Source organism: Bacillus sp. 05T21 (genome assembly GCF_056396785.1).
Genome location: NZ_JBFTMD010000025.1, coordinates 1 through 57,671, shown reverse-complemented (window position 1 = coordinate 57,671; position 57,671 = coordinate 1). Strand labels below are relative to the sequence as shown.

General features: G+C 33.9%; 47 protein-coding genes, 17 pseudogenes and 2 riboswitches (1 of these 66 running past the window's edge). Of the genes and pseudogenes, 38 read left to right on the top strand and 26 right to left on the bottom strand.

Annotation, left to right across the window (positions count from 1 at the left end; genetic code table 11):
* Nucleotides 1-14 carry the beginning of a 6-phospho-beta-glucosidase BglA gene (gene bglA / locus AC1DKZ_RS26930; RefSeq protein WP_098636494.1) on the bottom strand. It extends 1,432 nt beyond the left edge of the window, so 14 of the gene's 1,446 nt are visible here — the first part of the coding sequence; it begins with the start codon at nucleotides 12-14; the stop codon falls past the left edge of the window.
* A gap of 13 nt (nucleotides 15-27) precedes the next feature.
* A pseudogene (locus AC1DKZ_RS26925) lies at nucleotides 28-1,668 on the bottom strand (glucose PTS transporter subunit IIA); the annotation flags it as partial.
* Between AC1DKZ_RS26925 and AC1DKZ_RS26920 the strand changes: the two are divergent.
* A pseudogene (locus tag AC1DKZ_RS26920) lies at nucleotides 1,665-1,892 on the top strand (TspO/MBR family protein); the annotation flags it as partial. The pseudogenes AC1DKZ_RS26925 and AC1DKZ_RS26920 overlap by 4 nt on opposite strands.
* 124 nt (nucleotides 1,893-2,016) lie before the next feature.
* Here AC1DKZ_RS26920 and AC1DKZ_RS26915 read toward each other — a convergent pair.
* On the bottom strand, nucleotides 2,017-2,373 hold the full coding sequence (locus AC1DKZ_RS26915; RefSeq protein ID WP_098636493.1) for a carboxymuconolactone decarboxylase family protein: 357 nt from the start codon (nucleotides 2,371-2,373) through the stop codon (nucleotides 2,017-2,019).
* A 218-nt stretch (nucleotides 2,374-2,591) separates the two neighbouring features.
* Between AC1DKZ_RS26915 and AC1DKZ_RS26910 the strand changes: the two genes are divergently transcribed.
* The 4 genes from AC1DKZ_RS26910 (at nucleotide 2,592) to AC1DKZ_RS26895 (ending at nucleotide 4,560) form a co-directional block, all read left to right on the top strand.
* A complete protein-coding gene (locus AC1DKZ_RS26910) occupies nucleotides 2,592-3,020 on the top strand; it encodes a ferritin-like domain-containing protein (RefSeq protein ID WP_431182942.1) in 429 nt (142 codons plus the stop codon).
* A 154-nt stretch (nucleotides 3,021-3,174) separates the two neighbouring features.
* Nucleotides 3,175-3,348 carry a hypothetical protein gene (locus tag AC1DKZ_RS26905; protein ID WP_001025956.1) on the top strand — a complete coding sequence of 58 codons (174 nt, stop codon included), beginning with the start codon at nucleotides 3,175-3,177 and terminating at the stop codon, nucleotides 3,346-3,348.
* Between the two features lie 137 nt (nucleotides 3,349-3,485).
* Nucleotides 3,486-3,773 carry a homing endonuclease associated repeat-containing protein gene (locus tag AC1DKZ_RS26900; RefSeq protein WP_234816612.1) on the top strand — a complete coding sequence of 96 codons (288 nt, stop codon included), beginning with the start codon at nucleotides 3,486-3,488 and terminating at the stop codon, nucleotides 3,771-3,773.
* A 448-nt stretch (nucleotides 3,774-4,221) separates the two neighbouring features.
* On the top strand, nucleotides 4,222-4,560 hold the full coding sequence (locus AC1DKZ_RS26895; protein WP_002187166.1) for a DUF378 domain-containing protein: 339 nt from the start codon (nucleotides 4,222-4,224) through the stop codon (nucleotides 4,558-4,560).
* A gap of 92 nt (nucleotides 4,561-4,652) precedes the next feature.
* On the opposite strand, the gene AC1DKZ_RS26890 is transcribed toward AC1DKZ_RS26895, so the two are convergent.
* Nucleotides 4,653-4,817, bottom strand: coding sequence for a DUF4021 family protein (locus AC1DKZ_RS26890; protein WP_001010590.1), 165 nt, complete (start codon nucleotides 4,815-4,817; stop codon nucleotides 4,653-4,655).
* A 339-nt stretch (nucleotides 4,818-5,156) separates the two neighbouring features.
* On the opposite strand from AC1DKZ_RS26890, the gene AC1DKZ_RS26885 reads away from it, so the two are divergent.
* Both AC1DKZ_RS26885 and splB read left to right on the top strand, forming a co-directional pair.
* On the top strand, nucleotides 5,157-5,420 hold the full coding sequence (locus AC1DKZ_RS26885) for a transcriptional regulator SplA (protein ID WP_002187168.1): 264 nt from the start codon (nucleotides 5,157-5,159) through the stop codon (nucleotides 5,418-5,420).
* Nucleotides 5,417-6,445 carry a spore photoproduct lyase gene (gene splB, locus AC1DKZ_RS26880; RefSeq protein ID WP_098636491.1) on the top strand — a complete coding sequence of 343 codons (1,029 nt, stop codon included), beginning with the start codon at nucleotides 5,417-5,419 and terminating at the stop codon, nucleotides 6,443-6,445. Before AC1DKZ_RS26885 ends, splB begins: the two co-directional genes overlap by 4 nt.
* Before the next feature lie 396 nt (nucleotides 6,446-6,841).
* On the opposite strand, the pseudogene AC1DKZ_RS26875 reads toward splB, so the two are convergent.
* Nucleotides 6,842-8,259, bottom strand: a pseudogene (locus tag AC1DKZ_RS26875) (IS4 family transposase).
* Nucleotides 8,260-8,620: 361 nt separating this feature from the next.
* On the opposite strand from AC1DKZ_RS26875, the gene AC1DKZ_RS26870 reads away from it, so the two are divergent.
* From AC1DKZ_RS26870 to AC1DKZ_RS26855, 4 genes are read left to right on the top strand one after another with little or no spacing between them, the layout of a single operon-like run.
* The gene (locus AC1DKZ_RS26870) at nucleotides 8,621-8,845 is read left to right on the top strand and encodes a hypothetical protein (protein WP_098636490.1); all 225 of its coding nucleotides are present in this window, start codon (nucleotides 8,621-8,623) and stop codon (nucleotides 8,843-8,845) included.
* A gap of 4 nt (nucleotides 8,846-8,849) precedes the next feature.
* A complete protein-coding gene (locus AC1DKZ_RS26865; RefSeq protein ID WP_098636489.1) occupies nucleotides 8,850-10,097 on the top strand; it encodes an efflux RND transporter periplasmic adaptor subunit in 1,248 nt (415 codons plus the stop codon).
* A gap of 4 nt (nucleotides 10,098-10,101) precedes the next feature.
* Nucleotides 10,102-10,824, top strand: coding sequence for an ABC transporter ATP-binding protein (locus AC1DKZ_RS26860; RefSeq protein ID WP_235713866.1), 723 nt, complete (start codon nucleotides 10,102-10,104; stop codon nucleotides 10,822-10,824).
* Nucleotides 10,790-11,944 (top strand): ABC transporter permease, encoded by a 1,155-nt coding sequence (locus AC1DKZ_RS26855; protein WP_476997428.1) that lies wholly within the window; start codon nucleotides 10,790-10,792, stop codon nucleotides 11,942-11,944. The genes AC1DKZ_RS26860 and AC1DKZ_RS26855 overlap by 35 nt, the downstream gene beginning before the upstream one ends.
* Before the next feature lie 610 nt (nucleotides 11,945-12,554).
* Here AC1DKZ_RS26855 and AC1DKZ_RS26850 read toward each other — a convergent pair.
* Nucleotides 12,555-12,854 carry a hypothetical protein gene (locus AC1DKZ_RS26850; RefSeq protein WP_088083934.1) on the bottom strand — a complete coding sequence of 100 codons (300 nt, stop codon included), beginning with the start codon at nucleotides 12,852-12,854 and terminating at the stop codon, nucleotides 12,555-12,557.
* 632 nt (nucleotides 12,855-13,486) lie between these two features.
* Between AC1DKZ_RS26850 and AC1DKZ_RS26845 the strand changes: the two genes are divergently transcribed.
* The 5 genes from AC1DKZ_RS26845 to AC1DKZ_RS26825 all read left to right on the top strand — a co-directional run bounded on the left by AC1DKZ_RS26845 (nucleotide 13,487) and on the right by AC1DKZ_RS26825 (nucleotide 16,774).
* Nucleotides 13,487-14,395 (top strand): acyl-ACP desaturase, encoded by a 909-nt coding sequence (locus AC1DKZ_RS26845; RefSeq protein ID WP_098636487.1) that lies wholly within the window; start codon nucleotides 13,487-13,489, stop codon nucleotides 14,393-14,395.
* A 217-nt stretch (nucleotides 14,396-14,612) separates the two neighbouring features.
* The gene (locus tag AC1DKZ_RS26840) at nucleotides 14,613-15,074 is read left to right on the top strand and encodes a CarD family transcriptional regulator (protein WP_002130368.1); all 462 of its coding nucleotides are present in this window, start codon (nucleotides 14,613-14,615) and stop codon (nucleotides 15,072-15,074) included.
* Between the two features lie 555 nt (nucleotides 15,075-15,629).
* On the top strand, nucleotides 15,630-15,794 hold the full coding sequence (locus AC1DKZ_RS26835; RefSeq protein WP_070169564.1) for a BC1881 family protein: 165 nt from the start codon (nucleotides 15,630-15,632) through the stop codon (nucleotides 15,792-15,794).
* 274 nt (nucleotides 15,795-16,068) lie between these two features.
* Nucleotides 16,069-16,302, top strand: a complete 234-nt coding sequence (locus AC1DKZ_RS26830) for a hypothetical protein (protein ID WP_098636486.1) — start codon at nucleotides 16,069-16,071, stop codon at nucleotides 16,300-16,302.
* A gap of 238 nt (nucleotides 16,303-16,540) precedes the next feature.
* The gene (locus tag AC1DKZ_RS26825; protein WP_098636485.1) at nucleotides 16,541-16,774 is read left to right on the top strand and encodes a YuzF family protein; all 234 of its coding nucleotides are present in this window, start codon (nucleotides 16,541-16,543) and stop codon (nucleotides 16,772-16,774) included.
* Between the two features lie 67 nt (nucleotides 16,775-16,841).
* On the opposite strand, the gene AC1DKZ_RS26820 is transcribed toward AC1DKZ_RS26825, so the two are convergent.
* The 4 genes from AC1DKZ_RS26820 to AC1DKZ_RS26805 form a co-directional block, all read right to left on the bottom strand.
* A complete protein-coding gene (locus AC1DKZ_RS26820) occupies nucleotides 16,842-17,117 on the bottom strand; it encodes a hypothetical protein (RefSeq protein WP_001087723.1) in 276 nt (91 codons plus the stop codon).
* Between the two features lie 140 nt (nucleotides 17,118-17,257).
* Complete coding sequence (locus tag AC1DKZ_RS26815) at nucleotides 17,258-17,965, bottom strand: IS6 family transposase (RefSeq protein WP_431182980.1); 708 nt, start codon at nucleotides 17,963-17,965, stop codon at nucleotides 17,258-17,260.
* A gap of 489 nt (nucleotides 17,966-18,454) precedes the next feature.
* Nucleotides 18,455-18,760, bottom strand: coding sequence for a DUF3784 domain-containing protein (locus AC1DKZ_RS26810; protein ID WP_165773210.1), 306 nt, complete (start codon nucleotides 18,758-18,760; stop codon nucleotides 18,455-18,457).
* A 1,954-nt stretch (nucleotides 18,761-20,714) separates the two neighbouring features.
* Nucleotides 20,715-20,930: a spore germination protein gene (locus AC1DKZ_RS26805; RefSeq protein WP_002204037.1), complete on the bottom strand. Its 216-nt coding sequence runs from the start codon at nucleotides 20,928-20,930 to the stop codon at nucleotides 20,715-20,717.
* Nucleotides 20,931-21,076: 146 nt separating this feature from the next.
* Between AC1DKZ_RS26805 and AC1DKZ_RS26800 the strand changes: the two are divergent.
* Nucleotides 21,077-21,172 (top strand): annotated as a pseudogene (locus AC1DKZ_RS26800) (DUF3983 domain-containing protein); the annotation flags it as partial.
* Nucleotides 21,173-21,236: 64 nt separating this feature from the next.
* On the opposite strand, the pseudogene AC1DKZ_RS26795 reads toward AC1DKZ_RS26800, so the two are convergent.
* Nucleotides 21,237-21,909: pseudogene (locus AC1DKZ_RS26795) on the bottom strand (IS6 family transposase).
* Nucleotides 21,910-22,163: 254 nt separating this feature from the next.
* Here AC1DKZ_RS26795 and AC1DKZ_RS26790 point away from each other — a divergent pair.
* The 4 genes and pseudogenes from AC1DKZ_RS26790 to AC1DKZ_RS26775 form a co-directional block, all read left to right on the top strand.
* Nucleotides 22,164-22,394 (top strand): annotated as a pseudogene (locus tag AC1DKZ_RS26790) (spore germination protein); the annotation flags it as partial.
* Between the two features lie 117 nt (nucleotides 22,395-22,511).
* Nucleotides 22,512-22,661: pseudogene (locus AC1DKZ_RS26785) on the top strand (spore gernimation protein GerLB); the annotation flags it as partial.
* A gap of 69 nt (nucleotides 22,662-22,730) precedes the next feature.
* Nucleotides 22,731-23,891, top strand: coding sequence for a Ger(x)C family spore germination protein (locus AC1DKZ_RS26780; RefSeq protein ID WP_133116735.1), 1,161 nt, complete (start codon nucleotides 22,731-22,733; stop codon nucleotides 23,889-23,891).
* A gap of 867 nt (nucleotides 23,892-24,758) precedes the next feature.
* Nucleotides 24,759-24,851, top strand: a pseudogene (locus AC1DKZ_RS26775) (hypothetical protein); the annotation flags it as partial.
* A 468-nt stretch (nucleotides 24,852-25,319) separates the two neighbouring features.
* On the opposite strand, the gene AC1DKZ_RS26770 reads toward AC1DKZ_RS26775, so the two are convergent.
* On the bottom strand, nucleotides 25,320-26,270 hold the full coding sequence (locus AC1DKZ_RS26770; protein WP_476997427.1) for a nucleoside hydrolase: 951 nt from the start codon (nucleotides 26,268-26,270) through the stop codon (nucleotides 25,320-25,322).
* 444 nt (nucleotides 26,271-26,714) lie between these two features.
* Between AC1DKZ_RS26770 and AC1DKZ_RS26765 the strand changes: the two genes are divergently transcribed.
* On the top strand, nucleotides 26,715-27,008 hold the full coding sequence (locus tag AC1DKZ_RS26765) for an ArsR/SmtB family transcription factor (RefSeq protein WP_098636687.1): 294 nt from the start codon (nucleotides 26,715-26,717) through the stop codon (nucleotides 27,006-27,008).
* Nucleotides 27,009-27,401: 393 nt separating this feature from the next.
* Here the strand turns inward: AC1DKZ_RS26765 and AC1DKZ_RS26760 are convergent, their stop codons facing one another.
* Genes AC1DKZ_RS26760 through AC1DKZ_RS26750 form a run of 3 tightly spaced genes read right to left on the bottom strand, consistent with a single transcriptional unit; the run spans nucleotide 27,402 to nucleotide 29,841 of the window.
* Nucleotides 27,402-27,827, bottom strand: coding sequence for a YvaD family protein (locus tag AC1DKZ_RS26760; protein WP_098636688.1), 426 nt, complete (start codon nucleotides 27,825-27,827; stop codon nucleotides 27,402-27,404).
* A 52-nt stretch (nucleotides 27,828-27,879) separates the two neighbouring features.
* Nucleotides 27,880-28,944 (bottom strand): acyltransferase family protein, encoded by a 1,065-nt coding sequence (locus AC1DKZ_RS26755; RefSeq protein ID WP_476997426.1) that lies wholly within the window; start codon nucleotides 28,942-28,944, stop codon nucleotides 27,880-27,882.
* 18 nt (nucleotides 28,945-28,962) lie between these two features.
* The gene (locus AC1DKZ_RS26750) at nucleotides 28,963-29,841 is read right to left on the bottom strand and encodes a class I SAM-dependent methyltransferase (protein ID WP_076539111.1); all 879 of its coding nucleotides are present in this window, start codon (nucleotides 29,839-29,841) and stop codon (nucleotides 28,963-28,965) included.
* Nucleotides 29,842-30,267: 426 nt separating this feature from the next.
* On the opposite strand from AC1DKZ_RS26750, the gene AC1DKZ_RS26745 reads away from it, so the two are divergent.
* The 8 genes and pseudogenes from AC1DKZ_RS26745 (at nucleotide 30,268) to xerS (ending at nucleotide 38,656) form a co-directional block, all read left to right on the top strand.
* Nucleotides 30,268-31,470, top strand: coding sequence for an MFS transporter (locus AC1DKZ_RS26745; RefSeq protein ID WP_098636690.1), 1,203 nt, complete (start codon nucleotides 30,268-30,270; stop codon nucleotides 31,468-31,470).
* A gap of 95 nt (nucleotides 31,471-31,565) precedes the next feature.
* On the top strand, nucleotides 31,566-32,777 hold the full coding sequence (locus tag AC1DKZ_RS26740) for an aminotransferase class I/II-fold pyridoxal phosphate-dependent enzyme (RefSeq protein ID WP_098636691.1): 1,212 nt from the start codon (nucleotides 31,566-31,568) through the stop codon (nucleotides 32,775-32,777).
* Nucleotides 32,778-33,163: 386 nt separating this feature from the next.
* Nucleotides 33,164-33,298: pseudogene (locus tag AC1DKZ_RS26735) on the top strand (ATP-binding protein); the annotation flags it as partial.
* A gap of 14 nt (nucleotides 33,299-33,312) precedes the next feature.
* Nucleotides 33,313-33,504: a hypothetical protein gene (locus tag AC1DKZ_RS26730; protein WP_098636692.1), complete on the top strand. Its 192-nt coding sequence runs from the start codon at nucleotides 33,313-33,315 to the stop codon at nucleotides 33,502-33,504.
* Complete coding sequence (locus tag AC1DKZ_RS26725) at nucleotides 33,501-33,782, top strand: hypothetical protein (protein WP_098636693.1); 282 nt, start codon at nucleotides 33,501-33,503, stop codon at nucleotides 33,780-33,782. Before AC1DKZ_RS26730 ends, AC1DKZ_RS26725 begins: the two co-directional genes overlap by 4 nt.
* Nucleotides 33,783-34,971: 1,189 nt before the next feature.
* Nucleotides 34,972-35,670, top strand: coding sequence for a DUF6944 family repetitive protein (locus tag AC1DKZ_RS26720; protein ID WP_476997425.1), 699 nt, complete (start codon nucleotides 34,972-34,974; stop codon nucleotides 35,668-35,670).
* Between the two features lie 665 nt (nucleotides 35,671-36,335).
* Nucleotides 36,336-36,488, top strand: coding sequence for a hypothetical protein (locus AC1DKZ_RS26715; protein WP_016090075.1), 153 nt, complete (start codon nucleotides 36,336-36,338; stop codon nucleotides 36,486-36,488).
* Nucleotides 36,489-37,579: 1,091 nt separating this feature from the next.
* Nucleotides 37,580-38,656 (top strand): tyrosine recombinase XerS, encoded by a 1,077-nt coding sequence (gene xerS / locus AC1DKZ_RS26710; RefSeq protein ID WP_098636697.1) that lies wholly within the window; start codon nucleotides 37,580-37,582, stop codon nucleotides 38,654-38,656.
* Nucleotides 38,657-38,834: 178 nt separating this feature from the next.
* Here the strand turns inward: xerS and AC1DKZ_RS26705 are convergent, their stop codons facing one another.
* Together AC1DKZ_RS26705 and mgtE are read right to left on the bottom strand one after the other, a co-directional pair.
* Complete coding sequence (locus AC1DKZ_RS26705) at nucleotides 38,835-39,929, bottom strand: phosphodiester glycosidase family protein (protein WP_000681820.1); 1,095 nt, start codon at nucleotides 39,927-39,929, stop codon at nucleotides 38,835-38,837.
* Nucleotides 39,930-40,089: 160 nt separating this feature from the next.
* Complete coding sequence (mgtE, locus tag AC1DKZ_RS26700; RefSeq protein ID WP_476997424.1) at nucleotides 40,090-41,418, bottom strand: magnesium transporter; 1,329 nt, start codon at nucleotides 41,416-41,418, stop codon at nucleotides 40,090-40,092.
* Nucleotides 41,419-41,695: 277 nt separating this feature from the next.
* Nucleotides 41,696-41,863, bottom strand: a riboswitch (M-box (ykoK) riboswitch).
* A gap of 519 nt (nucleotides 41,864-42,382) precedes the next feature.
* Nucleotides 42,383-42,559: riboswitch (M-box (ykoK) riboswitch) on the top strand.
* Nucleotides 42,560-42,747: 188 nt separating this feature from the next.
* On the opposite strand from mgtE, the gene AC1DKZ_RS26695 reads away from it, so the two are divergent.
* Complete coding sequence (locus tag AC1DKZ_RS26695; protein ID WP_476997423.1) at nucleotides 42,748-43,875, top strand: FtsW/RodA/SpoVE family cell cycle protein; 1,128 nt, start codon at nucleotides 42,748-42,750, stop codon at nucleotides 43,873-43,875.
* Between the two features lie 116 nt (nucleotides 43,876-43,991).
* Here AC1DKZ_RS26695 and AC1DKZ_RS26690 read toward each other — a convergent pair.
* The 3 genes and pseudogenes from AC1DKZ_RS26690 to AC1DKZ_RS26680 form a co-directional block, all read right to left on the bottom strand.
* A pseudogene (locus AC1DKZ_RS26690) lies at nucleotides 43,992-44,072 on the bottom strand (serine hydrolase); the annotation flags it as partial.
* A 155-nt stretch (nucleotides 44,073-44,227) separates the two neighbouring features.
* Nucleotides 44,228-45,215 (bottom strand): annotated as a pseudogene (locus tag AC1DKZ_RS26685) (choloylglycine hydrolase family protein).
* 107 nt (nucleotides 45,216-45,322) lie between these two features.
* Nucleotides 45,323-46,849, bottom strand: a complete 1,527-nt coding sequence (locus AC1DKZ_RS26680; protein ID WP_476997422.1) for an alpha/beta hydrolase — start codon at nucleotides 46,847-46,849, stop codon at nucleotides 45,323-45,325.
* A gap of 288 nt (nucleotides 46,850-47,137) precedes the next feature.
* Between AC1DKZ_RS26680 and AC1DKZ_RS26675 the strand changes: the two are divergent.
* The 4 genes and pseudogenes from AC1DKZ_RS26675 (at nucleotide 47,138) to AC1DKZ_RS26660 (ending at nucleotide 49,379) form a co-directional block, all read left to right on the top strand.
* A pseudogene (locus tag AC1DKZ_RS26675) lies at nucleotides 47,138-47,828 on the top strand (IS6 family transposase).
* Nucleotides 47,829-47,892: 64 nt separating this feature from the next.
* Nucleotides 47,893-47,994, top strand: a pseudogene (locus AC1DKZ_RS26670) (transposase); the annotation flags it as partial.
* A gap of 125 nt (nucleotides 47,995-48,119) precedes the next feature.
* The gene (locus tag AC1DKZ_RS26665; RefSeq protein ID WP_476997421.1) at nucleotides 48,120-48,809 is read left to right on the top strand and encodes an acetylglutamate kinase; all 690 of its coding nucleotides are present in this window, start codon (nucleotides 48,120-48,122) and stop codon (nucleotides 48,807-48,809) included.
* 72 nt (nucleotides 48,810-48,881) lie between these two features.
* Entirely contained in the window at nucleotides 48,882-49,379 is a 498-nt protein-coding gene (locus tag AC1DKZ_RS26660) for a hypothetical protein (RefSeq protein ID WP_476997420.1), read from the top strand.
* A 264-nt stretch (nucleotides 49,380-49,643) separates the two neighbouring features.
* Here AC1DKZ_RS26660 and AC1DKZ_RS26655 read toward each other — a convergent pair.
* Nucleotides 49,644-49,953: pseudogene (locus AC1DKZ_RS26655) on the bottom strand (Tn3 family transposase); the annotation flags it as partial.
* A 305-nt stretch (nucleotides 49,954-50,258) separates the two neighbouring features.
* Here AC1DKZ_RS26655 and AC1DKZ_RS26650 point away from each other — a divergent pair.
* Nucleotides 50,259-51,152 (top strand): cation diffusion facilitator family transporter, encoded by an 894-nt coding sequence (locus AC1DKZ_RS26650; protein WP_098765522.1) that lies wholly within the window; start codon nucleotides 50,259-50,261, stop codon nucleotides 51,150-51,152.
* A gap of 294 nt (nucleotides 51,153-51,446) precedes the next feature.
* A pseudogene (locus AC1DKZ_RS26645) lies at nucleotides 51,447-51,974 on the top strand (IS6 family transposase); the annotation flags it as partial.
* A 180-nt stretch (nucleotides 51,975-52,154) separates the two neighbouring features.
* Here AC1DKZ_RS26645 and AC1DKZ_RS26640 read toward each other — a convergent pair.
* Entirely contained in the window at nucleotides 52,155-52,433 is a 279-nt protein-coding gene (locus AC1DKZ_RS26640) for a hypothetical protein (protein WP_476997419.1), read from the bottom strand.
* 833 nt (nucleotides 52,434-53,266) lie between these two features.
* Here AC1DKZ_RS26640 and AC1DKZ_RS26635 point away from each other — a divergent pair.
* Nucleotides 53,267-54,991, top strand: a complete 1,725-nt coding sequence (locus AC1DKZ_RS26635; protein WP_476997418.1) for a peptidoglycan D,D-transpeptidase FtsI family protein — start codon at nucleotides 53,267-53,269, stop codon at nucleotides 54,989-54,991.
* A gap of 47 nt (nucleotides 54,992-55,038) precedes the next feature.
* On the opposite strand, the gene AC1DKZ_RS26630 is transcribed toward AC1DKZ_RS26635, so the two are convergent.
* From AC1DKZ_RS26630 to AC1DKZ_RS26615, 4 genes and pseudogenes are all read right to left on the bottom strand, one after another.
* Nucleotides 55,039-55,866, bottom strand: a complete 828-nt coding sequence (locus AC1DKZ_RS26630; protein WP_404512695.1) for an SH3 domain-containing protein — start codon at nucleotides 55,864-55,866, stop codon at nucleotides 55,039-55,041.
* Complete coding sequence (locus tag AC1DKZ_RS26625) at nucleotides 55,856-56,389, bottom strand: RNA polymerase sigma factor (RefSeq protein WP_476997417.1); 534 nt, start codon at nucleotides 56,387-56,389, stop codon at nucleotides 55,856-55,858. Before AC1DKZ_RS26625 ends, AC1DKZ_RS26630 begins: the two co-directional genes overlap by 11 nt.
* Nucleotides 56,390-56,678: 289 nt before the next feature.
* A pseudogene (locus tag AC1DKZ_RS26620) lies at nucleotides 56,679-57,248 on the bottom strand (IS6 family transposase); the annotation flags it as partial.
* A 286-nt stretch (nucleotides 57,249-57,534) separates the two neighbouring features.
* Nucleotides 57,535-57,671: pseudogene (locus AC1DKZ_RS26615) on the bottom strand (DUF1904 family protein); the annotation flags it as partial.

Below are 57,671 nucleotides of genomic sequence, written 5' to 3'. Positions count from 1 at the left end.
GGCATTGTTTTCATTATTTATTCCTCCTTATTTTACTACTGTAAATAATTTCTGATATAGTTTGGTTTCAGAAATATCTTCTACAATAATTTCTTTATAAGTATTCGAATTTGTTATGATAATAGGTGTAATTGTTTTTAACCCCTGTGTTTGAATTAATTCTTTATCAAATTCAATTAATAAATCCCCTTTTTTGATTTTTCTACCATCTTCTACATGTATAGTGAAAGGCTTTCCAGCTAATTTAACTGTATCTAAACCAATATGTACAAGCAATTCAATACCAGATTCTGAGCGTAACCCAATCGCATGTTTGGTAGGTGCAGTCATGACAACAGCTCCATCAAATGGGGCATATAATTTATGATCTGACGGATCTACAGCTAAACCTGTCCCCATAGCACCTGAGCTAAATACTTCATCAGGTACTTTTGAAAGTGGGATAACATTACCACTAAATGGAGCACCGATTGTTTCTTCATTATTCTGTTGGATATTTTTCTCGCATTTTTGTTTTGCTGTTAAGTTTTCACCTTCTATTTTTTCTGCTGTATCTTCACCGAATCCAAATATTTGAACTAAAATGATAGGTAAAATAATCGCAACCCCAGAACCTAATAAAATTCCCCAGATAGACATTGGGTAGTCAGCATTTCTACCATTTACAATCGTTAATGGACCTGGTAACCCCGCATAGGCAAAGTAGTATGGATTAAAAAAGCTAGCTGTAATTGCACCTATAGCGCCTGAAATACAGCCGAATATAAATGGCTTTTTAAATCTTAAATTCACGCCATAAATAGATGGTTCTGTAATACCAAAAAGTCCAGTAATACCTGCTGAAACTCCGACTTTGCGCACTTCTTGACTTTTCGCTTTTAAAACAACACCCAGTACGGCACCAACTTGTGCAACCACTGCAATTGTTTGATAGGCTTGGAATGAATCTCTACCATACAAATCAAAATTTGCTAACACCATAGGAGTAGTCCCCCAATGAATACCGAAAATAACTATTACTTGCCAGAACCCTCCTATAATAGCTCCAGCTAATGCGGGTACATTTTCCGCTAAGAAATTATAACCATTTGCAATTCCTGTTGCTCCCATTGTTGTAAGAGGTCCAATCAGAAACGATGTAAGCGGAACCATTATTACCATACATAAAAGCGGTACAAATAACAGCCTAATTGCCTCATTGATTCGCTTATTTAAAAATCTTTCAAGATAGGACAAAGTCCACACTAAAAATAGTGGTGGTAACACTGAAGATGTATACACTGTTTCAGTTAAGGAAATACCTAAAAAAGTAATACTATGTCCTTTTGCAATTTGCGCCGCCATTTCTGTCCATAAGGGACTTACTAATGCAGCACAACACGCAACTGCTATGTACATGTTTGTTTTAAAGTGCTTTGATGCTGTAATTGCGATAAAAATCGGTGAAAAAGTAAATGGTGCCCAAGAAATAAAGTTTAGAACTTGATAAGTTCCAGTTTCTACAAAGTTATCAGAGAGTAATTTTATTAATATTATTAAACCTTGTAAAATGCCAGCTGCGGCTAAAATATAAACAAATGGGGCAAAAACCGCTGACATGGTTGCGATTATACGGTTTAACACTGTTCTTTTTTCTTCTTTTGTTTCACTAGAAATATCGGTGTTTATTTCTTCTAAATTATATTTTAAATCAGGCTTTTAGCTTTTTTCAGTTCCACCAAAAAGATTTATTCTTAGCAACGATAGATTGTCTATTAGTGGCTGTTACTGCATTTCTTCTTATCATTTATTCATTCCGCTTATCTAAAGTAGCTGGATGGCTTCTAATCCCTTATCTGTTATGGACTACCTTTGCTACATACTTATCTTGGGCAATTTATAGTGTGAATTAAGGATAAAAACAAAAAACTTGAGTAAACTTCACACACGCTCAAGTTTTTTGTTTTTATTTATTGTGTAAAGATAGCAACACATGAACTCGAGAAATATATTCCTCAATTCATAATGATATTCCTATTACTGCTTTAACTCTTGGATACACTCTTGTACAAGAGTTACTGCCTGACTTATAGTACCACCACCACCAAATGCAGCTGTCACTCCCACCGCCTCAAAGATCTCCTGTTCTGAAGCTCCTTGATCTAGACATCCTTTAATGTGATAAATGATACAATATTCATCCTGAGAATAAAGACTAATACCTAAAGCAATTAACTGTTTTTGCTTTTTTGATAAGCTGCCCTCTTTAAAGCATTCCTCTGCAAAGGAATTAAATTGTTCGGCTAGTTTAGGCATCTTCTCAGTAAATAAACCCAAACCATACTTATAATAAAGAAGTGCAGATTTTGTAGAATTTCTACCTTCAAATTCCATATTTAATCCAGCTCCATTTCTCATATTTTTTAAACAAAAGTTAGTATGAGCCTAATGGGAATTGATTAAACAAAAATGATATTTATATCAAGGTGAGTGAAAGAGGAGCAAGGATTTAGAGATATGATATAACAGGAAATTAACTGATAGTATTGCACACACGATATGGATAATCCATCGACTTCTGTAAAAGGATAACGTAAAAAGGAAGTGATGATATGGAAAAACAGAGTGTAGTCAATACATTAAATGCCTTTCTAAAAGGGCAGTACATGGGTATTCATGCCTATGAGCATTATATAGAGAAGTTAAAAGATACAGAAATAAAAAAGGAATTTCAAAGAATACAACAAGATCACAAACAACATGCCTTAAAAGTAGCAGAAAGAATACAAAATCTTGGAGGAGTTCCGGTTGATAATGAAGGAATAGTTGGCTCTGTTCAAGGTTTGATAAGTCAATTTACAGTACCAGATACAACAGAAGGAATTGTAAGTAGCGCGTTAAAGGGCGAAGGTTATTATGGTGTTCAAATATCAGAAGAAATTGTACAAGGTGATTTAGATCCAGAAAGTCATATGTTAATACATGATATTTTAGATAAAGATAGGGAACATGTAAATGTATTAAAACAACTTATGCATTAACATTTTTAGTTATGCTGTATCATAATTAAAAGAAGATATTTAAAATAACTCCACATATTTTCACAAGACAGGAAAATACTAATACTTGTTTTAGTACTTTAATTCCAAAGTATTAAAGCAGGATTACTAACTGCGATACTAGGAGGACGTTACTATGAATATTCGTGAAGGATTAATTCCGACTACATTAGGTACAGCAGTTACAGCTGCGGGTTATGCCTTGAAGCAAACTCGTGGATCTAATAAGATGATTGCAAATACAGTATTTGGATTTGGTTTAGCTCACGTTGTTTTAGGTGTAATTGATCTTGTGGAACATCGTCGTTAGAAGAAAAGGCAAGCACATTTTGATGCTTGCCTTTTTAATATCGTCAGTATTTATTATTTTTTTGAAAGTAATCCATAAATTAAGAACGAATTAAATGATTAAATGTATTATATCGATAAGGTGGTTACAAGCTAAATATGTATACAAGACGGATTTTGCTATCTAGGTTAAAAGAATGGGCTCATTCCGATCAAAAGTTACCAACTGCCAAAGAAATATTAAAAGATCCCAATATGCCTGCTTTATCTACGTATGTAAGACATTTTGGAAATTGGAATGTGTCTTTAAGGCAAGGAGGATTTCAACCTAGAAAAAAGTTAAGTAAAGAAATAAAACAAAGCAGGCGGTTCAATAAACCGCCTGCTTTGCCCACTTGTTATGAAACGTTAGTCATTTATAGGAGCTTTTTAAAGGCTCAAGTGTAGTATGAACGTACTGTTGTATATTATGCGAAATAAAAGAAGCAAGTTGTTTAAGAAAAGGTTGGTTTATGTAACATCAAAAAGCCTTTGTAGAAACAAAATAATAAATTGTATATGTATTAGATATTTTGTGTATGAAACCATTGTTAATTTCTAATGATAAGATTGAATCCTAGCAACTAACAGGATAGCTAATATGATGCAGAAAGTACAAATAGGGTTAATTATTTTAGTACCTATAACCGAAATACCATGCAGTCTTATCACAGTATTAAATAATAAAAACATTAAAATGTTAGTCAAAGCTTATATTATGGTACTGGAATGTATTTATGTTGAATTATGAGCTATCACTTTAATTGGAAATCAAAGCTAACGATTCAAGCAGGAAGAATACAGATTATTCCTGTACATTGTTTTACAAGTTGAGACTGAAGGAGGTGTCATATGAATGAGAACTATACAGCGAATTTCCTTAGCTTTAGTTATTATTGGTGCTATTAATTGGGGTCTAATTGGTTTCTTTAAGTTTGATTTAGTAGGAACAATATTTGGTGGACAGAATGCCTTTTTAGCAAGAGTAATCTTTGCTCTTGTTGGACTAAGTGGGTTAATGTGCTTAACTCAGTTGTTTCAACCAATGAAGGATGCGAATCAAGAGATGAATCGTAAAGAATATGGAAAACCTAATTATAGTACTGAATTTGGTAAGGAAACAGATATAGTAGATTTAACAGAGAATTCGAGGGGTGCGTATAAGCACAAACAAAATACATGGGATAAAGAGTAATAAAAAACAAGGGAACTTTGATTTCCCTTGTTTTTTATTACAATTGAAATATGTATGGAAAATAAAAGTAATATTGAAATACTAAGTATTTTTCAAATTTCCTTTTTTTGATGTTCTTTGTCTTCAATATCAGTTTCTGGCATTCCATACAATCCATTCATGGCTTGTTCTACTGGTTGAAGTCCAATTTGTGTAGTATTTGATTTTAAGTTTTTAGAATTACTACTCTCTTCTTTTTTCGAATGTGGAAAATTCATTTTTATAACCTCCAAACATTAAAGTTTTAAAAAATTAAAAGCATATGAAAAGAGTATGGCAGATAAAAATATGTATTATCTTCCAATTGAATGAACAATTAATTTAGCTATTTAAGTAATAGCTAATAGATAGTATGTCATCTTTTCTATAAAATATGTAAGATGGGTGTTTTTGCCGATCCCTCGAAAAGGGGGATCGGCAAAACACCTTTATACAAATTTAGTTAAGTCCATCTATTTTTTCCATAATAAAGAAGACATAATTATACGCACTAAAGGCAAAATTTTAGTAATGAATAACATTGCTCAGTGGATTCTACAAAAAGAAAAGGTGATGGAATGAAATTGTCTAACGAAAGTAAAACTTATTATGCTGGAGATATTGTCTATGTTTTTTATCGAAACCCCCACACACAAGATGTAGCCAATATACAAGCAGCAGCAGTTGTAAATAACCCTGAGAGACCAAATGAATTAGCATTATTTCTTTACGAAACTTATTATCCACTAACAAATGAGATGGCTGTTTATTCTACTGAAGAAGAGGCAAACCAAGCCTATACTTACTATTGCGGGGATATTTCAGAGGGGATGTTAGAATGAATAACCCATTCATGCCTAAACTTGTATATTTTGAACCTAAAGCATTAGATTATCCATTAGGGAGGGAGCTTTTCGAGAAATTTTCAAAGATGGATGTTGAAATTCGGCATACTACTTCCCATAATCAAGTGAGAGATTTGCCAGGTGATAACGATTTCCAGAAGTATCGAGTAGCAAAATCTACTCTTGTCGTTGGGATTAGAAAAACACTGAAATTTGATACGTCAAAGCCTTCAGCAGAGTATGCTATTCCCTTTGCAACAGGTTGTATGGGCCATTGTCATTATTGCTATTTACAAACAACCATGGGAAGTAAGCCATATATCCGTACCTATGTAAATGTCGATGAAATTCTAGAAGCTGCTGATAAATATATGGAGGGTCGCGAGCCTGAATTAACACGGTTTGAAGCTTCCTGTACATCAGATATTGTAGGAATTGATCATTTAACTCATACACTTAAGCGAGCGATTGAACATTTTGGAGTCTCGGAATATGGGAAATTACGATTCGTGACGAAATTTCACCATGTGGATCACTTGCTTGATGCAAAACATAATGGAAAAACAAGATTTCGGTTTAGTGTAAACGCCGATTATGTTATTAAAAACTTTGAGCCTGGGACCTCTCCGTTGGCTAAACGAATTGAAGCAGCAGGAAAAATAGCTAGAGCAGGATATCCGCTAGGGTTCATCGTAGCTCCTATTTATCTACATGAAGGTTGGCAGGACGGGTATTATCATATGTTTGAACGCCTTGATGCTGAATTACCCCTCGATGTAAGGGATGATATTACATTTGAATTTATTCAACATCGTTTTACAAAGCCTGCTAAGAGGGTGATTGAAAAAAACTACCCTATGACCAAATTAGAATTAGATGAAGAGAGAAGAAGATATAAATGGGGGAAATATGGAATTGGAAAATATATTTATCAAAAAAAAGAAGAGGAGGATATAAAAAATCATCTTTATTCTTATATGAAAAAGTTTTTCCCAAATGCAAAATTGGAATATTTTACATAATAGACCTAGCCATACATGCCCGTCAACTTAAGAAAAATAAATGCCCCCAAAACGAAAAAATGAGCTGACTTCTCAGAGGAACTATCTGTAGAGAAAGAAAATTTCCGTTTAGGGGGTATATGAAAACCTTAGCTTGATGGCTCATAAAATCTTCTACTTATGTAGCGTATAACTAACTACGGTTTCAAAAATACTCAACCATCAAGCTCCATTTGAATATCAAATTCCGATGGCTGCATAGTCTTTTTTACAGTTTTCTACTTGACGGTGGTAAGACCACATCACTATCAAGCTAACCAAGTAACTTACTAGATATGAAACAATCCTTGGCTCAAAACTAGCAATTGATAGAAAAGTAGGCATACTAAAGAAGCCTATTAAAAGGTGATTTTTTCGCTAGACAGCTTGTCTATGCTTCACCGTCGTTTTATACACAATCCCTAGAATATCAAAGACGGTCATCTTCTTATACCGATGACATTTACGACCGGTCTTTTTGAGAAGTTGATAAAGACGATACAAAATTTTCAAAAGTTCTTCTGTGCCAATGGCTATCGCTTGAAATAGTAACGGAAAGTAATCTTTAATCATATAAATTGCTTTGTATTCACTCAGCTCCTGCTTTGTTTTTTCAAGCAGAAACTGTCGCATTTGAAACATCGTAGAAGAACTGAGGAGAATGCCGATTAGTTGTCCATATAAATGGCACTCTAGGCGTTCTCTTTTTATATTTTTACATTCATCAATTTCAAAAAATGACTTCCACGTTTTAAACAAAATTTCAATCTGCCACCGAAGTGAATACAGTGAGTGCACGTAGTTCGTTGGTACTCCTTCTAGAGATGTGTTCGTGATATATACATTTATACCCATTAAATGTTTACTTTTATCCTTCATGACAATGCCTTTTTTCTTTTCACGTATCGCTTGGTTTCTCAGGCGTGTTTGCGTTTAATCATCGGTTAAACGATGGATAATGACACGTGCTGGAAGTTTCTGATTTTGGCCAATGTACGCCTTGGGAATTTCTATCGTTTCACCGGGGATTAGACCCAACATCATTTGTGTCATATCAAGCTGGATGTATTCTGTTTGCTTTTTTAACGTGCCGTTGTTGAAGTATTCTGGCTCAGGGTTCTTGATATAAATGCGTGTATTCAGCTTCAACCGCGAGATATAGTAAGCCTCTTTATCATGAATGGTTTGTAAGTCTCCTAAATCGAAGTAACCAAGATCACGTAAACACAAATCGCCCGCCTCTACGGTTTCAAGGCAAACGGTACCGTATGTTTTATGATTATTCTTTCCTGGTCCAAGCTGCAAGTTAAGAAATTGACCACTAAGTAAATCATATTCCAATTGGATTTTCACGCCTGCCGTATTACTACTCCCACCTGAACCTTGATAGTTAGTGGCGAAATGATTAGGCAATTGAAACACTGTCGCATCTAAAATACGGATACGATTGAAAGTAGAGATCATGTGTGCAGAAAGCGAGTGATTTGAACAGAGTTTTTGTGTGAGAAGAGAAGTAAAGACTTCTCGAAGAAATGCGACAGCTGCTGGATAAAGCGTTGATTCAATCCTACTGAGCTCATCAGTACTCCAGTTGAAGCTTCTAACTGTGTAAGTGATGTGCTGGCTACTTCTTGACTGATCCATACGCAAAGGGCAATGAGTTCGTTCGCTTGATACTTACTAGATCGCTGTACAAAGCCAACTTGTTTGGCGATATCTTGTAGGACTACTGGAGATAAAAAGTATTGTAGCTCTTGTGCGAAAAGATTCAGTTCATTTGAAATAATAGGATTCATTAAAATACCATCCTTTCTCATAAACTTCTTATGATAAGCATAGCGATTTTTCATTTTGAGGGTATAATTTTAACTTGCTTGATGGGCATGTAGGTGTACCCCATTTAGAAAACTTTGCAACATAACCTATAACTATAATATACGAAATTAGCAAAGGCTTCCTCTATTTTATTGAGGAAGCCTTTGCTTGTCTAAACTATATAAACTTTTTCAGTGCCATCGTGTAGATAGCTCTTTGTTTTTTTGTTGCAAAAAAGAACATTCGTAAGAGGTTTTACATGTAAGGTTGAAATTTTAAGAAAAAGTTAAGGAACGAAAGTCATAATGGGCTTATCAACAAAATATACGAGGTGGAATAAAAATGGAACAAACTAAACAAAAGTTAATAAAAATTTTACTCATAGTAAATTTGGGGGTAAGTACGTGCGCAGCTATCGGGATAGGCTATATAGCTTACAAACAAAGTAAAAGTCCTGATTTTTCAGAAATGGGCTCAAGAGGGCGCGATAAGATGTTCCCGGGTAATGGTCAATTCCAGCCGGGTCAAGAACAATCGGGGCAAGCTCAACAATGGGAAGGAGAATAGAATTTTGAAAAAGTGGATTATCATTTCAACCATTATTGTTGTAATAGGAGGAGTAAGCGCTTGGTTCTTTTTGCATAAAACAGATAAAACGCAAGGTCAAGGTGTTATGGCTGCCTCTCAAAAAACAACAGTACAACAAGGGAAACTGGAGGTAGCAGTTAGTGGCTCGGGTTCGGTTACAGCAAATACGGATCAAGATGTAACAGCGAAAGATACAGTTCTTATTGTGGATAGTATAAGTGTAGCGGCTGGAGATACAGTAAAAAAAGGTGACACACTTGTAACATTTAAAAATGGTGCTGTCGTTACGGCTCCGTATGATGGGGAAATTCAATCAGTTAGTGCAAAAAAAGGTGGCAAAGCGTCACAAGGAACAATTCTTCTTCGTATGGAAGATGCAGATGGATATACATCACCTGTAACGAGAGGGAACAATAGTGTAAATTCGGATAAAGCAAGTGGTGGAAGTGGTTTGACAGCCGATAGTGTAAATGTGAAGGAAGGCGATGTTGTAGAGGAAGGCGCAACACTTGTAACCTTTACAGATGGAAGCATTTTGCAAGCTCCAGTAACTGGAACAATTACAAGCCTTTCTGTTGCAAGCGGTGATTCTGTACAGGCTGCGGATCCAATTGCACACATAACAAATTACAACGCTTTGCAAACAACGATTAGTGTTGATGAATTGGATGTACCGAAAGTAAAAGAAGGTCAAGCGGTAAAAATAACAGCAAGTGCATTCGGAGATGAAACATTCAGCGGAAAGGTAACAAATGTAGCGACAAAAGGAACAGCAGAAAAAGGCGTTTCTACATTTGACGTAACTGTACAAATTGAAGATCCGAAAAACATGAAAATTGGGATGTCAACAGAAGCAAGTATCTCAATAGAAAGTAAAGAAGGCGCATTATACGTCCCAGTAGAAGCGGTGCATACAAACGGAAATGAAAAATATGTACTAGTTCCTACATCTTCAGACGATGCGACACAGTCAACAAAAAAAGTGACAGTAGAAACTGGTATTTCAAATGATACGCATGTAGAAATTACAAAAGGGTTAGCAAAGGGAGATACGGTGCAAATACCGAGAGTTCAATCTAAAGGAAATTCTTCTCAAGGACCTATGATGATGCCTGGCGGAAACTCCCAAGATAGATTTGGTGGCGGCAATTTCCAAGGAAGACCTGGCGGTGAGTTTGGAGGAAGATCTACTGGCGGAGCTCCAGCTGGCGGCGGACAAGGAGGGCGTTAATGTTATGGTAGAGCCAATTATTCAAATAAAGAACATGAAGAAAGTCTACGAACTTGGCGGCGAAACAGTAATGGCTCTAAAAAGTGTTTACCTCGATATTCAAAAGGGTGATTTTATCTCTATCATAGGACCATCAGGCTCTGGAAAGTCAACATTTATGAACATGATTGGATGCTTAGATCGACCGGATTCAGGTGAATACTTGCTAGATAATGAAGAAATAGGGAAAATGAAAAGCTCCCAACTTGCGACGATTCGAAATGAAAAAATAGGTTTTATTTTTCAAAATTTCAACCTTATAGCGAAGCTTACAGCAGTTGAGAATGTCGAGCTGCCACTCATTTACCGGGGCATGAAAGCAGGAGAACGAAGAGAAACGGCATTAGAGGCATTAAAAAAAGTAGGATTGGCAGATAGAGCGAATCATTTACCTTCTCAATTGTCGGGTGGCCAGCAGCAACGTGTCGCAATAGCACGTGCGTTGGCTGGACATCCTCCTATTTTATTAGCAGATGAACCGACTGGAGCACTGGATAGTAAAACGAGTAAGGAAATATTGGGAATTATGAATTCATTAAATGAGCAAGGGCATACCATTATTCTTATTACGCATGATTTAGATGTTGCAAAGAAAGCAAGCCGTGTCGTTCGAATTCACGATGGACAGCTCTATGAGAATGGAGGTGAATGGTTTGCAAACATTCAAAATGGCACTGAAAAGCATTAGAGCACATAAAATTAGAGCATTCTTAACGATGCTTGGGATTATTATCGGTGTATCCTCTGTTATAGTTATGGTTGCGATAGGGCAAGGATCGACAAAAGAGGTACAAGATCAAATTGGCAACTTAGGTACAAATGTATTAACGGTAACGATTACAGATTCAGAAGCTACATTTAAAGAAAATGACGCAAAACAAATTCAGGATATTGATGGTATTAAAGACATTGCACCAACAGTATCAGGAAGAGTAACGGTGAAACATGAAAAAACGAATACACAAGTATCAATGATTGGAACAACTTCTTCTTACTTAGAAGTCCGCGATTTAAAACTGCAATCAGGACGCTTCATTGCAGACTTAGATCAAGGGAATCATTCAAAAATTGCAGTACTTGGTTCAAGCACAGCACAAACATTATTCGGTTTAGGAGACCCGGTCGGTAAATCAATAAAGGTAAACGGAACATCCTATAAAGTTGTTGGGGTTCTTGAATCAGTGGGAAGTTCATTAGGAACAAGTGGAGATAGTACGATTATTGTCCCTCTTAGCACCGGACAGCGCTTAGCTGCTACTACGAATGTTGGGACAACATATGTGAAGGTAGAAAATGAAGATATGATTAATTTCATATCGAGCCGCATTGAAAGAACGATGCATTCAATTGTAGGTGATACAGATAGTTATAGCGTATCAAGTCCAAAAGATTTAATGGAAACTGCATCATCTGTCAATGACACGATGACATTAATGCTAGGCGGAAGTGCAGCAATCTCTCTTATCGTAGGCGGGATTGGTATCATGAACATTATGCTTGTATCAGTTTCAGAACGCACAAAAGAAATTGGGATTAGAAAAGCAATTGGAGCAAAACGAAAAAACATACTGCTTCAATTCCTTATCGAAGCAGTTGTATTAAGTTCATTCGGTGGAATAATTGGAATAGGGATTGGGGTAATCAGTGCTCAAATATTTACTCTAGCCACAGGTACAACAATAGCATATTCCATACCAGTTATGCTGTTATCATTTGTTTTCTCTTTATTGGTTGGAGTTGTATTCGGTGTATTTCCAGCCAATAAAGCGTCTAAACTTGACCCAATTCAAGCACTACGATATGAATAGAACAAAACAAAGCTATCGTATCCTACGAACACTTTGCTTTGTTACTATGTAAGAAAACAGGGTTCTGGTGCAAAAAGTTTAAAGCTATCGCAAGTAATCTCCTAAACTTGGAGAAACAAAAGGTGCGCTCAATGAGTTCGCCTTTTGTTATCAAATTTGCTTAGCGTATATTTTCGTTAAAATGTGGGCGGTATGCCAGATTTAAAAGACTGAATTCAGTCTTTTTTTGTTTTAGGGGTATTAATTTTTTCTTAGCTTGATGGACATGTGGTGCTATCCCAATAATAAAAGAATATGAAGAAGCAAAGTAGCATTTCTGATAGGAGAAATGCTACTTTGCCCCCGGTTGTAGGAATCTTGGAGTTTTTGCACCAGAACAGTATTATGTATATCGAGAAAAAATAAAAGACAACTCTAATTAAGAGTTGTCTTTTTGTGTAATAAAATTTACAAAATCTGAAGATATACAAACGACTAGAATACGTTATGGTTATTATTATAACAAAGATGAAGAGTATTGAGAATAAAAAGAATGTTATAATGAGCTTTGAGCTTTTTGTTAACAAAGTTTCGAAAATAAACTTTTTATAAAGGTTTTCTTTGAATATGATTATTGTATTTCGAGGGTTTCCTTATAAACCTTAGCTATATATTTTACAAAATCAATGACGGGATAGTGTATGAGTGAACGGTGCTGCGTAAACTGAATCCCTTCTTCTTCCATTTTTAAAATAAGTTGTTCAATTTCCAACTCTTTTTGTTGTATCCTATTATAATTTTGGTACACAATATTTTTCCATTGATAGGAGGAACCGTGAAAATAACTTTCTCCTTTTACCCTGTGACTAAATATTATTTCTATTTTTTCTCTACGTTGTTTTTCCTTCATATGCGCTTCCGTTGACTGCATGTTTATCGCCTCTTCCCTTTGTGCTACGATCTAATCGTGTAAATAACCCCATCATAGTCAATGTACAGTGATCTTGTTGGGAATTTGTCGTTTAAGGCTATCTCATCAACTGTATATATTTTTCAAGCGCTTAATCTAACATCTTGGATCTTACATCTAAATAAGTTGTTAGTGTGTATAAAATACCATTACTCTTTTCAGTTTTTGCTACCAATAACAAAATTAGAAAGTAGTGAAAACGCAGGAAAGATTAATTGTTTATCAATCTTTATTATAAAACGATTCTTTATGGGCATGCACCTTTTTACAATCACCAAGATTTACAACATGACGAGTATCTTCATCCATGAATGTTATTCCCTATTTACTGAGGATCGTTTTTTTATCTAGGCTAAGCAACATATCGTATGCCTCAGAATCCCTTTATAAAAGAGGACAATATATGTAACGGTTCCCCTTTTGATATGAAAAAATCCTATAAAAATATAGCGCTCTTAAGGAGTTTTGTTACAAATTTATTATGTTGGACTTAAAAAAAGGAAAGTAATATTTATTTGTAGAAAATTTTTAAGGATAAAAATGAATGTAAAAATAGGATGACTATCTATGATAAGAAAAGGGGGCACTTATATATGCTAACCAATGATTTAGATTTCCGATTAGAACCACGTTTAAAAGAACTGTATGAACAACATAAAATAAGAGCGCAAAAGATAGACTGGGGTTATCATGAGTTTTTACCTTGGGATAAGGGGATGGACTTTAAAAGAGTTCCTTGGGATGAAAGCCAAGTTACTCTTCCTTCTGGTGTAATTACAGCTATTGAAACAGCTTTATTAACAGAAGTAAATTTACCATGGTTTACAACGTATTTATCTGCAACTTTTAAAGGATCCCTTTCTGTTATTACGGATTTTATTCATACTTGGACTTCAGAAGAAGATCAACATTCGAATTTGTTGGAGACATATTTACTACTCACTCGAAGTGTGAACCCTAAACGATTACATGAATTAAGAAGGTCAGTCGTTGAGGGGGGATTTGAACCTGATTTTCACACACCAATCGAAGCAATGACATATACGACCCTACAAGAACTTGCAACGATGGTGTTTTACAATAATGTAGCTAAGATTGCAAGTAAGCACGATCCAGATCTTGCTACATTATTACGCCGTCTTGCAAAAGATGAAACTCTTCATTATGCGTTTTATCGAGACGTCATTCGAACACATTTGGAATTGGAACCTAATTATTGCTATCATATTGCCAATGTGATTAGGAATTTTAAAATGCCAGGTGCTGTCATGCCTGATTTTGAAAATAGAATGACTGTAATTGCAAAAGAAGCTAACTATGGGCCGCTGCAATATTTTGATCAAGTACTTGATGTAGTAGTTGATTATTGGGGGTTAAAAGACTTACGACCCATTGCACCTCTAGCTGAAAAAGCAAGAATTGAGATTTTGGAGTACCACATAAGATTGAAAAAAATACGGGATCGATTTGGTCGTTTTCAAGGGAAAACTGATCTATGTTAATTAATCGACATTTTAGGATGTATATGGGCAAATTGACCGTCCCTTTATTGAGAATCTGACACACTCCCTATTGTTTTGGGGGTGTTTTTTACTTAATTTAATTTTTGTTAAAAAAGTGGTTGACGATAAAAATGATTTTATGATATTATAAAATATTTGATAAAAAATCACATATATGTTAAGGTTAAGAAGGTTACCATATATGGAGGTGGATTATATGTTTCAAATTGGCGATAACATTGTTTATCCAATGCACGGAGCAGGTATAATTGAAGCCATAGAAGAAAAAGAATTCTCAGGGAAAAAACAACAGTATTTTGTTATAAAAATGTCAATCAGTAATATGCAAGTCATGATTCCTATGGGGAAAATATTAAGTTCGAGTATACGCCCAGTTACTGATATACTTGCATTAAAACACATTATACACATTTTTCAGCATGGAGAATCAGATAAATTATTGCCGTGGAAACAAAGGTATAAAGTGAACACGGACAAAATAAAAACGGGTGAAATACAAGAAGGTGCTGAAGTTGTACGTGATTTAATGCGTATGAAGAAAGAAAAGGCACTGAATACAAGCGAAAAAAAAATGTTGGATAACGCACATGAATTTTTGATTAGTGAACTGGGTTTAATTAAAGGGATCACTGAAAATCAATTAAAAAGTTTCTGTTAAGGTTCATTATAGATAATGTATTACATCCCCCGAAAATATCCTGAATTTTTCGGGAATATGATTATTATTAAAAGTAAATCATTTCAAAGACATTCAACTTCTTCAACTCACTTTTAGAGTAGGAACCTCTTTTGTTATTACTTCAATCTAATCCATTTTTATTTTTACATTTCTTTTACGAAAGTTCGAAGTTTCATTAAATAACTCGATCAAATAGTCACTTGATTTTTGCAATCCTGATTCACACTGGCACGGACAAGGAGCCGTAAGGATGAAAGAGAGGTAGGGCTTTTATTGTTTTAGGTATATATATCTAAGTCATTATTTCTAGAAGAAAAAACAATCAATCTCATCTCTATCTTTAAGAGTTTTTACATTTACTGAGACAGTGAATAGTAATTGTTTATCTTCTTTTCATAAGAGAGATACGCGAGTTGGTACCATCTAAATATATGGTCAACGATACAAATTGATGGGATTTCTAGAACAAGAACCCATTTTTACAATTTATTTAACATAATAAGATTAAATGAAACAATAAGAAGGAGTGAAGATATGAAACGCATGCCAACGCAAGAATTAAGTAACGAGTTAAAGAAGCGGAAAGGGATTACTTCTATTAAGATTGAGTCTTATGAGAAAATTGAAGTTGGTGGAATTGTTGTAGATGGACCGGCTGTTATTTTAATTAATCAAGAATACCTAAAAATTGTTGAATGAAGAAAAGGATGATCCTTTACGAAAAGGGATGATCCTTTTTGTTTGTTACGACTAATAATAGGATATTCGTATATTCCATCTGATGTGATGAGGTAAAAGGAAGGAGAGGGTCGGGATTATCATAGTGGAAAGCTTAATATTGGTAGAATTTCTTTTTATTTTATATACATTAGTTGATAAAAAACAAACTAAGTATTTGAACCGATAGATTGTCTTCTTTTTAAGAGTAGGATTTATTTTATAGTGAAACGGATAATTTAAAGGAGGAATTTAGATGGATGCAAGGAAAGAACGCATAAAATACGAGAAGATGTCAAAGAATTATGATCGTATTTATTTAGTTTCGTTACTCCTATTAATTGTACTTGTTTGTAGTAGTGTGATTATCATAGGAGCTACAGGAGGAAAATATGGAGTGTTTTTATTGTTAGCAATTTTACTTAACGCACGTATTACGAAAGAATCTCAAAAAAAGTATGAGCAGTATGCTAACAAAGGGCGTATTTAAAATGACACATATCTTGAAAAGAACAACCTGAATGTACATGCAAAATATCCCTATATCATCACCTATTAACTAACAAAAGTAACCGTATATAAATAATTTTTTAGTAATCTAGGAATAGAAAACGTACCTTATTAAAATGTTATTTTTGTTCCCATAATGAATTATCCTTCTAGCATATTTAAAAGATTTATATCATATATTAAGAGAAAGAATGTAAGTTAGAAAGGAGTTTTATAGATTGAGTTATTTGGAGGGAAATGACTTGAGTGAACAAAATATGGTAAGTGTACCAAATCCCCACGTATATCAGACATTACAATCGATAATTGGTAAACATGTGGTTATTGAAACTGTAAGAGGCAATGTAAGAGGAAAGTTAAAGGATGTGAAACCAGATCATTTGCTAATTGAAGATACGGTACCGTATATTGTACGAGTTCAACAAATTGTATGGATTATGCCAAAACAATGATTAAATTACATCTAATTTGATTTATAACAGATTGGTTTCATAGAAGACCAAATAAAAACACAGGGTTTTATCTCTGTGTTTCTTCAAATTTTCTTTTTTGGATATATGCTTGAGCATGGATAATTTCTTTCTGAAGTTCTTTTAATTCTTCCGTAGATCCTGATTCAATCCTCATGTACGTAGTAACTAGGCTAATCATCATATCCATCTTCTCTACTATATTTTGAATGACCTGTTCAGATTGCTCTTTTTTAGGGTGTTGTATTGCTATTAATACATTTTCTATATAATTATTCTTTCTTTGCTGGATATCATAAATAAACTGTTTTGTGTTTGAGTTCATTTGTTATTCCTCCGTTTTGGATATACTTCTATTCTATCACACTTGAATGGAAAATATTGGATTATCCTAAACTTACACATGTCTCGCACATCTCCTCAAATATACAAACCAAGGTTCTGGTGCAAAGATTGTATTTATTCTTATGCAGCCATTCCGAATAGTTGATGAATAAACTTCACTTCATTTTGGACAGACTTGTCCCGTAAAATAAGTTGGCCTTTTTTAATGATATGCATCGCTTCTATTCCTGAAAGAATAGATTTAGCTGTACGAAAAGAGTTCAATCCTAGCATTGAACGAACTCTCTTTTTAATAAAACGATGATCTTGCTCTACAATGTTATTAAGGTATTTTACCTGCCTTATTTGGATGCCCACAGGCATCTTTTTCTCTGTCTTCAACTCTTCAATCGCTATAGGATAGGCCGGGTTTTTGTCCACTGTAATCACTCGGGGCTTTGAAACATGAAAAGACTGCAAAGCTTTCTTGAAAAAACGCTTTGCAGACCTAGGATCTCTTGTTTTGCTTAAATGAAAATCAATTGTATATCCTTTTGAATAAACAGCACGATATAGGTACATCCATTGACCTTTGACTTTCACATACGTCTCATCGACTCGCCAAGAATCATTGGTTGACTTAAGATGACGTCGTACTCGCTTATCTAATTCGGGACCATATTGATGAACCCATCGCATGATAGTTGTATGAGCCAGGGATAGCCCGCGTTCTTCCATCATTTCGACTAAATCACGAAAACTGAGGTTGTACCGTAGGTACCATCTCACGGTTAATAAAATAATATCCGGTTGATAATGTTTCCACTTGAATAGATTTTGCTTTTCCATACCAATCACATCCTTTTTAGAGTAATAGTATCAGTATGTCCAAGTCTGAAAGACTTTTTTTAGATATTTTGAAGTTTTTGCACCAGAACCGTTTAGGGAACGATGTGAATAGAAAATTATGCATGAAATTTATTGAATCGAATTATGACTTGTTGGTGCTAATTGAAAACTAAACAAAAGCGTTATTTAGTCATAAAAAAGAACACTGTTTAACAGTGTTCAATATGTAATACGAGCCTTATGAGGATGAATAGAACCGGTGGATTCAGTTCTTAATACAGTATATATCTTTTTAGGGAGAGAAATGCCAACAAATAAAAAGAGCACATAAATATAAGTGTGCTCTGAGAGATGAAAGGTAGATTCCTATGAATGGAGAGTCTCCATACAATAATATATGCTTGTCCAGTTAAAAGGTGAAAAGTTTTTTACAAAATAGTTATTTGAAGCGGTTGTATAAATAAAAAAAGAGCCATATAATAACTCCTTTTAAAAAGGTTTATTAATCATTTCTTTTCGAACTAAAACAAATAATGTACCTGCACAAATACTGATTGCATAGATTATGCCACTTATGGAACCGAAGAACTCTAGTCCAAAAGGAAGTAGAAAAGTAGCGATTCCTATTATGTAAGTAAATATACCGAATAACTTAGCTAGTTTATTTTTATCACCAATAAAAGTATTTTCTTGATATCCTGCAATAAGAAATAAGCGCTTTTTAATATGAATCTGATAACCAATTACTACAATGATTAAACTAACAAGCGTACTGATTGCAAATCCACTCATTATATCCACCTACCTTATTTTTAATTTACCATATTTAGGTTGGTTTTTGTAGGGTTAATATAGAGATTTGTGTTGCTATGCGGGGAATTTAAAGTCCAAAAAATAGAAATAGGAGAAATAAAAGTGAATAGTTTTTAATAAAATCCTTATTTGGCTTACTGATGAAACACCGCAGTGTTATGGATTTGACTGACTGGTGCTTAATTAATACAAAATCGTTATTTGAGAGAAGACAACAGCTGAAACATACATACGATTTAAAGTTGCAGCTATTGTTAAATGTTGGGGGCTCTATAAACTTATTATTTCTTATTTTTCTTTATACTAACAACGACTGCGACAATCATTAAGAGAATAAGAGGGAACCAAGCATATGACATGTATAATTCTCCTTTTAATATTTTTCTATATTTTACCACGTTTCAGCTTTTATGCGGGAGAACAAAAACTAGATTAAAACAAAAACGCTATTTGCGCGACACGTTTCCTTATAAGTTTGTAAACACGAAATAGGAGGGTTATCACTTTGATAACAATAACTGATTGACTGAAAGTAGGAATGAAAGCCGTCAGGTTGAGCTGAAACTACTTATCTGATACTCCTACATGCAAGGCGTGATAGTAGTCATAAATTGTATGAAGCTAGGTGAAGTCGGCTGAACAAAGCCTAAGTGAGAAATCATATGGTGATGGATAGGTCGGGATGCTACAAAATATCTATGGTGAGAATGTCCGACAAAGGACTGGCAAACTTGCGAATGTACGGGTCTAAACGTTTAATACATCAGAAATGTGTATGTCGTTAATGACGACGTTATCTATCGAAAAGTAAGATTAAATAGTATGAAATTCGGAACATCTAACAATGAGGATATAAAGGTAACAGGCTTACAGCAAGCACCTAAGGATATATGTATAGCTAGGTCAATGGGAACGTGATAAGCAAGAAACTGTCAACAACGCCTACTAGCGGACAGATGCATATAAGGTTCTAACGAACCGAAATTGCTCCATTCTTGTGAAGGTGGGGACACAGTACCGACGAAGCATGTAACGAATGTGGAGGGATAGTCCCTAGTCTTGTTCTTTGAAAGCTAAATCAATTAGATGTAACTCACAGGATCGAGTAAGATGATGTGACCTTTCGTAAGAAAGGGGAATTAATACGTTGGTGAGTACAACATTGTTTGTAATCTAGTTGCTTTAGTATAGAAGAATAAGATGGGACGCTGTATGCGATGAAAGTCGCACGTACAGTGTTAAGCGGGGGGAAAGCTGGAGATAACTTCAAAGTCTTACCTATCGCAACGGGTAGAAAGTGATTAAAATTTATATGAAAAGCGGAGCTGTAATTGATTGGGAATTTGAAAATGAAAATGATTTGAATGAAGCCTTGGAAAAGGTGGGAAACGCTGATTTTACATCAGGCGATAATGTGAAATGTTTGGGAATGATAATCCCGTTTTGTAATATCGACTTCTTAAGATTAGTAAACTAATAACTTTTAATAAAAATTTCATTTTGTAGAAAATCCTCGCGTAAAAAAGAGCAGTTAGTATAGGCTAACTGCTCGGCTCCAAAGGGGGAGCGGCGAAAGGGAAGGAATTCTTAAATGAGTTCTAGCTTATCGCCCATGTATAGTATGTGTTTAATATTAAGGAATATTCAGGTGTGTAACAAATAAAAAGAGCGCCTTCGAAAAGCGCTCTTCCTCGGAGTGTGTAGTGCATGATACTTCATGAAGGTTTTTAAGAAATAAAATGAATGAGCCCACAACTGAAAAGATGCGGCTATACAATAACATATGAAAATGCGTAGTAGGAGTGACAATGAAATCTAAAATAAAAGAGCAGCTAGCAAAAGCTAACTGCTCATCTCCAGGGGAATTGGAGACTAATGTATCTACAATATTGACGAAATATTGGATTTTATTCAGGAGAGAGTGGAGTGAATCATTTTAGTTTGATACAACTTGATCTTGATCTGCAACATCAGCATCAAATGTGTTTGTTGCACTAACACCGCTAAAGTTATTGGTAATAAAAGCATTATTTGATGAACCAGAACCATTGTAAGATTTTTGATTGTTTTTTGGAGAAACATTATAAAAATCACCTAAATTAAAAGAACCGTTACTGTTTTGAACGACAAGGTTTCCAAGAATCGATGGCAAAGTTTTCACCTACTTTACTTAGGAAGTATTTAAATTAGTATATGGTGAAGGTGTCTATAGGTTCTTTTGGATCTAAGAATTCGAAGTTATGGTTTGTGAAGAACCTTAATAAAATAATCCTTTGAATAGAAAGTGAGGTTAGGAGAATCGCTAATTTAAAGAAACGGAAAACAAGAAAGGCTATTGCTCGGCGCACAAAGGCTTTTGAAAAATATAGAGTTGAAAAGGCTTGGAGAAATATTTGTTTCTGGTGCAAATATCTGAAGAATAACACGGAGAATAGTAAATTCCCAACGGAATCGTATTTTATGCTATAAGTCCGAATAGTTGGTGGATGAACTCTTTTTGATTTTGGACAGACTGATTTTCTAAATCAAGCTGTCCTTTTTTATCATATGCATGGCATCAACGCCACTCAATATAGAGATTGCTGTTTTAAATGACTTGAACCCCAACATAGAACGCACACGTTTCTTAATAAAACGATGATCTTGTTCCACTATATTGTTGAGATATCTAACTTTCCTAATCTGTATGCCTTCAGGCATATGTTTCTCTTTTTTCAACGCTTGAATTGCTACAGGATAGGTAGGATTCTTATCTACTGTTATCACGCGAGGTTTAGCAATATACGAAAAAGTCAATGCTTTCTTGAAAAAGCGCTTGGCTGCTTGTTTATCTCTTGATTTACTTAGATAAAAATCAATGGTATTTCCTTCTGAATCAACAGCACGATATAAATACGTCCATTGACCTTTTACTTTAATATAGGTTTCATCGACTCTCCATGAATCATTTGTTGATTTAAGATGATGTCGTACTTTCTCTTCTAATTGAGGTCCATATTGATGAACCCATCGCATAATCGTTGTGTGAGCGATGGATAATCCTCTTTCTTCCATCATTTCCACCACCTTACTGTTAATAATATGAGTTCAGGCTGATAATGCTTCCATTTGAATAAACTTTCCCTTTCCATACCGATCACCCACCTTTTTAGAGTAATACTATCAGTATGTCCAAGTTTAGGAGATTACTTTCAATTATCTTGAAGTTTTCGCACCAGAACCTAGTTATCTTAAGGCTGTGTTAGACTTGCCAAGCGAGTTAAATAATTCATCTGTTAGAGCTATCTTTAAAGATAGCTCTTTTCTAGTATATATTTCCTTCTACTAGCGGAACCTAATTAAAACCTGTTGAGAGGGAAGCTAAGTGAGTGGAATTGTTAAATTTGGAATTAGGCTTCTGAAATCGATGGGACAAACAGTTGATCTTGTAATTGGAGAAGCGCGGTGAATGTAGGGATTGTGAATCCGCTCTTAGTATTATTGTTTTAGTTACTGCGATTGATTTTGGACTATATGGAATCATTTTAGATCTTATTGCACTTACGATTCATATAACAAATTTAAAAAGTGTTGGTATTCCTTATATAACTCTTATTGCTCCTGCATTTTTTTAGATTGAAAAGAAGAATTTATTCGTCTGTCAAAAACGATATTGACAGATAAATCAGATTAATATCGAATGAAATATTCTATAATAAATCTAGAGGAGCAAAAATAATTGAAATCATTTTAGCATGGAGATGAAAAACTTAGGAAATGGGAACTTGGTTTTGTTGCATCTTCAACTAATTTTGGTATAGGTGCGTTGTCTATGCCGCGAGATATCGCTATGCAAACTTTATTTTCAGACGGTGGGATTATTTTGATTTTGAGTGCATTGATATGAGCTTTATTGTGTTAACGCCTTTACTAGTTTTTATTATATATAAGATAAAATGAAGGAATGGTGGAAATGAAATGTCTTCTTAAAGTAATAACAATTACGTTTTTAGCTGGGGCTATCAGCGGTTGCTCTGAGTTAACTGAAATAGAAGAAAGAGGATTTGTTGTAGGTGCAGCTTACGATATTGTAAAGAAAAAGAAATCCAATCCAATTATGAAAGGGACGTATCAGATGGTACTTCCCAGTAAGTTAACGCAACAAGGTGGAAAAGGTGTAGGGAATAATTATATTGATGTGAGTGCAAAAGCAGATAGTGTGTTTGAACAAATACGAATAATCTCTAAAAAAATTAGTCGTACTTTATTCTTTCCACATATACAAGTAATCATTTTTTCTGAAGAATTACTCTCGAATCCAAATGTTTTACAAAATACGTTAGATGTATACATTCGAGATCATGAAATGAGAAGAAATATTCGTCTATTTGTTTCTGAGAAAAATGCAGAAGCAATCTTGAAACAAAATGCAAAACCAGAAAATTTACCGGCACAGTATATTGATATGCTAGCTGAACACCCTCCAAAAAATGCTCAGATGGTTGAGGCAGCAAGAATTGGTGACGTGCAGGAAAAGATAAATTCAAAACGAAGTTTTGTACTACCTGTCTTAGGGCTAACAAAACAAGGGATAGAAATGGAAGGGGCTGCGTTGTTTCGTGGGAAGGATAACAAGTGTGTTGGAATGTTAAACGGAGAACAAACATTGGGAATGAACTTTGTAATTGGTGAAAAATTAGGAGGTTATTTTACCATACGTAAAAAGAATCAGCTTATTACATATGAAATTCATAAGCTACACCGAAAAATAAAGGTATTTACTGAAAATACTACAAAACCGAAGTTTGATGTTCATTTATTTCTCGAAGGTACTTTGGCGGAGTTGCATTTTAGTGATCATAAACAAGTTATGAATGAAAAACGCTTAACGAAGGACATTTCAAAAGAGATGGAGCAAAGGATTCAAAAATCAATAAAGCTTGTTCAAAAAAAACATAAGGTGGATGTATTAGCGTTAGGAGAAGTATATAAGCGGCATAATTATAAAGAATGGAAGAAAATAAGTAAGAATTGGGATCAAGGTGAAAATTATTTTAGTAATGCTGAAATTAATGTTCATGTTCATCCAGTAATTGAACATTCAGGCTCAGCTTTACCGAAGAGAGTGAAATAAGGTGATTTGAGTCGTTACCAGATTAGACATACGTTGTACGATATTAATGGTGGTTCTGTTAGGTGTTATATATTTTATTTTTATTACTCTGGTTGCTTGATTTACATTGCCTTTATCTCCTACATAAATAATATGTGAATTTGTAAACAATGAACAAGCCTTCACATTATTTACTCAAATTCCACATTCAGCTTTTGCTAATATTTCTTTTTAACTAAAGGTTTACTGAATGACTTGTATTTGCTCTTTAGGAATAGGTATTATTAGAATCGCGCATTATTAGTCAACGAAAAGAAAATATAAAAATAAAAGCAAGTTTTTTAATAAAATAGTATCGATACTAATTAGGTTATTTGCATTATACTTGGTGCAAAATATGAAGGATATAACAGTTAGGGGAAATGCAAGGAAAACCAATGTATATTTGAAGTGAAAGAGCCGATCCTTATATTTGTGAGTCGGCTTTTTCTGTTTAATAGATACCAAATAAGAGCGCAATATTTTAAAGGTCATTTTGTGATATAACTAAGTTGAATTGTGAACTACTCGCCACTAAGCAAAGCTTGAAGTGGGAGCTTCTCAGTTCCACGATGAAAGTAACCTTCCGTCTCCCTGAGCGTTACTTCGGGGTGTAGATGTCCAACGCTTGGACGCTCTCTTGGTACGGTTGATATTTTAAGCAGGAACCAAATGGCTTGGTTTTGGCACTCTATTTTCTTCCTGCAACCTTACATATCAAGTTATCAAAGAACTTCATATAGCTAGTTTATCAAAAGTTTTTGGCTATGCGAAACCGAAATTCATCTCCCACCTACCGTTGAGCTATCGCCCTTCACACGCTTGAGGAAGGAGGTAAATTCGTTAAAGATGAAAGTTGCATTAGTAACAGGTGCTAGTAGGAGAATAGGGCGTAGCATTGCCATACATTTGGCGCAGGCGGGTGCGTTAGTCATAGTAAACTAAAGTAAAGTTGTTAAACAAAGATGTATATTGACATCAAATTTTAGCTGTATAAAGATTAAGCCAGTTATGTTGTGCAATGCTGTATGAAGAAGGTAGGGCGGAATTTCAAACATTAACGAGTAAATTTAATAATCTCATCAACAGCCTTGATATAACCACCTGCCTCACGGAATGATTGACTGATTTTTTTGCATTCTCTTTGTAAGTTGAATCCTGCAACACCTCATTAACGGCATGCTTTAAATCCTCGGCCGATTATAGGCTATAATCAATTTTTTGAAAAAGACATAATCTTATTTGGATTAAACTTTATATAACCTTAGCTTGATGGGCGTGGGGTACAGCTAACATTTTTGAAATTTTGTACGATAAGCGAATTTTAACCCGAAAAGTCGAATTCCTGTACGTTAAGTGAAGTGACTTTTCATTCACATAATCCGTATTATTTGAAGTTAATAAAGTATGTTACACTCTCTTCTTTAAGAACGTTTCCATAATATCCTTCTTAAATCTTTCATAATCAAACTGAAAAGCTACATTATGCGTTTTATAGCCTGGATTAGTAGCAAAACGAAAGTCTGCAATGCTTTGACCAAATCCCTCTCCTTGATCAGGAATAACTTTAATGGGTACTCTTGAAAGGCTAACAGCCCCTTGATTCAGCAAATACCACACTGTTACAAAATCATGCATAGGGCTTCCGCTTATACCAGGATTAGACTTGGAGTAGAAATTATAATAATAGTCTAACATAGGTTTGATGATGAGTCCTGCAAGATCCTGTGTATTCCGATGAAATGCATCGATTTGCTGAACCATTTCGGGTGTAACAATCGCATGTTGAGTTACATTTAACGGAATAATTGTTAAGTTCTTCGCATGCTGCAGAATTAAGTTTGCTGCATAAGGGTCAGCGTAAAAGTTAGCTTCAGCAACGGCAGTCACGTTACCTGGATAGAAAAAAGCTCCGCCCATGCAAATGCATTCTCTTACGTTTCGCATTGTTTCTAAATTCAATACAAAGGTCGTAGCTAGCGAAGAGAGTCTTCCCAAATTGATAATTGTAAGGTCGTCTAAATTTGAATGTATAATTTGATAAATATCATTTAAAGGATAAACTGGATAAGAAATTTCAGGGGGAATGATAGGTCCTAATCCGACTTTTCCATGTACCTCAGGGAAATACTGAAGCAATATACCCGTCAACGGTACAGAAGCACCAAGGAATACAGGTATCTCTTTTTTTCCCGCAATGTACTTCAAATAGTTAATATTTCTTATTACATTTTCTCTTGATACATTTCCATAATCGGCTACAATCCCTACAAGTTGAATATCTTTACGAAAAAAAGTGTACAGCATAGCAAACGCATCATCAATTCCCAAATCTGTAAACAGGAGAACCTTTTTTTGCATATGTCTTCCTCCAAAAATTATAGAATCCTACTTTCACTAAGGATGTAGTGATTAGACTACGCATGTACATATATATTTTATGTATTCCTAAAGAGTAGATTCTATTCATATGTAGTTAAACTAAAGGGGGTAGCATACATTTCCATCAACCTAAAGAATCAAAATCCCTCCATAATAAAATGTGTATTTCGAAAATAAGACGTTTTGAAAAAATATATTTTTGTAATGAATCTGTAGTAAAATATTTACATTCCAGATTTATAATAGGGGTAGGTGATACATTTCATTTTAACAACTGTTACATTCTAATAAATAAAATTAAGCATCTCAAGCAATGAATCGTGTAGAACACAAACATGACGACGATGCATACTAGACCTTATAGAAATCTTGATGCACTTCACAATCAAACAGAACAAAATACAATAATAAAGGAGAGAAACAATGACTTCCATTACATTTGATTCAAAAAAACGGATTATTACGGAAGAAGATGTTGAGATTTTAAAAATAATGGCACATCCCATTCGGCTTCAGATTGTGCAAGAATTAAGCAGCCAAAAGTCTTTCAACGTTTCTCAATTAACTGAGATTTTGGACATACCACAATCCTCTGTTTCGCAGCACTTATCCAAAATGAAAGGGAAAATATTAAGATCTGAGCGAAAAGGACTAGAAATGTATTATTCCATTTCTAACAACAAGGCAAGTCAGATTGTTGCTGTACTTGGTATATAAATACATCTTAAGTTTATACAATTAGTTAAACGGTTACCTGAAAAATCAATTGTATGAGATACGTTCATTACAATTACCCTATTCACATATGCTCTACCTTACATTCGCGGCAAATAATAAAGATTCCTGTTGCATACTGTATACCCGTGAGGTTTATTTACAGAATTTGAATGTAATCTGCTATTCACCTTAAATAAAAAAGGAGAATTGGCTATACAGCTGCTTCTCCTTTTTACATTATCTTTAATTCATCATATGTTTTTTTCTACCCAGTCTTTATAATCCTTAGACTTTTCCCATACACCCTTCGAAATAGTCACTAAAAAGTGTCTAGCTCGAAGGGTATTTTTTGTGGGAGAACTATAAAAGAGAGTTTATAGTGACTTTTAGGTACTATATTTTGTGATTTCTTGATGAGTATAAAAAATTATCATTATCTTTTGGGGCAACAACAGTTTTAATGAAAAAGAATGGATAGATAAGTAAATATCCGTTAAATACCCACCAAGTAATATCGAAATCATTGCTATAAGCCCAAAATGCAATGGCTTGTAAACCAGAACAAAATGTTAAAATCAGTGATATTAAAGCAAGGGAACTCCAAGAAGAACGTTTTTTGTTATATAGGTATATGCTGGTAAGTCCGGTAATGGAGATTAATATATCCAGCGGGAAAAACGACCAATTCCATGCCACGATGATTGGATTATCATAATCCTTAAATGCCCAACTTTCCGGTATAAGGTGGAAAATAGTAACTAGCCAATAAAGAATAAACCCAATATCAGTTACGAAAAAAAATGGTTTTAAATATTTCATTTTTTCCTCCTATACAAATTTAGTATATAGTATGTCATGTCTAGGATGTGCTTTATATTATTTTGTTTACCCTAGGAATACGGAGCAATAGAATACTTATCCCTAGTGATAAAACTAAGGTCAAACTTGTAACTGTAATCGTTTTTAAAATAACATTTAAATCAAACGAACTAAACATAAGTTGTAAGCCAACAATAATTGGTCCCTGAATTATATATATAGAATAACTAGAACGGCTAATTATACTAAGTAGGGGAGTAGTATAGTTTAATTTCTTCTTGAATAGGACTAATAGTTTTAAAATTATTCCTACAAATGTAAATGGCTCCCAAAAAGAATAGTATAGCGATTCAAGTGTAAACCCACCGAAAAAGTAATTTATGCGATCCTCGTCTAAAAGGAATACAATAGGCATCGTTATTATAGAAACTATTGAAATTCTAAAATAAATGGATGCAACTCTATCGTTTATTTGATTTAGCCAGTTATTTCTGTATGCAATGATTCCGATTATAAATAATGCAATGTACTGAGGGAAATATCCAAGTGTGAAGTCATGTATGTATAGTCGATCAGTTGGAAACAGTAATCGAACAATAAAGTTACAGATACCCATAAATATAATAAAGACGAATATTTTCATAATGCCTGGGAAACTAATCTGCGGTATTTTTATTGCCGTAGTTTTTCTGATTATGGTATACATTACAGTAAAGTAGAATAACGCCATAACAAACCATAAATTATAAAAGCCTAATGACGAGAGATAACTTTGTTTCTTTACAAGGTTGATACTCAAGGGGTTTAAAACAAAGAAATAAACAAAAGCAGGGATAAGAAGTTTAGGAACTCTATCTCTCAAAAAATTAGAAAAGCCTTTGTTGTCAAAAGACCTAGGTGAAAAATATGCTGCGATAAAAAAGAAAAGGCCCATAAAAAAGCTTTGGCATAGAGCGTTTATTAGAGTAAGGACAGATGTGGAAATGGTATCATCCGACGGTTCTATATAATACCATCCGCCAGCTCCCCCGTAGGCACTACTCGTATGAAATAAGACAACTAAAACAGCAAGAAATGCTTTTAAGTTGTTTATATAATGGAGTTTCTCATTGCCCATTTACTCGTCTTCCGCCTTTCATATACTACTACCTTTAGATGCCACCCCAGCAACAAATGTATGGCTTAATTTAAATTCATTGCCCTGTTGAATAAATAGATTTATTTGTTCTTTAATTTTATGTAATATTTCTTCTTCTCTATCTCTATCGAGTACATCTAAGAAGCCAGCTGCGGCACCAGAACGAAAAACCCATTCCATCGCATCTTCTGCATCTTTACAAGGCAGGATTTGTTCCCCTTCCCAGCGATCAATTGTATTTAAATTCCCTTTATTAAACCATTTTTGTAGGGTAAGAGAATTCGGTGGCAAGTTAATACTGATGTAACGTTTTAAATATGTAGGGTCATTACTAAGAACCCGTTCAAATGCTTTCATAAGAATTTCTTCTGAATCACATCGTGTTTCTATTATTCCAACTTGGCCATTAGATTTTAGAACACGATGGACCTCTTTGAGAAAAATAGCTGGATTTGTATAGCAAATAGCCCAACCGCACACCACCGTATCAATGCTTGAGCTAGGGATTTGTTTTAAAAATTCCACCATATCTCCTTGGTGCATATTGAATTTTAATCCAGAATATTTAGATATTTTATTCCGTGCAACGTCTAGCATACCAGCAGATTGATCGACAGTTGAAATAGTGCCTTCACCATTTAGACGATTGGCTACCTCCGCAGTAATAAAACCAGTGCCACAAGCTAGTTCTAATACGTGTTGTCCAGGTTGTATATTCATTTTATTTAGTAAACCTAGTGAATGTATTCCCATGGTACTAGAAAAGAAAGAATCATAATCATCACTAGCTTTATCGTAATCTTTGGAGCTATCTGCATATTGATTCGAAACTTTAAACCATGCAACTCGTGCTGCTAATTTGACTTTGTTTAACATGAATTTCCCTCCGTAAATAGTTAATTAGTGATTAAAACGGCTACCTACCAATAATACTAGAGTGACCTAATGAGATGTCATTTGTAAAAAAACGGAATTTGCAAACCCAGAATTCATGCTATCACTGAGAAAAAATTTCGTCAAGTTATATTTTATGTACATGATATACAAATTATATAAATAAAATTAAGCGGAGTTTCTCAGAATAAGATTGCAAAATTTACTAAGATGTTAATAGAAAGTGGCAATTAATTAGAATTAATCAGAATTATTTAGCACAAAATGACATGGAGTCATATTCTAATTTTTAGATAAATGAATTAGAAGTATTTTACAGACGGTGCCATATTGTCATATCATAATTTTCAGACGAGTTAAAATCGTCAATTATTTCCAGAATCTAAACGGAAAGGAGGATAATACTGAGTGACAAGATTTCAGAGTCTGAAAAAAAATCCGCTAACTGGATTACTTGTAATTTCTATGGCCGTATTTATCGATATGTTGCTATATAGTTTAGTGGTTCCTATCGTCCCTTTATATGTTACGAAATTTGGAGCTTCTCAGACTACTGTTGGGATTTTAATAAGTTGCTATGCTTTTACTTTTATAGTTTTTACCCCGATTTTAGGTGTAGTATCTGACAAGTTCGGAAGACGTGGCTCAATGCTTTGGGGGATGGTGGTACTAATAGCAAGCACTTTAATGTTTGCTTTCGCCAGTAATATGTACATATTAATTCTAGCAAGGCTATTACAGGGGATTGCCGCCGCTGCGACATGGACCGCTGGCTTAGCCCTTATTACCGACCTATACCCAGCAAATAAAAGAGGTAAGGCTTTAGGGACCGTTATTACTTTCATGTCAGCTGGAACACTTCTAGGGGCACCTGTTGGTGGATTGTTATATGAATGGGGAGGATATCAACTACCTTTTCTACTGGCAGCCGGTATTGCGTTATTAGATGGTTTAGCAAGGATGTTTTTATTAGAAGATCCACCGAAAGATAAAGAAGCAAGTAGTGTAGACATCCTGAAAATATTTAAGGACTTTGAAGTGTTAAAAATCTTTGGAGTTGTTTTACTTGGGTCATCCGCAATAAGCATTCTAGAACCAACATTGCCTATTTATCTTATGGAACATCTAGGCGCAAATACTGTACATATAGGTTTTCTGTTCGGGATTACAACTCTTGCATATGGATTGGCAAGTCCAATTGCCGGTTGGTTATCAGATAAAAGTGGGACTTTTTCTATTATGATGATTGGTTTAATCATTCTGGCTGCATTCTTACCTTTAGTAACGATTCCAAATTCATTGGTATTAGAAGGAGTTATATTGTTCTTTTTAGGGGCAGCGGCTGGTTTGGTTTTGACACCTACACTTCCAGAACTAGCGAATTCTGTTGATCGCTTAGGAGGGGGAGCATATGCTACTGCATTTGCCGTTTTCAATGTTGCGTACTCTGTCGGAATGATGATTGGTCCAATATTCGGTGGCTTTTTTGCAGATATGTTTAATGTATCAACAGCTCTTTATATTCTAAGTGCCATTATGGTATGTTACAGCATTACATTAAGATTTTTGAAGGGCGAAACAAAAAAGACCGAACATAAAAATTATTTATAGAATAATAGCCTTATAACTTAGTTTTCATTGTGCTTAAGGAAATTGGAATTAGCAATTATAAAATAAAAGATATCAGGGATATTTGGAGGAAAACAATGGACATATTTAAAAAGTGTTATGATTGGGATTTTGTTAAGGGATTACGAGAAAATAATATGTATCCTTATTTCAAAAAGATACAAAATAAATTCGGAACAGAGATAGTTGTGGATTCCAATAAAATGTTGATGGTCGGTTCTAATGATTATTTAGGTCTATCTAACGATGTACGTTTAATAGAAGCTTCTGCGGAAGCAGCCGCAAAGTTTGGAACTTCTTCATCTGGTTCAAGGTTTTTAAACGGAACTTTATCCATTCATGAAGAACTAGAGGAACGGTTAGCAAGGTTTTTACATAAAAATAGAGCATTGGTATTTTCAACAGGATTTCAGACAAATTTAGGTGCAATTTCCCCTCTATTAGGACGACATGATATCGCAATTATTGACCGAACAGTTCACGCTTCTATTGTAGATGGTATACGTCTAGGATACGGAAAAATGAAACGTTTCCGCCATAATGATATGGAAGACCTTGAAAAACAACTTAAAAGTTGCCCGGAAAACGTAGGGAAACTAATTATCGTTGACGGTGTTTTCAGTATGGAAGGCGATTTAGCAAAACTCAAGGAAATAGTAGAATTGAAAAAGAAATATGGTGCACGAGTGTTAGTTGATGATGCACATGGAATTGGGGTTCTTGGAAAAAATGGCCGTGGTACATGTGAGCATTTTGATGTCGAGTCTGATATTGACCTGATTACTGGTACGTTTAGTAAATCATTTGGTAGTTTAGGAGGATTTGTTGCTGGTGATGCCGATGTTATTGATTACATTCAGCACCAGGGAAGAAGCATGATTTTTAGCGCGAGTATGACTCCTTCAAGTGTAGCTGCCACAATAAAAGCATTGGATATCATAGAAAGTGAGCCAGAAAGACGTGATAGATTGTCTCAAACTACCCAAAAAGTGTGTGGTGAATTAACAAGATTAGGTTTCAACATAGGTGAAACAGAAACACCAATTATACCGATCATTATAGGTGATACTACAAAAGCATTTTCATTTTGGCAGGGCTTAATGCAAAACGGTTTATTTACAAATCCAGTTATTTCTCCAGCAGTACCGGAAGGAAGCGAATTACTTCGCACATCATTTATGGCTACGCACACAGATGAGCAAATTGATGAAATACTAAATATTTTCGAGAAGGTTGGCCGTGAGTTTAACATAATTAAAAATGAAGTTGGTGTATTATCTACTAACTAAGTTAATGTTAATCGTTCTGTTATTTATTGAGTTTATATTGCATTGAAAAATAGAGTGAGTTTACTGCCTCTATTTTTCTTTTTAAAAAAGTATTGCATAATATGTAAAATCTTGGTAACATATATATTAACTTGTCCTACTACTTACACAGTAGTAGAAAAAAACTAGAGAACTTTTCTCTAGTTTTTTTTGTGAAGATATTCTATATTTACTATTCATGAGTTGTGATAATGCAGAAATGACGCTACCTCTTATAAGAGAATTGACGAGGAAGGTCCTGAAGTTGTGGCAGAATGGATTATACAGGATTTGTTAAACAGAAAGAAATCAAAAGATGCATCATAAAAAAAGCGCTCATTAGAGTGCTTTTTTATTTTATATGCAATTTCACAACAAACCTTACAGGAGAGCGTTTAGAAGGTGCATACGACGAGCGAATTGTATCGCGTATCTTCAATAAGTTTAGGGCGCTGGTTATCAAAGATACAAAGGATTACAGAAGAAAAACATTGCCATTTTAAAAGGGGGAATTAAGATATGTGCATGTAACGGAACAGGAGTAATTAGAAACGATATTGGAATGGGTATGTATCAATTCGGTTCATGTGTTTGCGAAGCAGGGAATCGCAGTCATGAGGAAGTGGATAGAAAGCGTCATGCCGTTATGGCGAGGTTAATGGAAATTCATCGTATGCAGCAGGAAGAGAAATCAGGAATCGTAGCATGAAAAGCGGACAACTTTCATTTGAGGATGTAATAGGAAGTTTTGACTATGCAGCAACTAGTACTTCCGAAAAATTTCTACGTAGTAATTGTCATAACGCTATAACGCCTACATTCGAAGTTCATTTCTTTGATCAGGATGAGAAACAGAAAATAGATTGGTTTGAAGCGGAAAGTGAAGATGATGCAAAGAGCGATGCAATAGCAAAGCATGGAAGAATTCAAATTATAAAAGCAGTTGTAAGTGCAAGGACATTAGCGGAGATTATGGATCTGGATTAAGAAAGGGGAATGGCAATGAACTTCTTTATCTTGGACGAGCATTATAAAAAGGCTCAATCAAACGGTATTAGTAGAAGAAGACTTTAGGAATGAGTATATTATAACAAAAACGCTATTTTAGTAGAAAACATTTAAAAGGACCCACATTGAGGGGGTGGGTCCTTTTAATAAAACTAAGCATATAGAGATTAACTATATATTACCAAAAATGGAGTGTATTATCTATATGTTAGTTGTTGAGAAAGATTTTAATAAAAACTACATTCGGCACAATAAAGTAGCCAGCTTAATTAGCTAACCCCTTGTTGTACAAAAGAAACTAGGCCCTACAAGTAATGTTTCATGAGCTGTAACTTAAAGTTACAGCTTTAGTATAAACGGGCTTGGAAATATTATGTGGAATGAAGGAAACCTAATAAAAATTTCATTTTGTAGAAATAAAAAATCACTGCACACAGGGCATCTAAAAAGATACCTTAGCAATAACGACGACCAGGGGGAAGTGTTAGCTAAGGTATCTGGATAGTTCTTTGCATACTAAATATGCAATCAAGAGTATTGTTGAATGTATTGGGGTATTCAACAAGTTCAGAATAACACGAAATTTCCGCAAATTCACCCGGTAAATTTGTCCAAAAAAGGTACTTCTATAAAAGTCTTTCACCTAAGAAATGGATTCATAGATCTCAACAAAAGAGTTATTTTAAAATTAAAGAGCGCCATGCATCAGTGCTCTTTAAGATAGGAGGTAACTCTCTGAATGGAACGGGTAGATTAGATGTATATGGTGAAAAAAAGAGATAAGAACAAAATTTTATTATCGATTTAATACAAAAGAGCAACTAGCAAAAGCTAATTGCTCTCCAGAAAAACGTTAAGAAGGAAGTTCAGAATTCAAGTGTATTTATAGTATGGACAAGGTTTATCGATTTATTCAAGGGGGAGAGGGATATGTGTACTTATTGGGAAAGGGCAGTTAAAGAGTTCTTTGAAAAACAAAAGCGGAAAAGTAATAAAAGAGCAGTTAGCAAAAACTAACCACTCGAAACAGGGATGGACCTCTAGATGTAGTTATAGTATGAACGGAATATTGAGTTTTATTCAGGTGTTGAGAGAAGTAGGGTATTAACCTGGATATGCGCAATTTCATATCCTATAAGTAATAAATTAATGACGGAGTAGATTAAGAATGGATGATCCGATTAAGGAGATAGTTGGTGCTTGGTTTGTTGCAGTAGGGACAATTATTGCTGCGATTGGGAGTACCCCTTTAAAAAGCTTGAACAGCGAAATAAGAAAAGACTTGAGCATATGGGGCAATGTGTTACAGGCGACAGGGAATGGTCTGGAAGCTGATGGACAACAAGAAGTATCCCTTGAATTTATTGGTCACGGAATCCAATCAATCGGTAATATAACGGTTCTAAGAGGACTCATTATAGACTTTGAACATGAAACGCAAAAAAAATTAGTGATTGCAGGGAACTGGGTACAGGCATTAGGTGGTGTTACCGCAATAGGTGAGGAAATAGAGGATATTTCAAATATAGATGAATCGTATAACATTGTTGGGAATCTGTTACAAGCGACAGGTAATTCATTGCAGGCAATAGGCGGGGTAGATGAATTGAAAGCTAGTCGGGATAAAATGGAGGGGATTTTTGAGGGGAATGAGGAGGATGGACAGCTTATAGTAATTACAGGGAGTTGGGTCCAAGCAGTTGGCTCAGTAGTTTCATTAATCGGTCAAATAAAAGAAGAAGGCCAAGAGATAGAAGAAAAAAATTACAAGGAACTTAACAAAATAATCCTTTGTGCGACACGTTTCCTCATAAGTGTGCAAACACGAAATAGGAGGGCTATCAATTTGATAACAACAACTGTTTGACTGAAAGTAGGAATGAAAGCCGTCAGGTTGAGCTGAAACTACTTATCTAATACTCCTACATGCAAGGCGTGATAGTAGTCACAAATTGTATGAAGCTAGGTGAAGTCGGCTGAACAAAACCTAAGTGAGAAATCATATGGTAATGGATAGGTCGGGATGCTACAAAATATCTATGGTGAGAATGTCTAAAATAACGGACTGGCGAACTTGCGAATGTACGGGTCTAAATTATTAATACAATAGAAATTTGTATGTCGTCAATGATGACGTTATCTACCGAAAAGTAAGAGTAAAGGATACGAAATTCGGAACATCTAACGATGAGGGTGTAAAGATAACAGGCTTAAAGCAAGCACCTAAGGATATATGTATAGCTAAGTCAATCGGAACGTGGTAAGCAAGAAACTGTCACCAACGCCTACTAGCGGACAGATGCATATAAGGTTCTAACGAACCGAAATTGCTTCATTCTTGTGAAGGTGGGGACAAAGTACCGACGAAGCATGTAGCGAATGTGGAGGGATAGTCCCTAGTCTTGTTCTTTGAAAACTAAATTAACTAGATGTAACTCACAGGATCGAGTAAGATGATGGATGGAGAATTCACGATGAAGAGAAACGTATAGCAGCGTTTTATAAGAAGACAACAGCTTAATGGGGGTAGAGATGGATAAAGAACGAGTTATTAAGTTACTAGAAGAACTTGAGTTTTCACAAGGTTTCATTGGTCATGATTGTCCGTATTGTTATTATGATGAAGAAAGCGGTCATAGTGATGATTGTGAATTGAAACAAGTACTAGATTCATTGAAGAAATGAATGGATAACGGAACAATGACTAACAGTGTGGTGGGGGCTGTATTGTAGTCATCGTTCCCTTATTCAACAATGAGATGGTAAAATTTCACGTACCTTTAAAAAAGGAGTAAAATCCGTCTCAAAATGAAAAGAATTCTTATCTTATTGAGACGGAAGGGGAAATTGCGAAGTTATATTTTAAAATCAGTATTAGAATTAAAAATCACTGTATGTTCACATAAACAAAGTACAATAAGGAATACTTTTTACAGGATTATAGGAAACATTCTCTTTCAATATAAAAACAATTAAGTTTTGGGCAAAGCACAACCTATTTAGTCTTAAGTGGTTAAAGTTACCCGTATTGCATTGAAATTATTTTAACATGTATTTATATGCTAGCTATACCCTATAAGCAACCATGTAATCAATATTAAAATGTATAGGTGAATGTATCTGCAACTAAAAGATATTCATACTGATGAAAGGTGCATGATGCATTTTGTTGGATGAACATAAAAGAATTATAAAAAGGGGGAAAAACAAACATTTTACAACTTCGCACGAAATACCAATTTTACGAACAATATAGGATTTAAATAAAAATCTAATGCAGTATTTAGGGATTTCGAGCTCAATTGCATTAATATCAGTATATTGGTATGTGTCTATATAATTCATACTTTATATGGAAATCATTAAATGCCGAGTTACTCATTAATAATTTTTATAGTAAATTACATTTTAATTTATAAGATTTTTTCTTATGTTGATCTAATTAACTCCCCATAACCATGATTAATTTAATCAATTTGCATTTGATAATGATTTTTAAACTATTTTCATGTATTGATTTTTTGTAAGACTTTATATATCAAATTTATTTTACATACATTTATATGTAGTTTTTGCACGAATTTTTATGGTCTAATACTATTTTATTATTTGGTTAGCTATAATTTTCATTGGATTAACTACACTATAACATTTAGTTTTGAGTATATTTTAGTATTTCATAATTTAATTATGTAAATAAGTCTGTGTAAAAATTGAATTTAACGCGAACTTGTGTTCGCATCCCTTTTCTGTTATATTATAAATGAGGTGATTTTATGGACTACAGCAAGCAACGTCAAAAATCAGTACATCGTAAGAAATTATACGAGAATTTAAATGAAATGCCCTTTTACATAGAAGAATTTGTGGAGTACAAGGAATTGCATGATGCCTCTCCCTCCACCCTACTGAATTATGTATATGATTTTAGAGTTTTCTTTAATTGGCTATTATCTGAACAAATTATTGAATTTAAGCCCATTAAAGACATATCCTTCTCTGATTTGGAAAATTTAAAGAAAAAAGATGTTGAGAACTTTATGAGGTTTTTAAAACTACAACAAAATATGCAGAATTCCTCTGTTAACAGAAAAATTTCAGCCTTAAAGTCTTTATTTAAGTACCTTACCTCCCTATCAGAGAATGATGATGGAGAATGTTATTTTTATAGAAATGTAATGGCTAAAATTGAAATACATAAAGATAAGGAAACATTAAATGCCCGTGCAAAACGTATGAGATCTAAAATATTTCATAATGATGACGATCAAGAGTTTTTGAATTACATTAAGTACGAACATGAAAAATCTTTAACAAAACATCAGTTGTTCTATTTCCTAAGAGATAAAGATCGTGATGTAGCTATTCTTTCCCTCTTTCTTGGTAGTGGTATTCGTGTAAGTGAATTGGCCGATCTTCGTATGGAAGATATAAACTTAAAAGAAAGGCTAATTGATGTAATACGAAAAGGAAACAAAGAAGATTCAGTATGGATTACCCCAATTGCATTGAATGATCTTGAAAAGTATATGGAAATTAGAGATAAAAAATATGCTCCAGGGAAAGAATTAAAAAATGTATTTTTATCGAAGTATAAACATACTGCACAGCCTCTTTCGGTTAGGGCTATTCAAGATATAGTAGAAAAATATACTAAGGCCTTTGGTAAAAGAATGTCTCCTCATAAATTAAGACATACATTGGCAAATAAGTTATATATGGAAGAAAAAGACTCGTTACAAGTGATGCAGCAACTTGGGCATACCAGTCAAGATACGGCTTTGTTATACACTCAACTTGGAGAAACAACTATTAAAGATAGTTTAGGACGAATAGGAAAAAATAAAGAATAAGAGTTTAGCAATTTTGCATTGCTGAACTCTTATTCTTTTCCCTAATATAAACCTTTTCCTTAGTTATATATATTTCACTTTAAATATAATTTTATTATGTAAAAAATACATAATTTAAATTATACGTTAATCGGTATATAAAAACATTTCATATTACTTATTCGCCTTTGATTTCTACTTAATGTGAAGTAATATTTGTATCAAATTTATAGAAGGTTTCGGGATTTACTTTTTCCCCATCTATTGTCATTTTTATTTTTTGTTTCGGATTTGCTGTTACTACCCAAGCATTCGGTAAATAACGATCTTCATGGGATAATGTAGAAGGTGAATTGATAACCTTCCCTCCTAAATATAGTGTAGCAGAAGACCCTCCATCCATAGCCATTGCATTTATTGCTCCTTTTTCATATAGAATATCTTGACACTCTTTTAACGTAGCTCCTATGCTATGTGTCTGCCTACCGTCTATCACAAGAAACATTAATGTGCCGTCCTCTTTTTGGGCCATAATACTTCGCGGAGCAGAACCCCAACCGCCGTCTCCTTCTGTGATCATTTTTTCTCCATTTACAATTAACTGTGGCATAAATCCTGCTGCGGAAACGACTTGTTTATCTAAGAGTTGTTGGGTAGAATAATTTCCAGTTATCATTTGTCCAAACTTTGTTAAACCTGTAATAATTGTAGGGGTATTTCTATCCATATTTGTATCAATAGCTTCCCCATTTTCTATTACTATTCCAGTTGCAACATTTCCTCCTCCCCTTCCTGTTTCATCAGCAAACCCACTTGCATTCACAGCAACAAGTGCATTATTACGTTTTGCCATTACGCTAATTTTTTCTCCTCTTTGATCACCCTGTGTCCCTTGATGGCTAACAAGTTTAACATTGAAAGGGTTACTAATAGTGATTAATTTTCCTTCGAAAAGAAAGCGACTATCTTTGTTACTTTTAATCGTTTCTACATCAATTTTTAATGGCTGATTTTTTAATTCTTCTAATCTTTTTCCTGCTATTTTTTTATAAATAGCCTCATCACTATTTGACCATTTTGGATGATTAATTCTATCTTGCAGTTTATCTAGTTCCTTTTGGGATAGGAATGTATATTTCGCATATTGTGGATGCTGAGAAGTTAGTATACTCCCAGCAATTGTTACACGAAGATCTCGGCCATAGTTAGTACCAAATAATATTCCTATGCCAATAAGCATGAAAATAGAAAAAAGAAGCAAAATTCGTTTGAAGATTTTTCTTAGATGTTTCATAGGTTTCTCCTCCGGCATTAATTACATTCAATGAATCCTTTAAGATATTATTTTCCTAAAGACAAAAGTGTTTGTTTCCCTCATTCCCGAGTTCCCCACTATGTCTTTGCAAGCAAAGCAAAATACTTATTCTACATTTCGTATTTATTTCAGTGTATATTTACAAATTTAATAACGTTTTTGCAACCATGAAATAAATTACTAATCCTGTTCCGTCAACAAATGTTGTAATAAATGGACCAGAAACGACTGCAGGATCTAATTTTAATTTTCTCAGAATCAAGGGTAAAACAGCTGCAACAATAGAGGCCCAAATAACAATAAATAATAAAGTGATTGCTACAACTTGTGCAACTTCTGTTCCAACTCCTAACATATAAGCACGAGTGAGCCCAGCTACCCCAAGTGCAAGTCCGAGAAGCATGCCAATTGCAAGTTCCTTTTTCATTACACGGAAAATGTCTTTAAATTTCACCTCTCCAATACCGATTGCACGAGTAATTGTTGCTACAACCTGTGTTCCTGTATTTCCTCCAGTACCTACTAATAACGGTACAAAGAAAGCTAAGGCAACTACTGTTTCAATTTCGTCTTCAAAATACTTTAGTACTGTACCTGTATATGCTTCAGCAACAAAAAGAAGCAATAACCATGGTAGACGTTTGAAGAAAATGCTCCAAATACTAGATTCAAAGTAAGATTGATTTAACGGTTCACTTCCGCCTAACTTTTGGATATCTTCTGTAGCTTCTGCTTCCATAACATTCATTACGTCATCAAATGTTATAATACCAATCATTTCATTATTTGCTGTTGTTACGGGTAATGCTGCTAAATTATAATTCAGTAGCTTTTTTACAACTTCTTGCTGATCAACTTCAGCGTGTACTGAAATTACCTCTTGAATCATGATAGTAGATAATATTTCTTCATCTGCTGCTAGTAATAACTCATGTATGGAAACGATTCCTTTAAGATAACCATGACTATCAAGAACATAGATATAAGATATTGATTCTACATTTTCAGAATGCTCCCTAATGTACTTCAATGTCATTTTTACTGACCAATTCCCTCTAACTGCAACAAAATCACTTGTGACAAGACTTCCTGCCGTTTCAGGTTTGAAAGCCATTAATTTTTTTACATTATGTTTTGTGATTTTATTTAAATACGCCATTAATCTAGCTTGTTTTTCCGGATGAACCGCTAGAAGTAGATCTACTGTTTCATCAATCGGTTGTAAATCTAGTAACTTTTTAGCTTTGTTTTCAGATAAGTGAATTAAGATATTATATTTTTCTTCTGTACTCAAATGTTGAAGAATTTTTGAGCTTTTTAATACAGGAATCTTATCTAGTAATATGACTTGATCTTCAATTGAAAACCGTTTTACTTCTTGTGCAACATCATACGACGGATGACGTAAAACTTTCTCTGCATCCAAATTATTTTGGGTTACAAGTAATTCATTTAATAATTTCTTCATGTTAACTCCTCCTTATATTGCTAAGGGAGACTCTAGAGTTTCATGAGTGGTTTTGTGTTATTTTATCTGTCTAAAATTTTTATTAGAGCATTAATAGTTACATTGCAATCAATTTATTATTTAGAACTACCTCCTTTTTGAATATAGACAAGATAAAAATAAATAACATTAAACAAAAAAACCTTTACTCAAAAAGGAGTAAAGGTTTTTTACAATACAAATAAATGATTATTAAGACAGCTCTGCAAAAATCCCAGAGGTGCCTTTCTATCAAATCGTATACCACTCCCTCGTTGAGTTTTAGCACTGTATAGCATAGGTTTTTATAACCAGCTACATTAAAAAGGGCCTTAATCCGACCGTTCCTGTTGACCCATTGGCGTCTCTCGACATTTTTGGGCAGCAGCGTTTCTCTATACAGGAGCCTCACCTAACAAAGATTATTGAATTACTTCAAAATTTAAACCAGAATTTAATATTTGTCAACTAACTTTCGATTCGATTCATAATAAATTCTTTTTTAGAGAAATGTAATTCGACTCTATTGTAAATTTGAAATTCAACTTAAAAGATATAAAATTTATATACAATTAGTTCGAAGAAACGTTATAAAATATATGAAATTTCGTATAGGAAACTTATTGTTTATGATTTATTTGTAACTTTATAGCAGGAGTTGAATTATTAGTCATACCGTACTTCAAAGAAAATTCTTCAAAAATCTTATTTTATGATTAAAATCTTCTTTACTGTTTATCAAATTTATATGATTAAACTACTTAATCAAATTATACACTACAGGCCGAAAATAAGTATCTATACGAGATGATTAAATACATTTTCTTGCATTATTTCTCAAAATTCATAAAACAATAAAGAATATAAAATTAGCAATATGCTTACTTGACAAGCAAAAAAAAAGTATTTATGCTGGCTACACGAAACAAATACATAAAATTTATATTGCTAAACCTGTTAGGTGAGGCTCCTATACAAACACAGGCTATTGCCCAAAAATGTCGAAAGACGCCAATGGGTAGAACAGGAATTGTCGGATTAAGGCTCTTCTTAAGATAGCTAAGTAATCAATTTCCATTACTTTACGTTGTATAGTGCCAAAGCTCTACTAGGGGGAGGAAAGCTTTATTTAGTCATGCCAATTTAAATCCCCCCTAGTATGTAACTAGGGGGGATTTTTGCGTAAGAAAACAGGGTGTAAGCTATAGAATCTTTCAAAACAAGAATACTATTTAGTAGTTGATGAGAACAAGATTCTACTCATTAGCAAATGTAATATTAAGTGTTAATGTAAATCAGGAGGATATTAAAATGAAAAAAATATTAAAACTCGATTATCTATTGCTCCTCCCTCTATTCATAACATGTACTTTAGGTATTATCATGATGTATAGCGCGAGCTCCATTGTTGCTGTTCAACATTACGGTTATAACAGTAGGCATTTTGTTGATTCTCAATTAACAAAGCTATTTTTAGGAACAATTGGGTTAATAGTTTGTGCTATTCTCCCATATGAAATATGGAAAAAACGAATAGTCTCTATCTGTATTATGGTTGGGGGAATTTTTTTATTAATTATGGTTTTGTGGAAAGGAAAAGTGGTAAATAATGCTCAATCATGGATCTTTGGAATACAGCCAGCTGAATTTCTTAAATTAGGAACAATACTTGTAACAGCCCGTTTTTTTGCATTACGACAAGAACAAGCTAAAAAGATTTGGAGTGGTAGCGGAAAACTTTTATTTTTTTTAGCTGCAATTTTTTTTCTAATCTATAAACAGCCAAACTTAGGATCTGCACTTTTAATATTAGGTATAGGTTTTAGCATATTTCTTTGCTCTGGAATAAATGTAAATCTATTAATTAAAAGAATTATAATCAGTTCTATTTTTTGGTTACCTTTTTTGTACTTTTTAATTCAATTTAGCTTGTCAGAAGTTCAAAAGACACGTATTACTACAATTCTCAATCCCTTTGTTGATGCGCAAGGAAAAGGATATCAGCTTGTAAATTCTTTTATTGCCATTGGCTCTGGAGGAATTACTGGACGTGGATTCGGAAATAGCATTCAAAAAACCGGTTATCTTCCAGAACCACATACTGATTTTATAATGGCAATAGTTTCTGAAGAACTAGGGTTTATTGGTGTATTTATTGTATTGGCAGGGGTTTTGACTATCGTTCTTCGTTCCTTAAAAATTGCACAACTATGTGTAGATCCATTCGGAAGTTTTATAGCAATTGGTATAGGATGTATGATTGGTATGCAATCCATTGTAAATTTAGGTGGTATTACGGGACTATTTCCTCTTACGGGTACTCCATTTCCATTTGTTAGTTTTGGTGGAAGTTCTTTAATGGTCAATTTAATAGCAATAGGAATATTGCTTAATATTTCAATTTTCAATAAAATTAAGTTTAATAATTATAATATATAATTTTTATATAATTCTATTTTTCGGAGATTATAAAATTTAACCTCATTGAGCAATCTATGTTCAAATAATTTCTAATTAGGTTTTTAACTGTATGAATATTAATTTTAATACAAAAAAAAGGCAGGAGCTTTTGGTGAAAACTTATTAAATAATTGTTTAATCGATGTATGTGTCTTTTCATTATATGTATTATTCATCTCAATCACATACCCTTCACCTAAAATGATTAGAAATATATTGACTTGTTATTTTTCTTATATTGAATTTAATTGGACCACTTTTGTATTGTCATGTCGCCTATAAAAAAAGAAAACTTAATTAAGTTTTCTTTTTTTTGTTATTCCAAATCTGATTAGTTTTCATAAAATATCTTATGTTTCCGCTGGAACGGATAAGCTTTAATTTCATCTGTATCTTAATTTTCATGAAATAAATGAATAGCTATAATTTGTCTACAATCATAGGTATGGTAATAATATGTACCAGACTCTATACACATTGCGCTTGTATAAATGTTATTATCTAATGTACCTTCTTCCGTTATTACTCCACCTTTTGGAACCTCACAATTTGATAAGATATGAAAAATGGCCGATATGCCCTCTTCTTCATTATCTATACCTTGAATATTTTGTTTGCCATATGCTGCCCGAACAAACCTTGATGGTGGGGTGAAATCCCCAGGGAGTCCCATCGATCCTGAACCTTGTCCAAAAGCACTTAATGGTACATTCCCCCATTGTGTTGGCGCATATGGCTGCGATTTAAGACCGATATATTGTCTTAAATTTTGTAGATGCCAGTTAAACTCAGGACTATTGGTCATTACCCCAAGAGGATTATCATATATCTTTAGTCCTTCAGTTGTCGGCTCTAGTACAATACAATCTCCCCATTTATCCGCTAAAATCCAATGTAGCGGTGGAGTACCCCCTAAAACAGGTAATGGTACACCCCAAAAGGAAATACTATCTACAGAGTTCTTTAACTCTTTGACAGAATTGAATTGTGTGAGACTCCATGCCACAAAATCAAATGGAGCCAGATTCGTTTTATTTTCATCTATACTGTTACTATAACTAGCGAATCCTGGAAAATAGGGTGTTGCACATGTCATACCTGATTCATTTACTCCGTCCGCCAGGATGATCTTTTCCTTGATGGTTAATCCCTATCCCTACAACAGCTTGTTTCGCCTCGATGGTTTCACCAGTTATATTGTTCCATTGATAACTTCGAGGAACTATTATTACTTCTTGATTGAAATCTAATGTAAAATCCATCGTTCTTGCAAAAAGATGCTGACCGCTTTTTGTCTGTAATGTCAAACTGGTACACATAAAGAACACCCCTTTATTTAGTTTATTTGAACAGAAACCATTTAATTTCTATCCTTAAGTTAATAGGCATGTATCGTGACCTCTATTAAAAAATATGGTTGCTAATTTTATTTCGATCTTCCTTGCACCCAAGCAGCAATATCATTTATAACATACTCAGGGATATTAGCAGGACTATAATATTCATCCGGTTTACTTAACTCCCCATCTCCTTCTGTAAAGAAGTGATTTAACTTTGGATATAGTCGATAATCAACGTTATCTCGCTCTTTTAATTGTTCTTTCCAAAGAGGAATTTCGATTTTTGATTGAACTTGATAGTCTCTTTCTCCTTGAATAATAAGAAGCGGTGTCTTTTGTTCTTTTGACATTTCTGCTGCTTTAATTTTACGAATAGAATCCCAAAATACTGCTGATCCTAAATAAAAATCTTTTGGAGGATTCTGACTAGAGAAATTGGGATCATTTAATAATTCAAATTGCGATTTGTAAAATTTATATTCATCCGGTTTCATTGCTCCAACGGAAAAAAGATACTCAAATTGATCTAAAACAACATCTTGGATCGTACGGGCTGGTCCTCCCATCACGATTGCCCCAGCAATATTTTTATTTTGGTCTTTTTCAATCATTTTCGGAAGCATCATTCCACCTTGACTATGACCAAGAATATAAATTTGATTCTTATCTATCATAGGTTCATTTTGAAGAAAATGAGTCACAAGAAGAGCATCATCTGTTGTCTCTTTATCAACTGTATAAAAAGGACTGGACTGTGTTTTCAATCCATGTTCATAAGTTCGTTTATTATAGCGAAGGACAGCAATTCCTTTCGAGGCAAGACCTTCAGCCAAATCACGAAATGGTTTTAAAGCAAACGCTGTTTCATCCTGATCGGTTGCTCCAGATCCTTGCACAAGAATAACTGCTGGGAAAGGACCCTTTCCCTTCGGAACAGACAATGTTCCTGGTAATGGAAACGCACCACTTCCAACTACTACTTCTTTATCAATGAATGATTCAGGCTTACTATATGATGGACGCTCTGCAACAGGACTATACGACATGCTAAGTTGAAAATCATCTATTTTTCCAGATGGATCTAGTCTAATTAGTAAAGGTACTGTAAATTGTTCAAAGGCTAATTTAATCTCTACATTTGTATGAACGGAATTTGTCTCTTTTTGTGTTACCTCTCCAATTTCCATAAAAGTACCTGCTTGTAATTGCACAGGGAGTCCCTTCCAATAGCTCTTCAGCCATTCTTCGGATATTATTTTCTGTAATGATCGAGAAGTTAAATCAATTGCAGATTTATAATCTTCTGTATCCAGATAACGGATAAATGAAAGGGTAGTAGCTATGTTTTCATCGTCAGTATTGCCTATTTTTTTTATATTTGTGTTTGTTTCCTTTAATGTCGAAATAAATTGGTGATAGAATGGATTTTTATATGTACCAGGATATAAGCTCGATTTCAATACATCCATATTCCGTCCCTCATACAAACTTGAAGAACTCGCGAAATTTTTAGGTGAAATTACTTCCTCCGCATATGAAACTGAAGGAATAGTTATTGCACAAATGGCACTGACAAGTAATAACTTATTCCCTATTTTCTTTTTCGTGCTCATATTTATTAATTCTCCCTTCAAAATTAAGATTTTTTAATACAGCATGCCATGTTCTATAAGGAAAATTAAAATTATCAAAGAGATTAATATTCTACTTTATGATCCCCCCTAACAGATTAAAAAGCTAATATAAACAAACTTCAATAAAAAATGCCTTCACCCTCTTTTTTTGATTGGATTTTTGAGTGACATGGAAGGGTTCTGATGCAAAAACTTCAAGGTAATTACGAGTAATCTCTAAAACTCGGACATACTGATACTATTACTCTAAAAAGGTGTGTAATCGGTATGGAAAAGAAAAATTGGTTCAAATGGAAGCACTATCCGCCTGATATTATTTTATTAACGGTACAACCTAAGTTTTCGTGATTTGGTGGAAATGATGGAGGAATGGGGTTTACCCATTTCTCATACAACGATTATGCGTTGGGTTTGTCAGTATGGTCCTGAATTGGACAAACGGATTCGACGTTACCTTAAACAAATAAATGACTCTTGGAGAGTCGATGAAACCTATATCAAAGTAAAAGGTCAATGGATGTACCTGTATCGTGCTGTTGATTCGAACGGAAACACAATCGATTTTTGCCTAAGCAAAACAAGAGATCATAAGGCTGCAAGGCGGTTTTTCAAGAAAGCTTTGCGCTCTTTTCATGTTTCAAAGCCACGTATGATAACAGTCGATAAGAATCCAGCTTATCCGATAGCAATTGAACAGTTAAAAAAAGAAAAAAGCATACCTAGCGGTATGCGACTTAGACAACAAAAGTACTTGAATAACATAGTAGAACAAAATCATCGCTATATAAAGAAGCGAATCCGTTCTATGCTAGGTCTTAAATCTTTTGACACAGCTACATCCATTCTTTCTGGAGTAGAAGCCATGCATATGATTAAAAAAGAACAGATTGCTTTATGGAACCAGTCTGTCCAAAATCAAAAAGAATTCATCCATCAATTATTTGGACTTGCAATATAAGATACGATTCCGTTAGGTATATATGTGCTTTATTCTCTTTTGTTTTATTTTTGCACCAGAACCTGATTTGTATTCATTACGCTGGCAAACTGAAATTTTGTTCAAGACATGGAAATCTTTCTTTCAAATTGACAAGTGCAAAGAAATCAAGAAAGAACGCCTAGATTTCCCTGATTTCTTTCAACACCATTTTATCTTCTTGCAATTCTAAATCAGTTAAGAATTACATATGATGATGATTATAAATGCCTATATTTTTATAAAAACTAATGTTTTTTTGGGGGATGAAAGATGTGGAAAAATGAACAAGGATATTACGGTGGTTATCCTTATTATCAACGTAATTGTTCCAATCCAGTTTGTTTGAATCCCTATTGTCAGTGTGGAGAAAATTGTAGGTGTGACCATAACCATCAATGTCATGGAGGAAGTAACTCTGTTTACACGCAACAGAGAGTTAGTTTAAGTAATTCTATGCGTTCAGTTTGGGAACAGCATGTATATTGGACTAGGATGACAATTATTAGCATAGTCTTTGGTTTACCAGATATAGACGTTGTTACCGCTCGTCTTCTTCGCAATGCTGTAGATATGGGGAATTTGTTAAAACCTTATTATGGAAATGAAATAGCGACAATATACAGCAACTTAATAAGGGAACATCTAGTAATTGCTGCGGAACTTGTCAAAGCTGCAAAAGCCGGCAATCAAGAGGCTGCAACTGTTGCCGAAAGAAAGTGGTATGTGAATGGAGCAGAAGTTTCCCAATTTCTAAATAGAATAAATCCTTTTATTTCAAGAGAGGGATTCCAAAAAATGTTTTTCGAGCATTTGGCACTTACTAAAATGGAGGCAGTACTTATGCTCCAAGGTGATTTTAAATCTAGTATTAATGTATTTGACAAAATTGAGGCAGAAGCCTTAGAAATGGCGGATACAATAACAATTGCAATTGTAAAACAATTCCCGAAAATGTTTTAAATATATATTTAAAAAGGCAGAAAGTATCTCGAGAACCCTAAATATTAATCGAAATACCAAAAAGGGAGGGAAATGAAATTGGGGCATGAAATGGACCATATGAATATTGTAGATATATCATGGCTCTTTGCCTTTATTATCTTATTTATTTGTGCACTACTCATTTGTCATATTACTTTTACGCTTTGGAAGCAACGAAATCGTTTATACAAATTCAGTGAACAATATAATATAATCATCCATTCACTCCCAATGTCCTTAGGGATGATTTCTACAATGACAGTTTGTGTAGTTATTGGAGCCATTATGAATCATCATCCAAGTACAGCCTATGTTTTAGGACTCCTTATTGGTGTTTTCATAAGTGGTATTATCAGTTTTCCATTTCAAGATAGTATCCCCATATTAAATGGGATTGTAGCAGGAGCAATGGGAGGATTAATGGGCATAATGATTGGTATTATGATACCTCAAACCGGATTATATATCGTTGTAATATTACTAATGATATTGTTTACAACCACCTGGGTTACGATGAATCGACGAATTCAAAGTCAACCTATGGAGTAGAAGCTGCTCCATAGGTTGACTGTGTTAGGCAAAGCAAGGCGCTAGCCCCTAAATATATCCTTAAATTTATAAAACATTGCCCTAAAAGAACTTATAGTCTTTCTACAAGTTCTTTTTTTAGTTAAAAAGAACTGAAAATAAACTTTTGAATAGAAGTTTATTTTGGGGTTTATTATATAAAAAATAAATAAGCCAAACAAAAAGCCTAGTAACTAATAGGCTTTTTGTTCGAAAAAAAAATCATTTTCCACTTTAATACATTCTTAATGGAGAAACTTGGGGCATTAAATCTTCCCTAAAAGTCCCCTTTTTTTTCGAGTTCCTTTATGGCTTCCTCTAAATAAACCTTGTTTCAAACACTAATAGCATTGATTATGATATTGAGTGCACTTGCTCGTTGTAATTGATCTTGAAGCGCGCGTTCTCTAAATTCCCCAAGTTTTCCAAAGAAGATAGCGCTGGCAAGTGCATTCACATCTTCACCTTTATTTAGTCCCCTTTGTATACGTCTTCTCAAAGTTTTGCTTGAAATATAATCCAGAGTAAATAAAGTTTTTTCTATATTAAAGAGTTGAAAATTTTTTAATCTCCAGACATACAATGAAAGGCATGACAATTCGATATCATATTTTTTGCATTAAGTAAAAAAATGAGCCCAAAAGAAACAAAGTAAGTCCAAATCTAAATGTATACTTTCAGGAAACAATGTTTGTATAGACCCACCCGCTTATAATTTGATAATGTATGAAAGGACTTAAATGTTCCAAAATATAATATACTGATTCTATTTTACATTCCTAAAATAGCTCCAATACAAAATCGAATAAACAAATTATATTATATTATCAAAAACACAATATAAGTCAGGAGAAGAAAGGTATGAATAAAAATTATAAATCCTCTTTATTAGCAGCATGGATTAGCGTAATAAGTAACGTATTTCTAACTTTCATTAAGATTATAGTTGGATTCCTTTTCAAGAGTCAGGTGTTATTGGCTGATGGTATACATAACGCTGCTGATGTTGTAGCATCTGCGGTATCCTTAGGTTCGATGAAAATTTCAAATCAGCCTGCTGATGAAGACCATCCGTATGGTCACGGAAAAGCCGAAGTCATTTCTTCAGGAATTGTAGCTATTATTTTAATTCTAGCAGCTATATTTATGGCCTACGAGTCAATAAAGGCTTTATTCCATCCAGCAAACGAGCCTCATATGATCGCTTTTGTAGCGGCTGTTGTTTCTTTAGTTTGGAAACAAATTCTATATGTATATACAATCCGGATTGGACGAAAGACAAATAGTAAAGGGCTTATCGCAACGGCATATGACCATCTTGCTGATGTTTATGCTTCAATTGCTGCTGTAATTGGAATTGGGGTTGCTTTGTTAAACAATATATATTCAATCCCATATGCAGCTTATGGTGATCCATTAGCCGGGATTATTGTTTCCTTTTTTGTTTTAAAACTTGCAATTAGTATGGGGAAAGAAGCTATATATATATTAATGGAAGGTGGACTACCTACTGAGAAAAGTAGTGAATATATGAAGATCATTCAGGCACATCCATTGGTAAAAAGGATTGATAGAATGCGTGCCCGTGAACATGGACACTATATTTTGATCGATGTTAGGATTAGTGTCCCAGCCTATTTAAGTATCCAACAAGGACACGATATTTGTAGAGAGATAAAAACAACGATTATGAAACAAGATCCCGAAGTAGATGAAGTACTTATCCACTTAAACCCATGGTATGACAAAAGATAAGTCTATTATATTTTTCGAGTATAAGTTTTTAGCAGCTATTTGTACAGCTGCTTTTTTATTTTTGGATTATTGTTTAAGATCTGTTCTTCTACTCCTTAATTAAGAAATTGTTAAACGCCATTTAAGGAATTTTCCTCATAATAAAATTATAGACACACAAGAAAGTTGGTATTTTCACATGAGTACAATAATAAAGACCGTTAATTTAACGAAGATGTATGGTAATCAGGGTTCTGTTGCAAAGTTTCCTACATGAAGCTACACTATAGAAAACAGGATATAGGAGAATCAGACATGAGGTACTTTAAAGGAAAACAATTCAAGAGAGATATCATTTTAGTAGCTGTTGGCTACTACTGCCGTTTTTCTTTAAGTTATCGCGATGTATCTGAAATCCTGAATGAACGTGGTATTTCAGTTCATCCAACAACCATCATGCGATGGGTTCATGAATATGGAAATTTCATCTATCAAATTTGGAAAGTAAAAAAAAAATCTGCACGCTTATCTTGGCATTTGGATGAGACGTATATCAAAGTTAAGGGAGAATGACGTTATCTCTATCGTGCAATTGATAAAGATGGAAACACGTTGGATATTCAACTTCGTAAAAAACGGGATCATCAGGCTGCCTATGCCTTTATGAAAAGATTAGTAAAACATTTTGGAGAACCAACAGTTCTCACTACAGACAARGCTCCRGCCTTGCTTTGTGCGTTCAAAAAACTGAARAAGAACGGCTTTTATGYRCGTACRAAACATTGTACCRTYAARYATCTCAATAACCTGATTGAACAGGATCATMGRCATGTAAAGAGACGTTTTGCCAAATTAATTTCTTGCCCATCTTTTTTTACAAATCGAAACGTGATTTTTTCATTGTTTTCCATGTTCTCACCCCCTTTGTAATATTAAATGACTAAAGAATGATAATGGATTGGACAAGGGTATTTTTTTATAACTATGTGCACCCCGCCCACAATGAGGGGTGTATTCCTATGACTACTTTCCATAAGAAGTGAATGTTATTTTTCTTAAGCCGTTCCAAAGTAAACTTTTAAATAAAAGTTTACTTTCGGTTTTATCAGAAAAACAAAGAGAACTTGTAGTAATTACTACAAGTTCTCTTTGAGATGATGAAACAACATTTGAATGCCTTCCGTTATAATGGTTTACTAGAATTTTATCATTATGAATAACTATTAATGCGGAAGCTGTACTATAATTAAGTTCTTTTATTTTATCTACATACGAAATTAAGTGTTTATACTCATCTGTCATCTCTCTTATGCCTCCATATATATTATGTGTTTACAACAAAAAAGCCCACTTGTATAAGGAGGCACTGCGCTGCAAAAGGAATTACATTTAGCAAATGACGCCAACATGGGTTCCTACTGTCCCATGTCACCTAATACTATAGTTGATTCAACGTAACAAATAAAATCCTTCTTTTAATATAGAATTTATCTTTATTTTTGCTTTTCTATAACTACCAAATAGAATATACGTGCTAATTTACTTAAGTATATATTTCCTAAAGAACATTTACACTTTCCCTTTAGTAGAGTCAATGAAAAGGATGGGGTTTTTATCGATATTTCACTAGCAAAAGAGTTTCAACTATTCTCTCAGGAATTACACCATCATTTATGACTTCAGATTCTTCAAAGGCTCGCAAAAGATGTAGGATTTATTCGTAAGGGAAGTAATTTTAAACAAGGCTGAATAAGATAAAATCGTCATGCCGTTAAAGAAAACGATAATCTTCAAAAATACAAGCTGAATTTACATAAATAACTGTCAAGAGATAATTTTTTTGTTTTGGGGGTTCCTCAAAATATTAGCTTGATGGGCATAGGGTACAGCAGAGTAATTGATAATCTCCTTTCTTGTTTTTCTCTCTATTTTTTTTGTTGCTTACATTAGAAAAGCTAAACTGTATAATAACTCATATTAAACTTATAAATAGACTTGCTAGTAACTTTTCATACTAATTATTCCTTTCTTCATGCTGTAATACTTAATAGATAACCTAAATAATAAAAGTGTTCCACATTTACAAAAAAAATAATTAACTATAAGATGAATTAGACTACATAAGGGAGGGTTATATGTTACATACAAAAAGATGGAGATTTTTTGCGGTTCTTTCTATTGTAGGTTTGATTTTACTAATTTTATTAAAAATCAACTTTATTTCAATTACTATCGCAACTTCTTCAGCTGAAAGAGGAAAAATATTTGATCAAAATGGTGTAATACTGGCTACAAATAAGAAAGTTAAGTCTTTATATTGCACTTCTAATGATGAAAGGCTATCGGATCATGATACATCAAACACATTAGCTTTTTTCAATCAATTTTCAAAAGAATTTCAACATGACATTTCTGCAGAGGACATAAATTCACAATTACAACAATCTTGTAAAAAGCAGACTATGAATGATATACCGTTATACTCAGACATAAATGAGAATGAACTTACATTCATAAACAAAAACAAACCCAATAATGTAATAATTAAAGATGAATGGATTCGATATTATCCTAAACACGAAATTGGTTCACAGCTAATTGGGTATGTAGAAAATGACCTTAATTCTAAGTATGGACCTGTTGGGAAAAGTGGGATTGAGCTGCAATATGAGAATGATTTAAAAGGAAAACCCGGAAAAACTCTGATTTTTAAAATGAATAATAAAAAGTTCTTATGGAATATTCAAAAAGTACAAAAAGGAAAAGATATCCGGCTAGCTTTAGACTCGAAATTGCAGCAAAAAACAGAGGAAGCATTAAGATCTCAAATTAAGAAAATACCTGATGTTAAAGCTGGTTATGTTGTAGTAACCGATGTAAAAACTGGCGCAATTTTAACTATGGCCAACTCGGCAGTATTTAATCCAAATGCATTAAATACACATGTATCATCTAAAAATGAAAACTTTAAATCACTTTCGCAAAATAAGGCAGTTCAAAAATTAAAGTATGGTGAATCTTATGTGAATATGGCCTCTACTATAAAGCCTCTTACTATTTTAATTGGATTAAACGAAAAGCTTTTTCAACCCGAAGATACTTATTTAGATAAGGGTAGTTTTCAGTATGATAATCAAAATAACATTACGAATGCACCTGGAACGCCAACAGGTGAGATTACACCGAGGCAGGCTATCATTAATTCATCTAACACATTTATGACAGCAAAAGTAGCTCTGCCCTTATTCAACCAAAATAATGGGAATATAGAAAAAGTGGCACATATATGGACAGATTATTTAATGCAATTCGGCCTACGTTCTAAAACCGGGATTGATTTACCCTTTGAAGAAGACGGACAATATGAATTCCATCCATCTAATAAGTTTGAAAAGGGAATCTCCGCTTTATTAAATGCCTCTTCGGGAGGAAATGAAGTGCATACCCCTCTTCAACTCGCTCAATATGCAGCAACTTTGGCAAGTAAAGGTGATAAATATAAACCTCAAATTGTAAGTGCTATTATTGGTCAGGACGGTAAGGAAACAAAAAAGTTTAAACCAATTTTAGAAAGTTCAAATCGTTATCCTATGGAATTTTGGAGTGTCGTGCAAGGTGGAATGAGTCAGAATATAGAGGAGATTAATAATTTACCCTTTCATGTCGCAGGTAAAACGGGTAGTACAGGTTCTCCGAATGAGCAAGAAAGAATGATAAATCAGTCTCTTTTCATTTCATATGCTCCTACCGAAGATCCACAAATCGCCATTTCTGTCGTTATTCCTGGTAGTAATTCAGAAAAAAACATCGCTGCTCTCGTTACAGCAGAAGTTTTAGAGTTCTGGCATACACTTCAATAAGAAAATAAAAACAAAGAGGAAGGTTCATTAAAGTGAACCTTCCTCTTTTACCATATAGAATCTATATTTATTATTTTCCACATACCTTCATGATCCTTTTCGAACACAAATGAATATTTAATATCCGTTAAAACATACTCTTTTTGTACATACCCAGTATTACCGTTAAATGTCGATATTTTTATATATCCATCATTCTGCACTTTTTCTGGAATCCAAGCTTTTACCATTTCATTAGATACTTCATATAAAATTTGTGATTCTCGTTTTGGTTCAGCTAAAATTTTCGTTTTACTTCCAGTAACAGTTACATATATAAAATGATCTCGCTTTGATTGGTTACTTTCTGTCATTCCACTTGGTACTTTATATACTTTCTTTGTATCATTTGCAAATTCTCCCCCCATTGTAAGAGCGACTTGCAACTCATGAAAAATATCTTCATCAAACTTCAATTCATCCTTCTTATAACTCTTCCCTTTAAATAGAACTTCATCATTTAACGCTCTATACAAATCATTTTCATTTTTTGAATTTGTACTTTGATATAAATCATTCATAAATTGTTTCAATGATGGATCTTGAGCAGATTCATCTTTTGTTTTCGGCTTAATTTGAGTACTACTTTGTACCGGTGATTTATTATCATCAAGCCCAGGTTGTTGAACAATGAAAAATAACATTGTACAAACCAAAACAACTACAACAGGCAATGCTTTTTTACGAAATGGTCTCTTATATGTTACAGAATCTACTTCACTATTTTGATATACCGATTGCTTTATTTTATAAATAAATTCTTCTTCATCTTTCCGATGCTCCATTGGGCCTTTTTTCAATTTACTATACCAGTCAGGATTTTTTTTACTGTTCATCACTTCTACCCTCCCCTATTAGTTTTGAAACTTTACTTCTCGCTCGACTTAATCTAGATTTGACTGTTCCAATTGATACACCTAATGTTTCAGCCATTTCTTCATAAGATAATTCATATTTCGCGTCCAATATTAGTATTTCACGGTGTTTTTTAGGTAGTTTTAATACAACATCCCACACTTCATTTAGTTCCTCTTGCTTAAAAAACTCTTGTTCTGCCGAAGAAGACTGCTTGTCGTCACTAAAAAATCCCACTAAAGATATCCTTTTAAAATAAGCGGATTTCAAATAGTTTATTGCCGTATTTCTTGTAATTTTTAATATCCACGTTTTAATAGATGACTCCTTTCGAAAAGAATGCCAATGTTTAAAAACCTTAATAAATACATCTTGTGTGATGTCATCTGATGAGTGTGGATCTTTCGTAATAATAAATGAATAATTCCATACATCTTGCCAATAGTCTTTTATAACATACTCAAGCTCATCATGATTACATTTTTCAATAAACTTCTGTTCCATTTCCACACCTCAAACTTATTTGAATAAACATAAAACTGCCCTCACTTTTAATATGGTTTCAATATATAGACATGATACAAGTTTCATTTGTTCCATAGCTCTTATTTCTATATAGCTGCTCTTTCTGTATTTGAATATGTTGTCGTTCTTCTTCCTCTTTCTTTATTTTTTCTTGACGGTTACATAGCTCTTCTTGCTCCCTTTGTATTTTGGTTCTGGTGCAAAAACAAAGTAAAAGAGAATAAAACATATATATTCCTAACGGAATCGTATTTTATGTTAAAAGTCCATCTACTATATTATTCAAGTACTTTTGTTGTCTAAGTTGTATACCATCAGGTATGCCTTTTTCTTTTTTCAACTACTCAATTGCTATAGAATAAGCCGGATTCTTATCGACTGTTATTACACGTGGCTTTGAAATATGAAAAGGCCGCAAGGCTTTCCTAAAAAAGCGCTTTGCAGCCTTTTGATCTCTTGTTTTGTTTAGACAAAAATCGATTGTGTTGCCTTTCGAATCAACAGTACGTTACAGGTACATCCATTGCCCTTTAACTTTTATAAATGTTTCATCAACTCTCCAAGAGTCATTGGTTTGCTTGAGGTAACGAAGAATTCGTTTGTGCAATTCAGGTCTATACTGATGAACCCAACACATAATGGTGGTATGGGACAAAGATAAACCTCGTTCTTCCATCATTTCGACCAAATCACGAAAGCTTAGATTGTACCGCAGGTACCAGCGTACCGTTAATAAAATGATGTTTGGTTGATAATACTTCCATTTTTTATTTGTCTGAAAGAGTTTTCCATTTACTTTTATATGGTTTTTAATGATTATAAGTATTATTTTAAACATTACTGCAGTGATAGGTTTATCACTACACGTCCTTGTATATAAACCTATGAAAAGATTTGATAAAAATTTAAAAGAGACCTTCAAATAAAATAATTATATTTGAGGTAACACCACATCGCCATCGAGCAAATAGAATGTATCCATAAAAAGAAAAAAACGCCATCCTTTCCTATGATTTCTCTGAAAGAATAACGCCTTTTTCTTTTTAGGGGTTATTTTGTCTTGTTAGCTTGATAGCGATGTGGTTCTACCCCTTATAAATGTTACAAAAATCTTTCAAATAGCTCTAACTTGCACAATGCTTCCCGTTAATATAATACGCTGATTCTGTGAAAACCGTAAATACAACCTCTACTTCTGGAAGTCCAAAATCCATTACATATGTAGTAATGGCCTTGGCAAATCGATCCTTGGCAAATCGAT

What these genes read in the sequence shown, in the direction of transcription:
- AC1DKZ_RS26635 (WP_476997418.1), top strand. Translation starts at nt 53,267, where the DNA reads ATGTTACATACAAAAAGATGGAGATTTTTTGCGGTTCTTTCTATTGTA.
- AC1DKZ_RS26665 (WP_476997421.1), top strand. Translation starts at nt 48,120, where the DNA reads ATGTGGAAAAATGAACAAGGATATTACGGTGGTTATCCTTATTATCAA.
- AC1DKZ_RS26720 (WP_476997425.1), top strand. Translation starts at nt 34,972, where the DNA reads ATGGATGATCCGATTAAGGAGATAGTTGGTGCTTGGTTTGTTGCAGTA.
- AC1DKZ_RS26830 (WP_098636486.1), top strand. Translation starts at nt 16,069, where the DNA reads ATGGATGCAAGGAAAGAACGCATAAAATACGAGAAGATGTCAAAGAAT.
- mgtE (WP_476997424.1), bottom strand. Translation starts at nt 41,418, where the DNA reads ATGAAGAAATTATTAAATGAATTACTTGTAACCCAAAATAATTTGGAT.
- AC1DKZ_RS26625 (WP_476997417.1), bottom strand. Translation starts at nt 56,389, where the DNA reads ATGGAACAGAAGTTTATTGAAAAATGTAATCATGATGAGCTTGAGTAT.
- AC1DKZ_RS26640 (WP_476997419.1), bottom strand. Translation starts at nt 52,433, where the DNA reads ATGACAGATGAGTATAAACACTTAATTTCGTATGTAGATAAAATAAAA.
- AC1DKZ_RS26740 (WP_098636691.1), top strand. Translation starts at nt 31,566, where the DNA reads ATGGACATATTTAAAAAGTGTTATGATTGGGATTTTGTTAAGGGATTA.
- AC1DKZ_RS26755 (WP_476997426.1), bottom strand. Translation starts at nt 28,944, where the DNA reads ATGGGCAATGAGAAACTCCATTATATAAACAACTTAAAAGCATTTCTT.
- AC1DKZ_RS26900 (WP_234816612.1), top strand. Translation starts at nt 3,486, where the DNA reads ATGTATACAAGACGGATTTTGCTATCTAGGTTAAAAGAATGGGCTCAT.
- AC1DKZ_RS26860 (WP_235713866.1), top strand. Translation starts at nt 10,102, where the DNA reads ATGGTAGAGCCAATTATTCAAATAAAGAACATGAAGAAAGTCTACGAA.
- AC1DKZ_RS26650 (WP_098765522.1), top strand. Translation starts at nt 50,259, where the DNA reads ATGAATAAAAATTATAAATCCTCTTTATTAGCAGCATGGATTAGCGTA.
- AC1DKZ_RS26695 (WP_476997423.1), top strand. Translation starts at nt 42,748, where the DNA reads ATGAAAAAAATATTAAAACTCGATTATCTATTGCTCCTCCCTCTATTC.
- AC1DKZ_RS26725 (WP_098636693.1), top strand. Translation starts at nt 33,501, where the DNA reads ATGAAAAGCGGACAACTTTCATTTGAGGATGTAATAGGAAGTTTTGAC.
- AC1DKZ_RS26905 (WP_001025956.1), top strand. Translation starts at nt 3,175, where the DNA reads ATGAATATTCGTGAAGGATTAATTCCGACTACATTAGGTACAGCAGTT.
- AC1DKZ_RS26840 (WP_002130368.1), top strand. Translation starts at nt 14,613, where the DNA reads ATGTTTCAAATTGGCGATAACATTGTTTATCCAATGCACGGAGCAGGT.
- AC1DKZ_RS26770 (WP_476997427.1), bottom strand. Translation starts at nt 26,270, where the DNA reads ATGCAAAAAAAGGTTCTCCTGTTTACAGATTTGGGAATTGATGATGCG.
- AC1DKZ_RS26870 (WP_098636490.1), top strand. Translation starts at nt 8,621, where the DNA reads ATGGAACAAACTAAACAAAAGTTAATAAAAATTTTACTCATAGTAAAT.
- AC1DKZ_RS26630 (WP_404512695.1), bottom strand. Translation starts at nt 55,866, where the DNA reads ATGAACAGTAAAAAAAATCCTGACTGGTATAGTAAATTGAAAAAAGGC.
- AC1DKZ_RS26850 (WP_088083934.1), bottom strand. Translation starts at nt 12,854, where the DNA reads ATGCAGTCAACGGAAGCGCATATGAAGGAAAAACAACGTAGAGAAAAA.
- splB (WP_098636491.1), top strand. Translation starts at nt 5,417, where the DNA reads ATGAATAACCCATTCATGCCTAAACTTGTATATTTTGAACCTAAAGCA.
- xerS (WP_098636697.1), top strand. Translation starts at nt 37,580, where the DNA reads ATGGACTACAGCAAGCAACGTCAAAAATCAGTACATCGTAAGAAATTA.
- AC1DKZ_RS26845 (WP_098636487.1), top strand. Translation starts at nt 13,487, where the DNA reads ATGCTAACCAATGATTTAGATTTCCGATTAGAACCACGTTTAAAAGAA.
- AC1DKZ_RS26915 (WP_098636493.1), bottom strand. Translation starts at nt 2,373, where the DNA reads ATGGAATTTGAAGGTAGAAATTCTACAAAATCTGCACTTCTTTATTAT.
- AC1DKZ_RS26835 (WP_070169564.1), top strand. Translation starts at nt 15,630, where the DNA reads ATGAAACGCATGCCAACGCAAGAATTAAGTAACGAGTTAAAGAAGCGG.
- AC1DKZ_RS26895 (WP_002187166.1), top strand. Translation starts at nt 4,222, where the DNA reads ATGAGAACTATACAGCGAATTTCCTTAGCTTTAGTTATTATTGGTGCT.
- AC1DKZ_RS26760 (WP_098636688.1), bottom strand. Translation starts at nt 27,827, where the DNA reads ATGAAATATTTAAAACCATTTTTTTTCGTAACTGATATTGGGTTTATT.
- AC1DKZ_RS26680 (WP_476997422.1), bottom strand. Translation starts at nt 46,849, where the DNA reads ATGAGCACGAAAAAGAAAATAGGGAATAAGTTATTACTTGTCAGTGCC.
- AC1DKZ_RS26885 (WP_002187168.1), top strand. Translation starts at nt 5,157, where the DNA reads ATGAAATTGTCTAACGAAAGTAAAACTTATTATGCTGGAGATATTGTC.
- AC1DKZ_RS26820 (WP_001087723.1), bottom strand. Translation starts at nt 17,117, where the DNA reads ATGAACTCAAACACAAAACAGTTTATTTATGATATCCAGCAAAGAAAG.
- AC1DKZ_RS26910 (WP_431182942.1), top strand. Translation starts at nt 2,592, where the DNA reads ATGGAAAAACAGAGTGTAGTCAATACATTAAATGCCTTTCTAAAAGGG.
- AC1DKZ_RS26765 (WP_098636687.1), top strand. Translation starts at nt 26,715, where the DNA reads ATGACTTCCATTACATTTGATTCAAAAAAACGGATTATTACGGAAGAA.
- AC1DKZ_RS26815 (WP_431182980.1), bottom strand. Translation starts at nt 17,965, where the DNA reads ATGGAAAAGCAAAATCTATTCAAGTGGAAACATTATCAACCGGATATT.
- AC1DKZ_RS26780 (WP_133116735.1), top strand. Translation starts at nt 22,731, where the DNA reads ATGAAATGTCTTCTTAAAGTAATAACAATTACGTTTTTAGCTGGGGCT.
- AC1DKZ_RS26660 (WP_476997420.1), top strand. Translation starts at nt 48,882, where the DNA reads ATGAAATTGGGGCATGAAATGGACCATATGAATATTGTAGATATATCA.
- AC1DKZ_RS26890 (WP_001010590.1), bottom strand. Translation starts at nt 4,817, where the DNA reads ATGAATTTTCCACATTCGAAAAAAGAAGAGAGTAGTAATTCTAAAAAC.
- AC1DKZ_RS26705 (WP_000681820.1), bottom strand. Translation starts at nt 39,929, where the DNA reads ATGAAACATCTAAGAAAAATCTTCAAACGAATTTTGCTTCTTTTTTCT.
- AC1DKZ_RS26715 (WP_016090075.1), top strand. Translation starts at nt 36,336, where the DNA reads ATGGATAAAGAACGAGTTATTAAGTTACTAGAAGAACTTGAGTTTTCA.
- AC1DKZ_RS26750 (WP_076539111.1), bottom strand. Translation starts at nt 29,841, where the DNA reads ATGTTAAACAAAGTCAAATTAGCAGCACGAGTTGCATGGTTTAAAGTT.